Genomic DNA, 51,040 nt, shown 5'->3' on the forward strand with positions numbered 1-51,040 from the left:
CTTCTCCAGCCAGAAGGGCAGCGTCGGTGCCGCCGACCCGAAAGTGGTCGCCCGTGGTGAAGCCCTCTTCCGTGGCGGCAAGCTGGACCAAGGCATGCCTGCCTGCACCGGCTGCCACGCTCCGGACGGCTCCGGCAACCCGACTGCCGGCTTCCCGCACCTGGGCGGCCAGCATGCCCAGTACGTGGCCAAGCAGCTGACCGACTTCCGCGAAGGCAACCGCACCAACGATGGTGACACCATGGTCATGCGCGGCATCGCGGCCAAGCTGAGCAACAAGGATATCGAAGCGGTTTCCAGCTACATCCAGGGTCTGCACTAAGACCCGTTGTCTGGAATCTGAACAAGGGTGGCCTAGGCCACCCTTTTTCGTTCTGCGGCCCGCTACAATGGCCGGAACCCGCTGTGTAGCCGCAGGTCGAATCATCGCCCTCGCGGCCCCATTACCCCTCAAGGAGTGAAGCATGCGTAACCTGATCCTTTCCGCCGTTCTTGCCGGTGCCAGCCTGCTGGGCATGAGCGCCGTCCAGGCTGACGACATCGAGGCCGGCAAGCAGTACGTCGAGCTGAGCAGCCCGGTTCCGGTATCCGTACCCGGCAAGATCGAAGTGGTGGAGCTGTTCTGGTACGGCTGCCCGCACTGCTATCAGTTCGAGCCGACCCTCAATCCCTGGGCCGAGAAGCTGCCGGAAGACGTGAACTTCGTGCGCATTCCTGCCATGTTCGGCGGCCTGTGGAACGTCCACGGCCAGCTGTTCATCACCCTCGAAAGCATGAAGGTCGAGCATCAGGTACACAAAGCCGTGTTCGATGCCATCCACAAGGAAGGCAAGAAGCTGGCTACCCCGGAAGAGATGGCTGAATTCCTCGCTGGCCAGGGCGTGGACAAGGACGCCTTCCTCAAGGCCTACAACTCCTTTGCCGTGAAGGGCCAGATGGAGAAAGCCAAGAAGCTGGCCATGGCCTACCAGATCACCGGCGTTCCGACCCTGGTGGTCAATGGCAAGTACCGTTTCGACATCAGCTCCTCGGGTGGCCCGGAGCAGACCCTCAAGGTCGCCGAACACCTGATCGAGAAGGAGCGCGCCGCGAAGTAAGCGGCGCATTCGCCCGATGCTGCGACGCTGGGTGGGTGAGCGGGCGGCGAGCTCGTGCGATGCACGGGTGAACCCCCATTGCGACAGGGGCGGGCTGCCCGCCGATGGCCGCCTGCGCTTGCTCAGCTTCAACATCCAGGTCGGCATCAGCACCGAGCGATACCGTCACTACCTGACCCGTGGCTGGCAGCACCTGCTGCCGCACACGGGCCGCGCCGGAAATCTCCAGCGCATTGGCAGCCTGCTCGGCGACTACGACCTGGTCGCCCTGCAGGAAGCCGACGGCGGCAGCATCCGCTCCGGCTACATCAACCAGGTCGAGCATCTCGCCCAGCTTGGCGACTTCCCCTACTGGTACCAGCAGCTCAATCGCAATCTCGGGCGCATCGCCCAGCACAGCAATGGCCTGCTCAGCCGCCTGCAACCCAGCCTGTTGGAAGACCATCCCCTGCCGGGCCCGCCCGGTCGCGGCGCGATCCTGATGCGCTTCGGCAAGGGCTCCGACGCCCTCGCCGTGGTGATGATGCACCTGTCCCTCGGCGCCCGTACCCGCACTCGCCAACTGGCGTACATCCGCGAGTTGGTGGCCGGCTATCGCCACCTGGTGCTGATGGGCGACATGAACACCCACGCCAATGACCTGCTGGAGCGCTCGCCCCTGCGCGACCTCGGCCTCCTGGCCCCGCAGGTCGAAGCGACCTTTCCCAGCTGGCGGCCACAGCGCTGTCTCGACCACATCCTGCTCAGCCCCAGCCTGACCCTGGAGCGGGTGGCGGTGCTCAGCCAGCCCATATCCGACCACCTGCCCGTGGCCGTGGACATCCGCCTGCCGGTCGAACTGCAGGCCGACTTGCCCCTTGCCCTCAGCCAACCCACGCGCGGAATCCCTGCATGAGCGACGACGCCCAGCGCTGGAAAACCAAATACCTGGAAAACCTCGAACAGCAGGAGAAGCTGGAAAGGCGCTGGGATGCCCGCCTCGACCTGCTGCGTCGTGGCCTGGTGCGCAGCTCCCTGGCGGCCGAGGGCTCCGACAAGGCGGTCGACCAGTGCATGCAGGAGCTGCGCGAAATCATCCGCGGCGAGCAGATGGACGCTGGCCTCGCGGCCCTGATTCCGCGCCTGGAAAAGGCGGTGCTGGACTCCGAGCAACGCCGCCAGCAGCGCGTGGAACAGAACGTCAGCGCCCTGACCGGTATCACCAGCCGCCTGCTCGCCCTCGACCTGCCCCGGGAAGTGCGCAAGGGCCTCAAGCAGTTCGCCAAGCGCATCGACGAACGTGCGCGCCAATCCCGCGAGCTGCCGGCAGTGCTGGCCGAGCTGGGCGTGCTTCAGGGCCAGGCACTGCAGGCGCTTACCAATGAAGACGCGACGGTCGCCAGGCCCGGCCTGCTGCAGCGCCTGTTCGGCAACGGACGCGACGAGCCTTCGGCCGAGGCCGCAGCTGCGCCAGCCGCTCCTGCTGCTCCGCAAGCCGAAGAGCGCTCCCGGACGGACGCACCTGCTCGCCAGGCAGACGCCCTGCCCGACCCCGTTGACCAGCGCCCGCCGAGCGAAACAGAGCCTGCCCCTGCCCGACCGCTGCCAGCGCCCGTCGAGCCCGTGCTAGCCGCGCCCGCCTCCGCTGCCCCGGCGCGCAGCAGCACCCTCGACAGCCTGCCGCTGGCCGCCTCCATCCTGACCGGCGAGGGCGACCCCGAGTACGCCCTGCCGGCCCAGCCAGAGCCTGGCTACAGCGCCATCGCTCCCCATGTGGCCGACAGCCTGCGTTCACTGCTGGATGAGCTGGACCTGCCTGAACATCACCAGCCCCAGGCAGAAATGCTGCGCCAGCGCCTGCAAGGTGGGCTCAACTGGTACGAGCTGGTGCCGGTGCTGGATGACTTCGGCGTGCTGGTGCTGGCGGTAACCGACAATGGCCACCGCGAGTTCGCCGGCTACCTGAAACAGCTCAACCAGCGATTGGCGCTGTTCCTCGAACACCTCCGCGCCGCCCAGGAAGGTTATGCCGAGTCACTGGACAGCGCCCGCGCCCTGGACGACCAGCTGCGCGAACACGTCAGTGGCCTGCAGGCCAGCGTGCAGGACGCCACCGACCTGAACCATCTGAAGCAGAGCCTGGAGCATCGCCTCGACGGCCTGCTCGACACCATGAACCGCTACCAGCAGCAGCGCTCGGCGCGCGAGCAGGAAGTGGGCGAGCGCTTGCAGGCACTGATGGCACGGGTGGCGACCATGGAGGATGAAGCCAAGGTCTTCCACGACAACCTTGAGGTCCAGCGCCAGAAGGCGCTACAGGACCCCCTGACCGGCCTGCCCAACCGCGCCGCCTGGAACGAGCGGCTGGAGATCGAACAGGCTCGGCAGCAGCGCTACGGCGGCGACCTGCTGCTGGCGGTGATCGACATCGACCACTTCAAGCGCATCAACGACGGCTTCGGCCACCTGGCCGGCGACAAGGTGTTGAAGATCATCGCCGGTGAACTCGCCCGGCGCCTGCGTAAGACCGACTTCATCGCCCGCTTCGGTGGTGAGGAGTTCGTCCTGCTGTTGCCCTCCACTCCCGTGGAAGGCGGCAAGCAATTGCTGGAAAACCTGCGTGCGGCCATCGAAGCCTGCCCCTTCCACTTCAAGGGTGAGCGGGTGTCGATCACCCTCTCCGCCGGACTGACGACCTTGATGGCCGGTGAGCCCAGTGATGTCGCCTTCCAGCGTGCTGACCAGGCGCTCTATCGGGCCAAGCACCAAGGGCGTAATCGCGTCGAGCTGGCGCTGGTGCAGTCGCCGGACGGACGTGGCGAATCCGGTGCCCAGGGCTTGCCTCAACCGGTCTGAATCCTCAGGCCGCGCTGGAGAGATAGGGCTTCCAGTGTTCCGGAATGTGCTCCAGGCGCGGATAGTCGAGCCCGGCGAACTGCGGTTCGCTGAGCATGAACGGCGTGTGCCGCTGTTCGATCGGCAGGCCGCGCAGCTCCGGTAGCCAGAGGCTGACATAGGTCGCCTCCGGATCGTACTGGCGAGCCTGGCGCAGGGCATTGAAAGCCAGTGCGCGTTGCGGGTCGCTGGCGACGCCGGCGAGGTAGGCCCAGTTGCCCCAGTTGCTCGCCGGATCGTAGTCCAGCAGGTGTTCTTCGAACCAGGCCGCGCCGTAGCGCCAGTCCTGCTGCAGGTCGTTGACCAGGTAGGCTGCGACGATCTGTCGACCGCGGCTGGACATCCAGCCGGTCGTCATCAGCTCGCGCATGTTGGCGTCCACCAGCGGCATACCGGTGCGCCCATTGCACCAATGCAAGTAGCGCTCATCGAGGGTTTTCGGCGCCCGTGCGGTGGCTTTCAGACCCTCTGCGCGGAACAGCGCGCTGCCGTAACGCAGCAGTGTCCAGCGGAAAAACTCGCGCCAAAGCAATTCCATCCGCAATTGCTGGGTGGACTCGTTACGGCCGTGCTGCGCTTCCAGGCGGTGCAGCTCGGCGGCTACGCGGCGTGGCGACAGGCTGCCGTTGGCCAGCCAGGGCGACAGCTTGGACGAGTACTCGCTGCCGATCATGCCGTTGCGCGACTCCTGGTACTGATGCACGCCCTGGGTTTCCCACAGGTAATCGCGTAGCCGCGCCAGGGCCGCAGGTTCGCCGCCCGCGAACGGAAAGGCGGTGGCCGGCATCCCCTGGGGTTCACCAAGACCCAGGCGAGACAGGGTCGGCAGTGGCTCCATCAGGCTGGCTGCGCCACTAGGTAGTGGCGGTAGGTTCTGGGGGATGGGGCGTGGCTGGAAGACATGCAGGCGCGCTTCCAGCAGCTCGCGGAATTGATTGAAGACCGAGGGCAGCTCGTTCAGAGGACGGGGCAGCTCTTCCTCGCGCAGCAGGTTATTGCCCTGCAGCTCGGTCAGTTGCACACCCAGGGCATGGCGCACCCGGCGCAGCTCGTCGCGCTCAAAGGGAGCCATCTCTTCCAGGGTCAGCACCTCATCCAGGCCAAGGTGCTCCACCAGGGTCGGGATCACCAGTTCGGCGTGGCCCTGCACTACCATCAACCGCGAGCCGTGCTGGCGCAGGCCAGCATCCAGCGCCGCCAGGCTTTCCAGCAGGAAGCGCGCGCGATGTACGCCGAGTCGACGCGGGCCGAACGGCGAGGGGCGAAGCAAGGCGGGATCGAAGACGTAGAGAGGCAACAGGCGATCAGCCTGGAGCGCCGCCTGGAGCGCCGGGTGGTCATCGAGCCTGAGATCCTGCTTCAACCAGAGCAGCGCGCGGCGCATGTCGGTCTTCCTCGGCGAGGTTTCCCTTACCTACAACATTACCTGCGGCGGCCATTTCCAACTCGCCGTTCATCCTGGCCTGTAGGCCCCATGTCCGATAACCACAGTAGCATTCGGCTATAATTCGCGCCCTTTTTCTCCCGGGGCCTGCGTGCGGGGAAGATTTCGCAACAGCTTCACCATCCGCCCCAGGGACTGCGCGCAGACGCCAGCGCAACCGCCCATTACACTTCTGCCCATTGGTACAGGGGAGCACCCCATGGAAATCCTCGGCATTGCCGTACTGATCTTTCTGGTCACCGACCCCTTCGGCAACATCGCCATCTTCATCGCCGCCCTCAAGGGCGTGGCCCCCGAGCGCCGTCTCAAGGTGGCGCTGCGTGAGTTGCTGTTCGCCCTGGCCCTGCTCCTGCTGTTCCTCACTTTCGGCGACAAGATCCTCAGCGGGCTGGGCCTGTCACGAGAATCCATCGCCATCGCCGGCGGCATCATCCTTTTCATCATCGCCCTGCGCCTGATCTTCCCGCGCCCGGAAGGCGTGCTCGGCGACCTGCCCGGTGGCGAGCCGATGCTGGTGCCCCTGGCCACCCCGGCCGTGGCCGGCCCCTCGGCCCTCGCCGTGCTGATGACCCTGCGCAACACCCACCAGGGCGAGCTTTGGGAACTCTATGTCGCGGTGATCCTGGCCTGGGCCTGCACTGCCCTGATCCTGCTGCAGGCCGCGTTCCTGCAGCGCTTTCTCGGCGATCGCGGCCTGATGGCCGTGGAACGCCTGACCGGTATGCTGCTGATCATGCTCAGCGTCGACATGCTGCTCGACAACCTGCAAAGCGTCCTGCACCTGACCCCATGAAGACTTTCGTTCTAAGTCTCGCCTTGCTGCTACTCGGTGGTTGCGCAGGCGGGCTGCAAATCGACGACAGCCAGCGCTCGGTGAGCCAGAGCAGCCGCGTGCAGTACGTGGTGCTGCACTACACCTCCACCGATATGGAGCACTCCCTGCGCCTGCTGACCCGCGACGGCGTCAGCAGCCATTACCTGATCGGCGACCACCCGGCGAAGATCTACCGTCTGGTGGACGAAACCCGCCGCGCCTGGCATGCCGGGGAAAGCGAATGGCAGGGTCGCACCTGGTTGAACGCCAGCACCATCGGCATCGAACTGGTCAACGACGGCTATCGCGATGCGCCGGGCGGCCGGGTCTACCAGCCCTTCAGCGACGAGCAGATCGACGCCCTGATCCTGCTCCTCAAGGACATCGTCCAGCGCAACAACCTGCCGCCGGGCAGCATCATCGGCCACAGCGACATCGCCCCCCAGCGCAAGGTCGATCCGGGCCCGTTGTTCCCCTGGAAGCGCCTGGCCGACGCTGGCCTCGTGCCCTGGCCGAATGCCAACGCGGTGGCCCGCGAGCAGGCACGCTTCGCCGTGGCCTTGCCCACCGTCGGCTGGTTCCAGCAGCAGCTGGTGCGCCAGGGGTACTCCACGCCGCAGACCGGCGTGCTGGACAAGGAAACCCGCAACGTCATCGCCGCCTTCCAGATGAAGTACCGCCAGAAGCTGTTCGACGGCCAGCCCGACGCCGAAACTGCCGCGCTGCTGTTGGTACTCAACGGGATACGGCACTAGGGCTCGATCGACGAATCCACCCGCTGTACGGACTTCTCTTCGTAGGGGCGAATGAATTCGCCCCGACAGTTTGTAGGGTGGGCTTTAGCCCACGTTGATCTGCGATGGTGGGCTGAAGCCCACCCTACGGGCTCCAAGGAGCCCCTACACCGGCAAGGTCATATAGAACTGCGCCCCCTGCCCCGGCCGTGAATAGAGGCCGACGCGCCCGCCGTGCAGCTGCACGATCTCCTTGCACAGTGCCAGGCCCAGGCCGGCGCCGCCCTTGCGGTGGCCGACCTGCACGAAGGGTTCGAAGATCCGTGCCTGCTGGCTATAGGGAACGCCGTCGCCGTCGTCCGCCACGCTCACCAGCACCCGTTCGCCGTGACGCCGGGCCTGCAGGCGGATGTTTCCGCCGTCCGGGCTGTGGCGGATGGCGTTGCCCACCAGGTTGTCCAGTGCCCGCTCGATCTGCAGACGGTCCAGGCTCACCCGCGGCAGTGGCGGGTGCAGTTCCAGCTCGATCTCGATGCCGCGTTCGCTGGCCTGGGCGCTGTACCGTTGGCGCAAGGCGCAGAGCAGTTCCTCCAGGTCGCAGGGTTCGCGCTCCAGGGCCTGCACGCCGCTCTGGTAGCGGGAGAAGTCCAGCAGGTCGTTGATCAGTCGCACCAGCCGCTGCATCTCTTCGTCCACGGTGGTCAGCAGGTCGGCCTCGCGGCTATCCGGGTCGAAACGCAGGCGCTCGTTGAGCAGCCCAAAGGCCATCTGCATGCCGGTCACGGGCGTCCGTAGTTCGTGGGAGGCGCGCAGCACGAATTCCTTGCGTACCCGTTCGAAGGCGCGCTCTTCCGTCACGTCGCGCAGCACCATCACGCCTCCCAGCAGACGTCCGTCCTCCAGTGCCACCGGGACCATGCGCCAGCTCAGCAGGCGCTGCTCGGCGTCGGCCATGACCTCCAGGTCCTCGGGCTCCTCCTCCCGAGTGTCGCCGCGCAGTACGCGCTGGGCCTGCTCGTCCAGTTCCGGCCGGCCGAGTGCCTTTGACAGGAGGAGGCCGTGTGGTACCTCTTCCCAGGACAGCTGTCGCTGGGCCACCGGATTCGCGTGCTGGATGCGTCCCTGGCGATCGAGGATCAGCAAGCCGTCATCGATGCTGTCGAGTACCGCCTTCAGGCGCTGTTGCTCGGCCAGCAGTTTTTCCACATTGGTTTCCTTGAGCAGGCGCAGGGCCTCGGCCATCAGGCCGAAGCGGCGGATCAGCGCAGCCATCTCGTTTACCGGCGACAACGGCAGAGTGACCTGGAAATCTCCCCGTCCCACCTGGTCCGCCGCCTTGGCCAGGGCGTCGATGGGGGCGCCGAAGCGGCGGGCGATGCCCTGGGCAGTGATGAAGCCGATCAACAGCACGGCGCCCACGACCAGTCCGAGCAGCCCGGAGATCATCCGGGCACGGTCACGGGTCGCCGTTTCCGCAGCCCTGACGATGGACAAGGCATGGCTCTGCAATTCCGCCATGTTGTCGCGCAGGGCCTCCAGGGCGCGGCCGGGCCCTCTCTGGTCCAGCAGTTTGCTGCGCAGGCTGGCAGGTTGACGCATGACGTCGAGGAAGACCTGGTAGGAGGCCGCGATCTTCTCGAAATGCTGGCGGGATATCGGGTCGGTCGACAGATCCAGGCCTTCCTTCAGTGCCTCCAGGAATTTCTGCTGGCCGTTCAGGAGGGTTGCAGCGTCCACATCCTCGCCCATCAGATTGACCATTTGGTCGCCCAGGTGCTGGCGCATGCGCTGGACAAGCTCGAGGGTCGTGAAGGACTGGTTGATCAGCTGCTCCCGGGAACCGGCGATCTGGGTCACGCTGACCAGCCCCAGCAACAGGCCCACGAGGGCGACGGTGATCAGCGCCGAGATACTAAGAAACAGCCGCGTGCGCAGTCGCATGGCCGTTGCCTCGTTCAGAGGCCGTAGAGCTTGCGCTTTCGGTACAGGGTCGAAGCGTCGATGCCGAGCGTGCGGGCGGCCTGGTCCAGGGTTTCGCTGCTGGCCAGCACTCCGGCGATATGCGCCCGCTCCAGTTCCTCCAGGCTCAGAGGCCCGCCCACTCGCGGTGTATTGGCGGCGGGCGTGTCGCCCAACCCCAGGTGGCTGACGTCCACCACTTCCTGGTTGCAGATGATGCTGGCGCGCTCGATCACATTGCGCAGTTCGCGCACATTGCCCGGCCAGCGGTAACCCTGCAGTGCCGCCGTCGCCTCTTCACTGAAGGCGCGTGCGGGGCGCCCGTAGTCGCCAACGAAGCGGGCCAGGAAGCGCTCGGCGAGGTCGAGGATGTCTTCGTGGCGCTCGCGCAGCGGCGGCAGGCTCAGGGCGATCACATTGATGCGGTAGAGCAGGTCCTCGCGGAAGCGACCGTCGCGGGACATCTCCTCCAGGTCGAGGTTGGTCGCGGCGAGGATGCGCACGTCGGCACGGCGGGTTACCGGGTCGCCCACTCGCTCGTATTCCTTGTCCTGGATGAAGCGCAGCAGCTTGGGTTGCAGGCTCAGGGGGAAATCGCCGATCTCATCGAGGAACAGGGTGCCGCCGTCGGCCTGGCTGACCCGGCCCAGGGTGCTTTCGCTGGCCCCTGTGAAAGCGCCGCGGTTGTGACCGAACAGCTCGCTTTCCATGAGGTCGGCCGACAGCGAGGGGCAGTTGACGGTGACGAAGGATTTCTTCGCCCGCTTGCTCCAGCCGTGGATGGCGCGGGCCAGTTCTCCCTTGCCCGTGCCGGATTCGCCGAGGATGAGAATGTTGGCGTCGGTGCCGGCCACCTGTCGTGCGGTTTCCAGCACCGTCATCATCGACGGGCTCTCGGACGACAGGCCTTCGCCCGCGCGGCGCATCTGGCCCTCCAGGGCTTCCAGGCGCGCGGTGAGCTGGCACATTTCCAGTTGCTTGGCCGCAGCCATGCGCAACTGGTCAGGGCTGCAGGGTTTGACCAGGTAGTCGGCGGCGCCGGCCTGCATGGCGTCCACCGCCGTATCCACGGCCGAATGCGCGGTGACAATCACCACACGCATCCAGGGTGCCTGCACGCGCATCTGTGCCAGTACATCCAGACCGTTGTCCTCGCCCAGGCGCAGGTCGAGGAAGCACAGGTCGAACACCTGTCGTTGCAGGATCGCCTCGGCCTGAGCCGCGCCGCCCGCCGTGGCCACGCTATAGCCCTCATCCTCGAGGCAGTAGCGGAAGGTCCGCAGAATGGCGGCTTCGTCATCCACCAAGAGAATTCGTCCCTGGTTCTCGGTTGCCTGTTCCATGATCTCGCTCCATTTCCGAGTCATAGAAAGTTAGTCCAAGAATTATCGTGCAAGTTGCACGCGCTTTTTCTGCAGGTCTTGCAGCATGCAAGCGTAGGGAGTCTCGGGCTGGACGCTAATGCGCTGATTGATAAGAAAATCCTTCAACTAGAGCGACTGGCACAGGCCTTGCGATATCCCTGGTACCTGAAGGCGCGTCGGTCTTTCTACCTCTTGTGACCGTTGCGCACCCCAGGACCACTCCGCCTGGAACAGGGAGGTTCCGGGCCTTTTGTCAGCGGCGATCCGTTCGGGGAGCAGGACGGGAATCGCCGTTGGGGCTGGCAGGGATGCCGGCGCAAGCGAGTGACTTCAGATGTATTCAGGGCCACGAGTGGTATGGCCGTGCGTCTGTAGTCTCGAGGTCGATCGAACATCCGCCCAAGGGGAGGATTCGAGGATGAAAGGTTTTCAGTGGTGGTCGCCCAGGTGGCTCATGGTGCTGCTGATCGCGCTCGTGGTAGGGCTCGGAATGCTCGCCGACTACCTCCCGCGCGAACGCGTCCAGCCTACGCCGCTGCAGATCCCCGCAGTGGAACAAAGCAGCAGGACGGCGCCGGTTCGTGCTGACGGGCCGTTGCACGAAGTGAGTCAGCCCGTGCAGACCGAGGTCGTTACCCAACTGCGCTGGGTCTTCTGAGTCCGCACAAGGAGCATCGCCATGTGGAGCCTTGCCGTCTTGCTGATCTCTTCGCTGCGCTGCCTCGCCTTGCTGCGCAGCGGCTTCCACAGGTTTGCAACACCCATCGGCGCGGCGCTTTGCGCCGTGACGATCGTCCAGGCGCAGCCGTGCCGAAGGCCGTTGCGCTGAAAACGTCAAAGCAAAAGGAGAAAGGCCATGTTGAGTTGGGCACTTACTTTTCTCGTCATTGCCATCGTTGCTGCCGTGCTGGGGTTTGGCGGCATCGCCGGGACCGCCGCGGGAATCGCGAAGATCCTCTTCATCATCTTCCTGGTGTTGTTCGTGGTGTCTTTCATCATTGGCCGACGAGCACCCTGAGCAGGTTGCGTGGAGAGCCGGAACAAGGACGACGCCTGGGGACTCTATGTGCAGGTACCGGATGGATTGCCGTCCGGTAAGTCGCCCAGTCGACATGCCAGTTTCCGCTGGCTCGGCGAGCCCGATGACGAAGTCCGGCGCACTCTCGACGAGCAATTGAAGGCGGACCCGAACTGGTATTGGAGGTCAGACGGAACAAGGCCCGCTGATGGGCCGAGGGACCAGGGGGCCGGGTTGTTCCGCGTCGTCACGAGCGGCGTGACCCAGGGGCAGAAGGGGTGCCTCCGCAGCCATGCGGGCCAGGTCAGGAGAGCTGCTGCCGGGAGCTGGATGACCTCCAGCTCCCGGTGGGCAGCGGAGAGAGTTTTTCGTCGGGAATGAATGCTTCTTCGACTTTTTGTGGGGGCGATTTCAATCGCTATGCAGTCCGAAGGACTGCTCGACAAGATCCCAGGGGGCAACCCTGTTGCCCTTGGCGAATGAATTCGCCCCCACAGGTTGTTCACCTCCCCCTCATTTCATCTTGCTTACCAAGGTCGCCACATGTGCGCCCTGGAACTTCGCCAGGGCCAGCTCCTTGGCGCTCGGCGTGCGCGAGCCGTCGGCGCCGGCCACGGTGGCCGCGCCATAGGGCGAGCCGCCTCGCAGTTCGCTGATGTCGGAGAGTTCCGGTGCCGAGTACGGCAGCCCGGCTAGCAGCATTCCGTGGTGGGCCAGGGTGTGCCAGAAGGAGGTGATGGTGGTTTCCGAGCCACCGCCGGTCCCGGTGGAGGTGAAGACGCTGCCGATCTTGCCGATCAGCGCCCCTTTCACCCAGAGCCCGCCGGTCTGGTCGAGGAAGCTGCGCATCTGCGCACTCATGTTGCCGAAGCGGGTCGGCGTACCGAACAGGATCGCGTCATAATCCGCCAGCTCCTGCGGGCTGGCCACGGGCGCAGCCTGGTCCAGTTTCGCGCCGGCGTTGCGGGCCACATCCTCGGGCATGGTTTCCGGCACGCGCTTGAGGGTCACTTCCACGCCCGGAACGCTGCGCGCACCTTCGGCGACCGATTCCGCCATGCGTTCGATATGACCGTACATCGAGTAATAGAGCACCAGGACCTTCTTCATCTCAGCTCTCCATCCGATCGAAATTCTGGGACCCGAGCGGGTCGGACCCAGACAGCCTAGATGGTGCTCACGCACTTTGCCGCCGCAGCTTCAAGAGAATTGCCCATGCCGGAATTGCTATTTCGCGGCCTCTGGAACCATCGTTCCATCTGATCTTCGTCATGCCGATTCGGCATAGGGTAGGCGGTTACGGCATTAGACGATCGTTAGCCTCCTATGAATCATGTCGCCCCTTTTGCGGTCCGCCCGGCCATCCCGGACGGTGCCGTGCTCCCGACTTCCACAAGAAATCAGAGGGTGACGACTATGACCAAGGCCAGACTGAGCCTCGCGTGGCAAATTCTCATCGGGCTGGTGCTGGGTATCGCCATTGGCGCCCTGCTCAACCACTTCAGTGCAGAAAAGGCCTGGTGGATCGCCAACGTCCTGCAACCGGCGGGCGACATCTTCATCCGCATGATCAAGATGATCGTCATCCCGATCGTCATCGCTTCGCTGGTCGTCGGCATTGCCGGCGTGGGCGATGCCAAGAAGCTCGGCCGCATCGGCCTGAAGACCATCATCTACTTCGAGATCATCACCACGGTGGCGATCGTGGTCGGCCTGCTGCTGGCCAACTTCTTCCAGCCCGGCTCCGGTATCGACATGAGCACCCTGGGCACGGTGGATATCTCCAAGTACCAGCAGACCGCCCAGGAAGTGCAGCATGACCATGCACTGGTCTCCACCCTGCTGAACCTGATTCCCTCCAACATCTTCGCCGCCGTGGCCCGTGGGGAGATGCTGCCGATCATCTTCTTCTCGGTGATGTTCGGCCTTGGCCTGTCCAGCCTGCCGGGCGAGACTCGCGAGCCCCTGGTGAAGGTGTTCCAGGGCGTGTCCGAGACCATGTTCAAGGTCACCCACATGATCATGGCTTACGCGCCCATCGGTGTTTTCGCGCTGATCGCCGTGACCGTGGCCAACTTCGGCTTCGCCTCCCTGCTGCCGCTGGCCAAGCTGGTGGTGCTGGTCTACTTCGCCATCGCCTTCTTCGCCTTCATGGTGCTGGGCCTGGTAGCCCGCCTGTTCGGCTTCTCCATCATCAAGCTGATGCGCATCTTCAAGGACGAGCTGATCCTCGCCTACTCCACCGCCAGCTCCGAGACCGTGCTGCCGCGCATCATCGAGAAGATGGAAGCCTACGGTGCGCCGCGTGCCATCAGCAGCTTCGTGGTCCCAACCGGCTACTCCTTCAACCTCGATGGTTCGACCCTGTACCAGAGCATCGCCGCGATCTTCATCGCCCAGCTCTATGGCATCGACCTGTCCATTGGCCAACAGCTGCTGCTGGTGCTGACCCTGATGGTCACCTCCAAGGGCATCGCCGGTGTTCCGGGCGTGTCCTTCGTGGTCCTGCTGGCCACCCTGGGCAGCGTCGGCATCCCGCTGGAAGGCCTGGCCTTCATCGCCGGTGTCGACCGCATCATGGACATGGCGCGCACCGCCCTGAACGTGATCGGCAACGCCCTGGCGGTGCTGGTGATCGCCAAGTGGGAAGGCATGTACGACGCCGAGAAGGGCCAGCGCTACCTGGCCTCCCTGCACAGCCTGGGCGGCGGTGAAACGCAGCCCAAGGGCCGTGCGGTCATCGACTGAGATCGCGCCGCGCTGAATGAGAAAGCCCCGACCTGGTCGGGGCTTTTTATTTGGTGACCTGGCTGAAGTCCCAGCCTGGCCAACACACCCTCACCCCCGGCCCCTCTCCCAAGGGGAGAGGGGTGACTCACGCCGGTCAGTTCTAGCACGGACCGCCCCCTCTCCCTCTGGGGTGAAGAGGCACGCTTTCGGAAGCACCGCTTCCGGTGCCGATGAACGCCTGAGCGCGAAGCGATCAGGCTGGGGCGCAGAGCGGGGTTGGGGTGAGGGAAGCGGGATTCGCTCGGACTCAAAGGCAGATTGAATTCGCCGCTGTACGAGCTGCCCCGCTAGAATCCGCCTCACTGATTTCTGGGGGACTGCAAATGCTCAACGGCCTGTGGCTGAGCTTCTTCCTGGTGGCGGCGGTGGCCGCGCTGGTGCGCTGGATCGGGGGGGACCCGGGGGTGTGGGCGGCGATGGTGGAAAGCCTGTTCGCCATGGCCAAGCTCTCGGTGGATGTGATGGTCCTGCTGTTCGGGACCCTGACCCTGTGGCTGGGCTTCCTGCGCATTGCCGAGAAGGCCGGCCTGGTGGATATCCTCGCGCGCCTGCTCGGCCCATTGTTCGCCCGCCTGATGCCGGAGGTTCCGCGGGGGCACCACGCCCTCGGCCTGGTCACCCTGAGCTTCACCGCCAACGGCCTGGGCCTGGACAACGCGGCCACACCCATCGGCCTCAAGGCGATGAAGGCGCTGCAGGAGCTGAACCCCAGCAGTACCTCGGCGAGCAATGCCCAGGTGCTGTTCATGGTGATGAACGCCTCCTCCTTCGTGCTGCTGCCGGTGACCATTTTCATGTACCGCGCCCAGGCCGGTGCGACCGATCCGGCCCTGGTGTTCCTGCCGATCCTCCTGGCCAACGCGATTTCCACCATGACGGCGCTACTGTCGGTGGCCTTCATGCAGCGGATCAAGCTGACCGACCCGGTCCTGCTCGCGTGGTTCGGCGGCGCTGCGCTGCTGCTCGGCGGGTTCATGGCGGTGCTGGCCGGCCTGTCGGCGACCGCGTTGACGGCGCTGTCCTCGTTGCTCGGCAACCTGACCCTGTTCGCCCTGATCCTCTGCTTCCTGCTGATGGGGGCGCTGAAGAAGGTGCCGATCTACGAGACCTTCGTGGAAGGCGCGAAGGAAGGCTTCGATGTGGCGAAGAACCTCCTGCCCTATCTGGTCGCGATGCTGTGTGCCGTGGGTGCCCTGCGCGCCTCGGGAGCCCTGGACCAGTTGCTCGACGTTATCCGCTGGGCGGTGGAAGGCCTGGGGCTGGACAGCCGCTTCGTCGAGGCGCTGCCCACCGGCCTGGTCAAGCCCTTCTCCGGTAGCGCCGCGCGGGCCATGTTGATCGAGACGATCCAGTCCCAGGGCGTCGACAGCTTCCCTGCGCTGGTGGCCGCCACCATGCAGGGCAGCACCGAGACCACCTTCTACGTGCTGGCGGTGTATTTCGGCTCTGTGGGCATCCAGCGTGCCCGCCACGCCGTGGGCTGCGCCCTGCTGGCGGACCTGTCCGGTGTGCTGGCTTCCATCGGCGTCTGCTACTGGTTCTTTGGCTGACCGGTGGGTTACCGCTGGCGGTGACGCTTTGTGTAGGAGCGAGCTTGCTCGCGAAAGACCGCGCTCGGACCGTTCGCGAGCAAGCTCGCTCCTACAAGTTTGGTGCTCAATGCGGTTTGGGTGGCAACTCGGACGGCGTGACCTTGAAGCGCAGGGTGCCGATCATCTGCCCCGCCTCGGTCAGCACCTGAACCTGCCAGCGCCCCACCGGGTTGCTGGGGAAATTCTGCTTGTGGGTCCAGGCGCGGTAGCCGGCCTCACGGCCGCCGTGGATGCCCAGGGCGATGCGGTCCACTTCGCGGCCATTGAAGCGCCACACGTGGTAGATGCGCTCGTTCAACCCGCGCGGCGCATTGATCGCGGTGTAGGCATAGAGCCCCTTACTGCGTAGTTCGGCGGCGCTGACTTCTTCCACGCCATCGCCCGGCGTGCGCTGGTGGTTATCCAGGTCCGGTGTCACCGCCACTTCGGTGAGCCAGAGGGTCGCTGGCGGCACCCAGACTCGCGTCACCCAGCCCAGCCCGCCCAGGGCCAGGATCAGTACCGCCAGGCCCAGCACCCGCCACCAGCGCTGCCCACGGAACACCCCGAGCAGGCTGACGAAGGACAGCGCGACGGCGGTGCCCAGCGCCCAGCGGTAGCTCTGCGCGGTGGTCTGCTGGAGGATCAGCGGCAGCGCGGCCAACAGCACGGCGAACAGCGTCAGCGTGTGATAGGCCAGGAACAGCCAGCGGCGCGGCGCCAGGTGGCGGTTGTAGATCGGGTCGGTGATCGAGCACAGCGCCGCCACACCCAATAGCCCGGTGAACAGGGCCTGGCCGCTGTTCCAGCTGGTGGTGATGGCGAAGAACGGCAGCACGAAGAACAGGCTTTCCTGGTGGATCAGCTGGGTCAGGAAACGCATCAAGGGTGGCGGCAGTTCGATGCCGAAGAGGCGCTCGACGCTGCGTCGGAACAGGTTCTCCAGCATCAGCCAGACCCAGCTCACCAGCAGCAGGATGGCGATCACCTTGGCCACCCGTGCGCCCCGCTCCACCAGGAAGAAGCTCGCCATGCCGGAGCAGAAGCCGTAGAGGGCGATCAGCCGTGGATGGCGTTGCAGCAGCTCGATGAGCTTGAGCACTTGCGGTTTAAAGGTGGACAGCAGCATCGGTCGCGACTGGGCTGTGGGCGAAGGCGCGCAGGATACTGCCCACCGGGGGCCCTGAGAAGGCGCGCCGGACGGCCTGCGGCTCAGCCCAGCAGCAGGCGCATCTTCTGCGGCTGGTCGGCGCGGCCGTTGGGCAGGGTCACCGGCGGCAGGTCCGCCAGCCAGCGAAAGGCGAAGCGCTCGTAGAGGCGGATGGCGGTCGCGTTGGACTTCAGCACCGTAAGCTCCACCCGACGCATGTCCAGCTGGCGGCAATGTTCGAGCGCCGCCTCCATCAGATTGCCGCCCAGGCCCCGGTTGCGATGGGCCTTCCTCACCTGCATGCCGAGCACGCCGAAGTCTTCCCCGGAGCCATCTTCCATGCGGCAGAAGCTGGCGGGGAAAACCTCGATGGACCCCACCAGGTCGCTTTCGACTTCGGCGACGAACTGCGGCAGATCCAGCGGCAGCGAGCGCAGCAGCATCGCCCGCATCTGCGCGATGGGCGGCGCCTCGGCCCGCAGCAGGAACTCACCCTCGGCGCAGACTTCGGCGAAGAGGCGATGCAAGGCTTCGATATCGCTGATGCGCAGCTTCCTGATCGACATGGGCGTCCTGCTCCGAGGAAATGCTGGCACTCTCGCCCAGGGCTCGTTGTCTGGCAATGCTTCAACCGTGCCGGTGGCGCCTCTCCCAGAATTGCTGGGCCAGCGCCTGCAGGTCCGCCGCCAGCTCCGCCACCCGGTGGGCGCTGTGCTGGCTGTGGCCACTGCTTTCGGCATTGCTGTCGGCGGCGATGCGGATGCTCGCCAGGCTGTGCTGGATTTCCTCACTGGCGGCGCTCTGCTGCTCCACCGCGCTGGCGATCTGCAGGCTCATGCTGCTGATTTCGCTGACCTGGCCATTGATCCGGGCCAGGGAATCGCTGGCGCGCAATGCCTGTTGCAGGCTTTCGGAAGCCTGCCGGCAACTTTGCTGCATCGCTTCCACGGCATCGCCGGCGCCCTGCTGGAGTCTGGCGATCAGTGTGTGGATTTCTTCCGTGGAGTGCCGGGTCCGCGAAGCCAGGGCACGTACCTCGTCGGCGACCACCGCGAATCCCCGGCCGGACTCGCCCGCGCGGGCCGCTTCGATCGCGGCGTTCAACGCCAACAGGTTGGTCTGTTCGGCAATGCTGCGGATCACCTCCAGGATCTGGCTGATATCGCCACTGTGGCTACGCAGTGCCTGCACGGTGCTACTGGCCTGGCGAACCTCTTCTTCGAGGCTGGCGATGTGCAGGCGGGTGGCATCCACTTCCTCCCGGCCAGCGCTCGCGGCTGCGTCGGTCTGGTCGGCGGCGGTGGCGCCTTGCTGGGCGCTGCGCGCCACTTCCTGGACGCTGCAGGCCATCTGCTCAATGGCACTGGCGACATGCTCGGTATCCAGCTGCTGGCGGAGGGTCGCCTCGCTGGTGCTGGCCACCGACGACGCCAGGTGGCTGGCATGGCCCGCGAGCTGCCGGGCGGATTCAGCGATACGCCCGACCACGGCGCCCGCCTCGGCCTCCAGCATGCGCATGGCGAAGTCGAGTTCGCCGAATTCGTCGGTCCGGCCGCAATAGAGCCACTGGCCGATAGGGTTGTCGGCGATGCGCCTGGCCTTGCCCAACAGTGCGTTCAGGGGACGCAGCTGCCAGTGGATCCAGGCACCACAGGCCCCCAGGCTGGCGAGGGCGGCAGGAACCTCGGCGAAGGGCAGCATGCTGTCGAGTACAAGGGCGAGGCCAAGGCCGGAGAGGCCGGCGGCGCCGCAACCTGCCAGCAGGCGTGCACGCAGGCCCAGGAGCGGACGCCGCAGGGCACCTGGCAGGCGCCCTTCCCGCAGGTTCGCGTAGAGCCGTTCCGCCGCCGCGGCCCGGGCGGGTTCGGGACGGGTCCGCACCGACTGGTATTCCACCACCTTGCCGTCCCGCACCACTGGCGTGACATAGGCACTGACCCAGTAGTGGTCGCCGTTCTTGCAGCGGTTCTTCACCAGCCCCATCCAGCTGCGGCCACCCTTGAGGGTCTGCCAGAGATGGGCGAAGGCTTGCGGCGGCATGTCCGGGTGACGCACCAGGTTGTGGCTGCGCCCCAGCAGTTCGTCGCGGTCGAAGCCGCTGATGGCCAGGAAGTCGTCGTTGACGTGGGTGATGACCCCTTTAAGGTCCGTGGTGGAGAGGATGTTGGCATTGGCGTCGAACTCGACCGCCCGGCCGCTGACCGGCAAGTTGATCTTCATCGGCTGCTCCCCTGGCTATCTTCGCGGGTCCTGGTGGCCGGACCCGGCAGGCATCCTTCGCCCTCGAACCCTTCCTCGCCCAGCAACAGCGGTTCGAGCATGTCCGGCGGCCGTGGGCGGCTGAACCAGTACCCCTGCGCGTAGCGACAGTCCTGGCCAAGCAGGAAATCCAGGTGCGCCGGGTCTTCGACGCCCTCGGCCACCACTTCCAGGCCGAGGCTGCGGCCCAGGCCGATGATGGCTCGGGAGATGGCGTTCAGTTCGGGGTCGTCTGGCGCGCCGCCGATGAAGCTGCGATCCACCTTGAGGATCTGCAGCGGAAAGCGCTTGAGGTAGCCGAGGGAGGAATAGCCGGTGCCGAAGTCGTCCAGGGCCAGGCGGACCCCGAGCACGGCCAGTTCGCGCAGGCACGCCAGGGTCTCGGCGCTGTCCTGCATCAGCAGGCTCTCGGTGATCTCCAGCACCAGGCTGGTAGGACGCAGCCCGCTCTCGCGCAGGATGGCCGTGACCCGCTGGGCGAACCCCGGCTGCAGCAGCTGTCGGCTGGAGAGATTCACCGAGCAACTGAGGTCCTCCTGGCCGACCAGTTGCCAACGGCGGGTCTGCCGGCAGGCTTCCCGCAGCACCCAGTCGCCGACCGCGATGATCTCGCCGGATTCCTCCAGCGCGGGAATGAACTGCAATGGTGATTCCAGCCGGCCATTCCGGCGCCAGCGCAGCAGGGCCTCGACTGCGGTGACCTGCGGCCGGCTGCCATCGATGCGGCAGATCGGCTGGTAATGCAGTTCGAACTCGTCGCGAGCCAGCGCGTGGGCCAGGGCGTTGTGCAGGTCGAGACGCTTCTGGGCTGCGGCCTGCAGTTCGGTGCTGTAGCGGGCGAACTGGGCCTTGCCGGCTTCCTTGGCGCGGTACAGGGCCAGGTCGGCGGCCTGGAGGGTGTCCACCGCCTGCCCCTCGGCCAGCAGCCCGGTAATGCCGATGCTGGCGCTGACCGCCAGGCTGTGGTCGTCCAGGTGCAGGGGTTGGTGCAGGCTGTCGAGCATGCGTTGGGCGACCTGTTCGGCGTCGGCCAGGCAGGCCAGGTCGTCCAGCAGCACCACGAACTCGTCGCCGCCGAAACGCACCAGGTGGTCCCCCGGACGCAGGCAGCGGGTAAGGCGCTGGCTCACCTCCACCAGCACGCGGTCACCCATGGCGTGGCCCAGGCTGTCGTTGATCAGCTTGAAGCGGTCGAGGTCGATGAACAGCAGCCCGGCGTCCCTTGCTCCGGGACGCTGGCGGCGTTGCAGTGCCTGTTGCAGCAACTCGTCCAGGCGCAGGCGGTTGGCCAGGCCGGTCAGGGGATCGTGGCGGGCGGCGTGGCGCAGTTGCTGTTCGGAAAGCTTGCGCTGGCTGATGTCGGTCTGCGAGCCGGCCATGCGCCCTTCTTCCGCCACGCCGCGCACCAGTACCCAGAGGTAGGCGCCGTCGCGACGGCGGATACGGTACTCGTGATTCAGCCAGGGTGTGTCGCCGCGCAGGTGGGCATCCACCGCCTGGCGCAGGCCCGGCAGATCGTCCGGATGAACCCGGCCAAACCAGCTGGAGCTGCCCTCGCCCAGGCTGTCGCGGCCCAGGCCAAGCATCGCTGCCCAGCGTTCGGAAAGGTAGATCCGGTCCGTTTCCAGGTCCCAGTCCCAGAGGCCGTCGTTGGCCCCGCGCAGCGCCCGGGCAAAACGCGCTTCGCTGTCCTCCAGGGCCTGGCGTTGTGCGCTGCTGTAAGTGTCGATGGCCAGTGCCATGTCGAAGAACACCGCCTTCAGCAGGCTGGCATAGACGGACTGGTCCGTGCCTTCGCCCAGCAGTGCGCCGAGCATGTGGTCCAGGTACAGGCGGTAGGCGCCCAGGTACCACTTGAGGTCGACCCCCACGTGCTGGTGCACCAGGCCAACGCGCAACCGGTCGAGCACATAGCCACGGTCGTAGGGGCCACGCCAGAGCCGCTGGTAGTAGTCGAGCTGGCTGTGCTTGAGGCGTTTAAGGGTGACCGGATCGTGGAGGATGCCGGCGATGGGCTCGAACTGCGCCAGGTGGTCGTACAGGCGTTCGACGAAGGCCTGGTGGCAGTCGTCCAGACTCGCTCCCCGGCTGGCCAGGTGCGCCGCGTCCTTGTCCTGCCAGTCCAGGTAGCGGCAGCGCATCGTGACTTCCGCACGTGACAGGCCGATGCGGCCGAGCATTCCCTCGAGTTGTCGTTCCAGGCCCATGCATCCTCCCTTGGATGTTTTCTGCGGGCATAAAAAAAGCGCCGTGATCGACATCCCCCGGAGGAGATGCCGATCACGGCGCTTTGTCTTGCAGGCCCCTTGCGTCCTGCCCGGCAAAGCCGGCTTCCGCATTGGCGGAACCTTGCGGCCCCGTTTTTACCTCAGTCGTCGGGAGGCGGCAACTCCCCCAGTGCCTGTTCGAGTCGTTTGCGCAGGCGGCCCAGCTCACTGGAACGGAAGGCGTGGCGGGTGCGGTCCAGTACCTCCACCGCCTCGCCCAGCAGGGCATGCACACGACCGGCATGGTTCAGCGGCGCGTCCTTCAGCCAGCGGCACAGCGGGGCCTTCGAGCAGTCGCTGCTGGTGGTCAGCACGGTGCACTCCAGGGCGTTGTACGTCAGCAGCTGGCGCGCCTGGTCGGCGAGCACACGGTCATCGCTGATCAGCAACAGGGGTGGGAGGATGCGGGGCATGGCGGATTAGTCTGATATCAATTGGCCATCGACTTTATCCGCGTGCCTGTGGACAAATATTGATCCGCATCAGTTGTCGCGATTGGCCACTCGCGCTGGCGATGTCGGCCACTGTCGCTCCCGGGGCGGACGACTAAGCTGCTCTGGCCTTGCGCCCGCGAGCGGCGACAGAAGAACAACAAGAGAACCCATCGATGAACTACGACAGTAGTCAGCAACTGATACTCGGGCTGGTGCTCGCCGCGCTGATCTTCGGCGTGGCGCTGGAGCTGCGCCTGGCCCACTTCCTCCTGGTCCTGCGACGGCCCCTGCCGGCACTGCTCGGGCTGCTCTGCCAGTGCCTGCTGCTGCCCTGGCTGACCTTCGTGGCCACCCTCTTCCTCGACCTGCGCCCCGGCCTTGAGCTGGGCATGCTGCTGGTGGCCGCCTGCCCCGGCGGCAACCTGTCCAACGTCATCACCCACCTGGCACGGGGCAATACGGCGTTGTCGGTGAGCGTCACCAGCCTGTCGAGCCTGCTGGCGATCCTCAGCCTCCCGCTGAACTTTGCCGCCACCGCCAGCCTCAACCCGGACACCGCCGCCTTCCTGCATGGGCAGATGAGCAGCCTGGACGTGGACGCCAGCGGCATCATCGGCGGCCTGGCGGTGCTGCTAGTACTGCCACTGCTGGCCGGCATGGCGGCGGGCAACCTGGCGCCGGCCTTCAGCGCCCGCGTGCTGCCCTGGTTCAAGCGCTTCTCGCTGCTTGCCTTCGGCCTCTTCCTGGTGGTGGCGGCAGCGGGCAACTGGCAACTGCTGGTGGCCAACGCCGGGCTGGTGCTGCTGGTGGTGGTTGGACACAACGCCGGCGCTCTGCTGCTGGGCTGGAGCGCGTCGCGCCTGGCCGGGCTCGCCGATGCGGACCGCCGCGCCCTGACCATCGAGGTCGGCATGCAGAACTCCGGGCTGGCCCTGGGGCTGATCCTCACCCAGTTCGGCGGCCAGGTGGACATGGCCCTGGTGGCCGGCTTCTGGGGGCTCTGGCACATCGTTTCCGGCCTGGTGCTGGTGGCTGTCTGGCGGCGCAATCCGCCGCGCGGCAAGGAGGAACTCTCGTGCGCGTCCTGATCACCGGCGCTGCCGGCTTCATCGGCCAGCAACTGCTGCGCGACCTGGCCCTGCGCCACCCGGACTGGACCCTGGTGGCCGCGGACATCCGCCCGCTGAGCCATCAGGGGCTCAAAGCCAATATCGAACCGGTGTCGCTGGACATCAGCTTGCCCCGCGAAGTGGCCACTTGTGTTCAGCGCTGGAAGCCCGACGCCATCGTGCACCTGGCCTCCGTGGTGACCCCGCCACGGGGCATGAGTGAGGCACGCCTGCACGCCATCGACGTCGGCGGCACCCGCGCTGTGCTGGATGCGGCAGTTGCCGAGGGCGTCAGTCAACTGATCGTTACCAGCTCGGGCGCTGCCTACGGCTATTACCCGGAGAACGCCGAGTGGATTGACGAGCAGCACCCGCTGCGCGGCCATGAACGCTTCGCCTACGCCCGGCACAAGCGCGAGGTGGAACTGCTGCTGGCCGACGCGCGCAAGCGTCATCCGCAACTGCGTCAGCTGGTGCTGCGCCCCGGCACCATCCTGGGCGAGCAGGTGAATAACCAGATCACCGAACTGTTCCAGAAGCGCTCGGTGCTGGGCATCAAGGGGCATGACAGCCGCTTCGTGTTCATCTGGGACCAGGACGTGGTGGCGATCATCCGCGAAGGCCTGGAGCGCGGCGCCGAAGGCATCTACAACCTGGCCGGCGACGGCGCGCTGAGCATGGCCGAGATCGCCGGCATCCTCGGCAAGCCCTATCGACCACTGCCTGCGGGCTTGCTGCGTGCCGCCCTGGCCCTGCTCAAGCCCTTGGGCCTGACCCAGTACGGCCCGGAACAATTGGACTTCCTGCGTTACCGCCCGGTGCTGGACAACCGCCGCCTGAAGGACGAGTTCGGCTATCGGCCGCAGTATTCGAGCCGTGAGGCGTTCCTGGCGTTTCTCAAAGCGCGTGGAATAGCGTCGAAGCTGAGCTGAATCCTTGTAGGGGCGAATTCATTCGCCAAGGGATGCGCAGCGTCCCCCTGTTTATCCTCAGGGCCGCCCTTCGGGCTGCTTGGCGAATGAATTCGCCCCTACGAAGAGCAAGAGAAGCTCAATCCCGATGCTGCTGCCGGTACTCCCCCGGCGTCAGCCCGGTCCACTGGCGGAAGGCGCGGAAGAACACGCTGGGCTCGGAATAACCCAGCAGCACGGCGATATCGGCAATCGGCAGGCGGCCCTCCTCCAGATGGCGCTCGGCCAGGTGGCGGCGGGTGTCGTTGAGCAATTGCTGATAGCTACTGTCTTCTTCCGCCAGACGCCGTTGCAAGGTCCGTTCGCTGATGCCGAGGGCCGTAGCCAGGGCGCCGCGATCGGGTTCGCCACGGGCCAGCTGGGCGCCGAGCAGCGCGACGACCCGCGCCCGCAATCCTTCGCTGGGCAGGCGCGCCAGCAGCGCTTCGGCGTGCTGGCGCAGCACCGCCTGCAGCGGCGGGTTGGACTGCTTCAGCGGCGCCGTGCGCAAGGCCATGGGCAGCACCAGGGCGTAATCCTCAGCCTCGAACTGCAATGGGCAGGCGAAACACTGCTGGTAGAGGCTGGTATCCGCGGGCGCGGCGTGCACGAAGCAGGCCTTGAGCAGACGCAGGTCCGCCAGCAGCGGACGCATCAGCTCCAGCCAGAACGCCATCAGCGCCAGCACCCGCGCACGGGTCGCCGGCAGCGTCGGGTGCAGCGGGCGGTACAGGGTCCAGAGTTCATCGCCGCGCACTTCCAGGGCCAGGCTGCCGCCCTCGCCCACCAGCCGCTGGTAGCGCAGCTCGGCCTCCAGGGCTTCGCCCAGGGTCGGGCTGCTTTGCAGCAGGTAGCCGAGCACACTGAACTGTCCGGGCGCCAGGGCGCGGCCGATGGCGAGGCCCGGTTCGGGATGCGCCAGGCGGCTGTGGATGGTTCCCCAGAGCGCTTCCTGGGTGCTGAAGGGGATGCGCGCGTCCGGGTCGGCGAGGCGGCTTTCATCAAGGCTGCTGGCGCGCAGCAGTTCATCTCGGGCGAGGCCGAGCTGGGTGGCTGCGTGCAGGACGGCCTGGGTCAGACTGGCGCTGACCGAGGCGCTGGAAGGGTCATGAGGCGTCATGCCCGGATTCTGCCCAAGCGGCCCGCACGCTGTGAAGAGTGCGGTTCAGCGATGTGAGCCGATCTCCGGCTCGAAGAAGCGTGAGGGCGCGACAGACACGTGCTCGTCCTCCACCACATCGGGGGCGTCCGGGTTATCCAGCACCGCGTAGGCGATGGCACAGAACAGCGAGTTGAGACGCTTCATGTCACCGATCAGGCCCAGGTGCAGGGCGCTGGTCTCGATGCTCTGCACCACCTGCTGGTGCAGCCGCGAGACGTGGGCGTGGGCAAAGCGCCGTTCGAGGATGCGAAAGCGCTGCTTGGCGCGGCGCAGGCGCTTGGCGTTTTCCAGGTCGCCATTGAGGAACACCGAGAGGGCCAGGTGCAGGTTCTCCACCAACTGGTCGTGGAGACTGACGATCTCTCCCAGGCCCTCATCGGAGAAGGCCCTGCCCTGGGCGTTGTTCTTGCTCTGCACGTCGTCGAGCATGCGCTCGATGATGTCCCCGGCCTGCTCCAGGTTGATGGTCAGCTCGATGATTTCCGCCCAGCGCCGGCTGTCGCGCTCACCCAGGTCCTCGCGGGGCATGCGCGCCAGGTAGAGCTTGATGGCGGTGTAGAGGGCGTCGATGTCGTCGTCGAGGCGGTGGATGTCCTTGCCCAGCAGCGGGTCGCCGCCGCGCAGCAGGTGCAGCAGGTTGTTCAGCATCTGCTCGACGATATCGCCCATGCGCAGGGTCTCGCGCACGGCGTTGGCCAGCGCCAGGCTGGGGGTTTCCAGGTCGGCGGGGTCGAGGTGGCGCGGCTTGGCCACATCGTCGGGCTGCGGGCGGTCTGGCAGCAGCCAGTCGCAGAAGCGCGCCATCGGCACCGTCAGCGGCAGGCAGAGGGTGCAGCGCACGCTGTTGTAGAGCAGGTGGAAGGCGATCACCAGTTCGGCGGTGGAGATCGGCCAGTTGTCGATCCAGTTCGCCAGCGGCCCTACCAGAGGCAGCACCAGGATGCAGCCGGCCAGCTTGAACAGCAGGCTGCCAAGGGCCACGCGGCGCCCGGCCGGGTTCTGCAGGGTGCTGCTGAGCAGGGCGAGGACGCCGCTGCCGAGGTTGGCGCCGATCACCAGGCAGAGCGCCACCTTGAGGGAAATCACCTTGGAGGCCGCCAGCGTGGCGGTGAGCAGCACGGCCGCCAGGCTGGAGTACGAGACCATGGCGAACAGCGCGCCGGTCAGGGCGTCCAGCAGCACGTCGCCGGTCAGCGAGGAGAACAGCACCTTCACCCCCTTGGCGGTGGTGATGGGTTCGGCGGCGGCGATGATCAGCTGCAGGGCGAGGATGATCAGCCCCAGGCCGATGCCGACGCGCCCCAACTGCCCCAGGCGGGTCTGCTTGCGGGAGAGAAAGAAGATCACCCCGAAGAAGATCAACAGCGGCGACAGCCAGGACAGGTCGAGGGTGAGCACCCGGGCCATCAGCGCCGTGCCGACGTCGGCGCCGAGCATGATCGCCAGCGCCGGCGCCAGCAGCATCAGGCCCTGGGCGACGAAGGAGCTGACCAGCAGTGCGGTGGCGTTGCTGCTTTGCACCAGGGCGGTGACGCCGATACCCGAGGCGAAGGCCAGGGGCCGGCGGCGTACGCTGCGGCTGAGCAGGCGGCGCAGGTTGGAGCCGTACACGCGAAGAATGCCCGTTCGCACGATGTGCGTGCCCCAGATGAGCAGGGCGACGGCCGAGAGGAGATTGAGCAAGGTCAGCATGGTGGCCCTCCTGGCGATCTCGAAGGCCGCTGTATCCGTGGGCGGGAGAACAGCGGCCCAGGCAGGCGAGTTGCAACAAGATTGTCATCGTTGGACCGTCCCGGCCCTGACTGATTACCGCTGCGTGCCTGACTTTTTCTTCACCTGCTGACAAGTAAAGCCCGTCTCTTGGGTTTGTGCTCGTTGCCGATCAATAAGTTGGCGCAAAAAGCTGAGGTGGTTTCCGCATGGGTTTTCCCGATCCCGTGGCGCGTGCTGGGGCGACGGTCGTCCGGCGCACCCTACCCACAAACAAAAAGCCCGGCATCCGCCGGGCTTTGAGGTTTTGCAGGCTGCGATCAGCTGATGCGCTGGGCTTGCAGCAGACGGTCGGCACCGCCTTCGGCGATGCGGTTGGCACCGGTACGGTCGGCACCGCTTTCGGCGACGCGGTTGGCGCCGGTGCGGTCGGAACCACCTTCAGCCACGCGGTCCAGGACCATGAAGCTGCCTTCGGCGGCAACCGGGTCGATGACCTGGAGGGTGGTGCCTTCCTTCGCTTCACCCAGCACCGGCTGGTAGGCGGCCGGCAGGGCAAAGGCGGAAGTGCTCAGGGCGGCGATGAACAGGGCAGCGAAGGCTTGGGTTTTCATGATCTTTGGCTCCGTGCAGGGGGGAGGAAACTTCTTCTGGAGCCCATGTTACGGATAGGGTTCTGATTAAAAAGTGATCACTCGGCATAGAGAACATCAACGCTGTTGATGTGAGTGCCGGGCCTTTCGAATCAATGAGTTGGCGTGCTCCGGTGCTTGCGCCCAAATAAAAAACGGGGCCATTCGGCCCCGTTCTTCATTGCTTCGGCTTACTGCCCAGGAATGTCCTTGCGCAGTTTCACCGGGTCTTCCTTGCGACCGCGAGCGATGCGCATGCGGATGTTGAGCGCCTCCACGGCCAGGGAGAAGGCCATGGCGAAGTAGACATAACCCTTCGGTACGTGGACTTCGAAGGACTCGGCGATCAGCACGGTACCGACCACTACCAGGAAGGCCAGGGCCAGCATCTTCAGGCTCGGGTGCTTGTCGATGAAGTCGCTGATGGTGCCGGCGGCCAGCATCATCACCAGTACGGCGACGATGATCGCAGCGACCATCACCGGCACATGGGAAACCATGCCGACGGCGGTGATCACCGAGTCCAGCGAGAACACGATGTCGATGATGGCGATCTGGATGATGGTGCCGATGAAGTTGCGCGCCGCGCCGTCGGACGCTGCTTCGGACTCATCTTCGCCTTCCAGGCTGTGGTACATCTCGGTGGTGCTCTTCCACAGCAGGAACAGGCCGCCGAAGAAGAGGATCAGGTCACGGCCGGAGATGCCCTGGCCGAACAGTTCGAACAGGTCGTTGGTGAGCCGCATGATCCAGGTGATGGAGAGCAGCAGCAGGATGCGGGTGATCATCGCCAGCGCCAGGCCGAAGAAGCGGGTGCGCGCCTGCATGTGCGGCGGCATGCGGCCCACGAGGATGGCGATCATGATGATGTTGTCGATGCCGAGGACGATTTCCAGGGCGGTCAGGGTGAAGAAGGCGACCCAGATTTCCGGGCTGGTCAGCCATTCCATGATGCGTTGATCCTCACAAGTTTCTTGGTCTAGGGATGGAACACGAACAAGCCGGAAAGAGCTTACGCAGTTTCCGGCTTGAGCGAATGTCAGTTAGCGACTGTCAGTGTGATCCGAAGAGCGGGAACACACCCAGCAGCAAGGCGGCGACGAGGATACACAGACAAATCATCACCGCCCACTTCAACGTGAAGCGCTGGTGGTCGCCGAACTCCACTTTGGCCAGGCCCACCAGCAGGTAGGTGGAGGGTACCAGCGGGCTCAGCAGATGCACCGGCTGGCCTACGATAGACGCCCGCGCCATCTCCACCGGACTGATGCCGTAATGGCTCGCAGCCTCGGCCAGAACCGGTAACACGCCGTAATAAAAAGCGTCGTTGGACATGAAGAAGGTGAACGGCATGCTCACGACCGCGGTGATCACTGCCATGTAAGGACCCATGGACGGCGGGATGACCGCCAGCAGGCTCTTGGACATGGCTTCCACCATGCCGGTGCCGGACAGGATTCCGGTGAAAATGCCCGCGGCGAAGATCAGGCCGACCACCGCCAGCACGTTGCCGGCATGGGCCGCGACCCGTTCCTTCTGCTGCTGCAGGCAGGGGTAGTTGATGATCATGGCCAGGCTGAAGGCGATCATGAACAGCACCGGCAGCGGCAGCAGCCCGGCGATCAGGGTCACCATCAGGGCGGCGGTCAGCGCGCCGTTCACCCACAGCAGCTTGGGACGGCGGGCCTCCGGGTACTGCGACACGCTGATTTCGTCGTGATTGATCTGGTCATCCGGCAGGTGCAGCACGCCGAGGCGGGCGCGCTCGCGTTTGCCGTAGGCCCAGGCGAGGCCGAACAGGGCGATGGCGCCGACGATCATGGCCGGAATCATCGGTACGAAGATGTCCGACGGGTCCACGTGCAGGGCGCTCGCGGCGCGGGCGGTAGGGCCGCCCCAGGGGGTCATGTTCATGATGCCGCCGGCGAGGATGATCAGCCCGGCCATGATCAGCGGGCTCATGCCCAGGCGGCTGTAAAGCGGCAGCAGGGCGGCAACGCAGATCATGTAGGTGGTGGCGCCGTCACCGTCGAGGGAGACGATCAGCGCCAGGGCGGCCGTGCCCATCGAGACTTTCAGCGGGTCACCTTTCACCAGCTTGAGGATCTTGCGCACGGCCGGGTCGAACAGGCCGGAGTCGATCATCAGGGCGAAGTAGAGGATGGCGAACATCAGCATCACGCCGGTGGGGGCGAGCTTGCCGATGCCTTCCAGCATCATCGGGCCGATACCCGCGGCGAAGCCGCCGATCAGGGCGAAGACGATGGGGACGATGATCAGGGCGATCAGGGCAGACAGGCGCTTGGTCATGATCAGGTACATGAAGCAGATGACCATGGCGAAGCCGAGCAGAGTCAGCATGGCGGTTCTCCGGACGTGATTCGGGTGGGGCGGGAGGAAATCAGCGCGGGGCCGAAGGCGTGCGGAGGACGGGCGGAGGAGTGCCGGGCAGGCAGCGGGAGCAGAGCATGTCGATCACCAATCTTGTTGTTTTCGGGTTACCGGTCTGGTGCCGGTAGTGGGGCGGATGCTAAGCCCGCAACCTTTCAGCCAGCTTTCGGCGGTGATCGGTGCCGATTACGTGGCTATTTGTCGACGAACGGCGCCAGGCCGCCATGGCTTCAGATGGCCAGCGTGCGCATCACCAGCAGCAGGCTTCCGGCGGCGAGCAGGGTCTGCAGGGTGATGATGCCGGCCATCAGGTGGCTGTCGCCGCCGAGCTGGCGGGTCAGCACATAGGCCGTGGGCGCGGTGGGCAGGGCGAAGAACAGCACCAGGATGCTGCTTTCCATGGCCGGCAGGCCGAGCACGCGGGCGACCAGAAAGGCGAGGGCGGGCATGGCCAGCAGGCGCAGGGCGCAGTTCCAGGCGAGGGCTGGAACCTCGCCAGCCAGTTCCTGGGGACGTAGCGCGGCGCCGACGCAGAGCAGGCCCAGCGGCAGGCTGGCCACTGCCAGCAGGTTGAGCAGGCGGTCGGTGCCGCCGGGCAGGCCGATGCCGGCCAGGTTGACCAGGGCGCCGGCCAGGCAGGCGAGGATCAGCGGGTTCTTCGCCACCGGCAGCAGCAGGCCGCGCAGGTTTACGCCGCGCTCGGCGGTCAGGGCCCAGACCGACATCAGGTTCACCGTCGGCACCATCAGGGCCAGCATCAGCGCCGCAATGGCCAGGCCATCCGTGCCAAAGAGGCTGCCGATGGCGGCCAGGCCCAGGTAGGTGTTGAAGCGCAGGATGCCCTGGGTGATGGCGCCGAAGCGCGCGGCCGGCCAGTTCAGCAGGCGTCGTGCGAGCAGCAGGGCGGCCCAGCCGATGCCGAGGCCCAGGAACACCGCCAGGGCCAGGCGGGGTAGCGCCGGGTTGTGCAGCGGTGCGGTGGCCAGGCTGCTGAAGAGCAGGGCGGGGAACAGGATGAAGTAGTTCAGGCGCTCGGCGGCGGGCCAGAAGGCTTCGCCGGGGAAGTCCCAGCGGCGCAGCAGGTAGCCGCCGATGATCAGGGCGAAGAGGGGCCAGAGGGCCTGGAAGAGGGTGAGCACAGCGACATCCAGTCAGCGGGAAGCCTTCATCTTCGGTATGCCGACGGCCCTGCGCAACCGCCTGCTAGCGTTATTCAGGACCCAGCGAACGGAGACTGCCATGACCGAACTGCACACCGGCGGCTGCCACTGTGGGCAGCTGCGCTACACCGTCGAGGCGCCCTTGACCGATGTTGCCCACTGCCATTGCTCGATCTGTCGGCGGACCACCGGCGGCATCGTCACCACCTGGGCCACGGTACCCCTGGCGAGCTTCCGCTGGACCGCCGGCACGCCGGCCGAATACGCCTCGTCCGCCAATTGCATCCGCTACTTCTGCGCGAACTGCGGCAGCCAGTTGGCGTTCTTCACCCAGCTTGCCCCGGACACCCTGGACCTGACGGTGGCCACCCTGGACCGGCCCGAAACCGCTCCGCCGGACCGGCATATCTGGGTGAAGAGCCGCCTGCCATGGCTGCACCTGGACCCGCAGTTGCCGGAGGAGGATGAGGAGCAGCTGTGAGTCGGGACCGCGTAGGGTGCGCTGCGCGCACCGAAATCTCCGCACGGGGTGCCGGTGCGCATGGCGCACCCTACGCACTGGCGGGCCTTTCGTAGATTGGGTAGAGCTCCGCGAAACCCAACGGCCCCGAGTGCGGAATCGTTGGGCTTCGCTTCGCTCTGCACCAACCTACGGAGAGCACATGGCGTGCTTTACGGAAGGACCAACCCGCCGGACTGCTTGTGCAACTGGCGCAGGTGCGTGCCAATGGCCTTGAGGTTGGCTTCGGTGGCATTCAGCTCGGCCATGCGCTGGGGTTCCAGCAAGCTGCGGACTTCGCGGTCGAGGTCGTCGTTGAGCTTGCGCATGGTCTGCTGGCGGCTGCTGCTTTCGGCTTCCAGGCGTTGCCACTCGGCGCTTTGCGGCAGGCCGTAGCCGCCTTGCAGCATTTCCGCCGGGCGGCTGAGGAAACCGCTGTTGGCGAGCATCTGTTCCAGGGTGCCGCCGGCCTTGGCGAAACGGGTCTGCCCGGCCTGTTCGCGGGAGTTGAGGTAGTTTCGCTTGAGCTCGTCCTGGGCCAGCAACAGCTGGCGACGCTGGGCGGCTTGTTCCAGCAGGAGCAGGGCGGCGCTGGCGCGCAGGTCAGCCTTGTCGAACCAGGGGCGGCGTTGTTCGGCGGGCAGTTCCAGCCAGTCTTCCACTTGTTCCTGCGGCACGTTCAGGCGCTCGCGGAGGATCTTGAACATGGCCTGGTAACGGTCGCGGAAGGAGTCGAAGCGATAGCCCAGACGCAGGGCTTCCTTGGGATCTTCCAGGGGCGCGGGGTCGGCCACGCCGCGGCCTTCCAGCAGCTTCAGGAGGCCGTTGGGCATGATGCTATCGAGGTCGCGCAGGGCCGGGTGGTCGGTGCCGCTGCGCAATAGCTTGAGCGTTTCCACGGCGCAGTTGTTGGAGAGGAACCAGTAGTCGCCGTCGTAGCTCCAGTGCATCTCGGCGGCGTGTTCCACCAGGGTTTCCACTTCCTCTCGGCTGAGCTTGAGCGGCACCGAAGCCAGGCTGCGCAGCTCGACCTTGGTGTATTCCTCGATCACCTGGTGCAGCGGCAGCACGAACAGGCGCGACGGATAGGCACCCGTGAGGCCGTCCCAGCTTGAGAGCTGTACGTCGCCGACGAAGGCGCGGTAGGACAGCACCAGGTGCTGGTCGAGGTCGAGGCGGCAGTCCGGCCCGCGCGGGCGGCCCGGAGCGCAGATCACCAGGCGCAGCATGCTGTGGCCCCAGCGGCTCACCCAGTTCTGGTTGGCTTCGGCGAACAGGTAATCCACCTCGTAGACGCGCTCGGGGTCGAGCTTGCCCAGGGGCTGCTTGCCGAAGTCGCGACCGGCGTTGAGATAGGCGTAACCGTCATTGCAGGTGCCCTGCCGTTCCGGCGCCCAGCCGAAGTGTTCGCGGTAGTAGCGGTAGAGCGCCGGACGACGGCAGCCATAGGTCGGGTCGAGGAGGAAGTACTCCATGTTCACCGCGACGAATTCGCGGGGGTTCGACAGCTCGTAGATATCCGGGCTGCGCGCCACCTGGTGGTTGTCCTGCTCGCGCTGGCCGCGCTTGCCGACGTACTGCGGCCAGCCGGCGAGGTCGAGCAGGCGCGGGTCGTCGCTCAGGGTGAAACGGCGTTCGGTCTGCCCGCGGCAGTCGCCGGGCAGACCCACCAGGCCGTTGCTGCCAGCCTGGTTGCGGCAGCGGAACTGTTGCGTCTTCTCGGCGGCGGACCAGAGGCGCGCGCGGTCGTAGAGGTGGGTCAGTTCGTGGAGCACGGTGGCGAGCAGTTCGCGACGCACCGTGCCGTGCACGCGATTGGTCTTCTGGGTCGCCGCGCTGCCGTCGGTGAGGCTCGCCAGCAGGTTTCGATTGAGCACCAGGGCATCGAAGCGGGTGGCACGACCGTAGCCGTTCTCCGGCAGGTCATCGCTCCAGCTCACTTCCACTTCCCGATCCAGGCGCTGGATGAAGGTCGGCGGCAGGGCCGCAAGGGCCTCGTCCAGCAATTGCTGGCTGGCCTGACGCTGGGCTGCGGTCAGCCCTTCGTCATCCAGTGCCAGGCGCAACTCGGCCTGGGCGCTGCCTGCCAGTAACAGACCGCCCAGGCAGATTCGGCGAAACCAGATGTTCAGGGGCTGATGCTCGTGAGGGTCAGAGGGCGACGATGGTTTCCGCCAGGGCCAGGTCGCTGGCCTCGCGGGCTTGCGGGAACTGTTCGCGCAGGGCGGCGAACGCGGCTTCCAGCTGGGCGCCACGGATCTCGCCGGCGCTGGCGACGAAGCTGGCGGCGTCGTCACGGGCAGCCACGACGACCTTCATGTCGCGGATCGAGGTGGTGGTGTCGGAGGTGAAGTCGAGGGTGCGATCCAGCGCGCGGACGATGATGTTGCTGGTCGCCACCAGGGTCTGGGCCTGGGCGGCACCGGCAACGAGGGAAAGGGCGATGGCTGCGACAGACAGCGAGCGGCGCATGGAAGCTCTCCGTTGGAAATTTCTAAGGCATTGGACGGAATTGCCCGTCGGCAGTTCTCAGTCTCGGGCGCAGGGCGCGAAGGTTAGCGGAATGGGCGGACGAGAGCCAGGCGGCACGCGGTGTGCAGCCTGTTGGGCCGCGACTGGCGCGGCCCGGAGGGTGCCGTCAGAGGGCGAGGATGGCCTGGGCCAGTTGCAGGTCGCTGGCCGCCAGTTGCGGTTGGGCGCTGCGGATGTGCTTGAACGCGGCTTCCAGTTGGGCGCCACGGATGTCGCCGGCACTGGCGACGAAGCTGGCGGCGTCGTCACGGGCGGCGAGCACAATCTTGTCGTCATCGAAGGAAGAGGTCACATCGGAGGTGGCATCCGAGGTGGCCGCAACGGCGTTGACCACAGCGTCAGTGGTAACCACGAAGCTGGTGGCCGAGGCGCTGGTGGCGAGCGCCAGCAGGGCGGCCGCGCTGAGCAGGCGAATAGAGGTCATGAGGGGCTCCTTTTACTGACCGGGACGGCGGCGTGATAAATGCCACCGGCTGGGAGGAAAGCCTAGTCAAAATGGAGGTTCCAGGCCAGTACTGGCTAAGCGCCTATGAATGGCGACTGCGCGTCGGCGAGGTGATGGGTTCGCCTCAATGCGTCCGACGCGCGGGCCGCACATCGGCACTCAACGCCAGAAGGGACGCTCCAGCTCCTGGTAGCGCTCGCTCGGACTGATACCCACATCGGCCAGGGCGCGGGCGTCCAGCTGTGCGAGCTGGTGCCGCGTGCGGGCATTACGCTGCCATTGGGCCAGGGTGGCGAACAGGCGCAGGTACCAGTGGGTGCGCAGGCGGCTGGATTCGAACTGGGCAGTGGCAGAGGCAGTAAGGGTGCGGTCCATGGCGCTTTTCCTTCCCGCAGCAACGCGGGGATTGGTTATGGGAGGCCATGATCTCGTTCTGCTGAAAAGCTGTGCAGTCACAGCGAGGGTGAATTGTGCTGTAGCAGATTCGTTTTCTTGGAAACTGTATCGGTCTGATCCAGTGCAGCTGTGTTGGGGCTGCGTCGTAGGGTGCGCCGCGCGCACCGGTAAGTCCGGGAATTTCGGTGCGCGCAGCGCACCCTACAGTTCGCTCTTGCGTCGTCGGAAATTTCCGGGCCCCAGAAACGACGAAACCCGTCGCGGGCGGCGACGGGTTCTGTCTGGGGTGTTGCATTCGGGCCTCTAGGCCCGGCGAACTGCTTAGCGCCAGAAGGGCTTGTTCAGTTCGGCTTCGCGCTGTGCTTCGCTGATGCCAGCGTCGGCCAGCAGGCGATGGTCCAGCATGGCCAGTTGATGACGGCTGGCGATGCGGCGCTGCCACAGCAGCAGGGTGGAAACAGTGCGCAGGGCCCAAGAAGATTTCGGGGATTGTTCGGCACTTTCGAAAATCAGGTCGGAACTGAGGGTACGTTCCATGGCGGCAGGTCCTTCCCGCTTGTGGCGGGGCTTGGTTATCAACTGGTGCCTATGATGGACCCGGAACAGCCGCCTCTGTAGTCACAGTTGCTCTAAATTGTGCCGGCCTTTATTAGCATGCTTATCAACTGTTTTGCTGAAAAATTGCACAACTGTATGGGTGCCCCGTTGAATCACTCGTAATTCAACGGGAAACCACAGTTTTCTCTGTGCAAATAACGAACAGCAGGGTTTTTGAACAGTACAGTTCTGAATTTTCAGAAACTGTTTTTAGGTCGCGCCGTCAGAATCAATGGTTACAAGCCCATAACTGTTTTGCTCCGACCGGATCAGTTGGCCAGCATCCGACCGGTTTCTTCCAGATTGATATGCCAGGACATGGCTTCGCGCAGCAGGTGCGGGGTATGGCCGCCCTTGGCGCAGGCACGCTCGAAGTAGTCCAGCAGTTCGTGGCGGTAATCCGGGTGCACACAGTTGTCGATGATCGCCCGGGCGCGCTCGCGCGGTGCCAGGCCGCGAAGGTCGGCCAGGCCTTGTTCGGTGACCAGGATGTCCACGTCGTGCTCGGTGTGGTCCACATGGCTGACCATGGGCACCACGCTGGAAATGGCGCCGGCCTTGGCGATGGACTTGGTGACGAAGATGGCCAGGTGGGCGTTGCGGGCGAAGTCGCCGGAGCCGCCGATGCCGTTCATCATTTTCGTCCCGCCCACGTGGGTGGAATTGACGTTGCCGTAGATATCGAACTCCAGGGCGGTGTTGATGCCGATGATCCCCAGGCGACGCACCACTTCGGGGTGGTTGGAGATTTCCTGCGGGCGCAGGACCAGCTTGTCCTTGTAGCGCTCGAGGTTGCCGAAGACGTCGCTGTTGCGACGGGCGGACAGGGTGATGGAGCTGCCCGAGGCGAAGCTCAGCTTGCCCGCGTCGATCAGGTCGAAGGTGGAGTCCTGCAGCACCTCGGAGTACATGCTGAGGTCCTGGAAGGGCGACTCGATCAGGCCGCACATCACCGCGTTGGCGATGCTGCCGATACCGGCCTGCAGCGGCGCGAGGCTGTTGCTCATGCGCCCGGCTTCCACTTCACGCTTGAAGAAGTCGATCAGGTGGTCGGCGATGGCCTGGGTCTCGTCGTCCGGCGGCAGCACGGTGGACAGGGAGTCCGGCTGGTCGGTGATGACGATGGCAGCGATCTTGGCCGGGTCGATCGGGATGGCGGTGCCACCGATGCGGTCGTCCACGCGGGTCAGCGGGATCGGTGTGCGGGTCGGCCGATAGGTCGGGATATAGATGTCGTGCAGGCCTTCCAGATTGGGGTTGTGCGCCAGGTTGATCTCGACGATCACGCGCTTGGCGAAAATCGCGAAGCTGGCGGAGTTGCCCACGGACGTGGTCGGCACGATGTGGCCTTCCTCAGTGATGGCCACGGCTTCGATCACCGCGATGTCTGGAAGCTTGAGCTGGTGGTTGCGCAGCTGCTCGACGGTTTCCGACAGGTGCTGATCGATGAACATCACCTCGCCCGCGTTGATTGCCTTGCGCAGGGTGCTGTCCACCTGGAAGGGCATGCGGCGCGCCAGTACGCCGGCCTCGGTAAGTTGCTTGTCGAGGTCGTTGCCGAGGCTCGCGCCGGTCATGAGGCTGATCTGCAGCGGCTGCTCCTTGGCGCGCGCGGCCAGTGCCTGGGGCACGGCCTTGGCCTCACCGGCGCGGGTGAAGCCGCTCATGCCAACGGTCATGCCGTCTTCGATCAGGGCAGCGGCCTCGGCCGCACTCATCACCTTGTCCAGCAGGGAGGACAGGCGCACGCGATCAGAGTACATGGGGAAAAACCTCGGACAACGGGGTAGGAGCCGCGCAGTCTAGGGGCTGGCGGGGCGCCCGACTTCTATACCAAGGTCGAAGAAATGGCTCTATTTGGGGCCTTTTGTCGGTTATTGGCTCGGCGGGGAGGATTACCTGTAGGGGCGATTTCAATCGCCAAGCAGGCCGAAGGTCTGCCATCTGCACTCTATTTGGGGCCGCTGCGCAGCCCTTGGCGAATGAATTCGCCCCTACAGGGAAAGCAAAGAAAAAACCGTCCCCAAAAAGAAAAACCCCGGCACCAGGCCGGGGTTTTTGGTATCGCGGGACAGGGCTTAGTCGACAGCCTTGACCATGTCCTCGATCACCTTCTTGGCGTCGCCGAACACCATCATGGTCTTGTCCATGTAGAACAGTTCGTTGTCCAGGCCGGCGTAGCCGCTGGCCATCGAGCGCTTGTTCACGATGATGGTCTTGGCCTTGAAGGCTTCCAGGATCGGCATGCCGGCGATGGGCGACTTCGGATCGTTCTTCGCGGCCGGGTTGACCACGTCGTTCGCGCCGAGCACCAGCACCACGTCGGCCTGACCGAACTCGGAGTTGATGTCTTCCATCTCGAACACCTGCTCGTAGGGCACTTCGGCCTCGGCCAGCAGGACGTTCATGTGGCCCGGCATACGACCGGCAACCGGGTGGATCGCGTACTTCACGTTCACGCCACGGTGGATCAGCTTCTCGGACAGCTCCATCAGCGCGTGCTGGGCACGGGCCACCGCCAGGCCGTAGCCGGGGACGATGATCACGCTGTCGGCGTTGGTCAGCAGGAAGGCCGCGTCGTCGGACGAACCGGACTTCACCGGACGCTGCTCCTTGCTACCACTCGCTGCACCGGCATCCGCTTCGGCACCGAAGCCGCCGAGGATGACGTTGAAGAAGGAGCGGTTCATCGCCTTGCACATGATGTAGGAGAGGATCGCACCCGAGGAGCCCACCAGGGAGCCCGCGATGATCAGCATCGAGTTGTTCAGCGAGAAGCCGATACCGGCCGCCGCCCAGCCCGAGTAGCTGTTCAGCATGGACACCACCACCGGCATGTCGGCGCCACCGATCGGGATGATGATCAGCACGCCGATGACGAAGGCCAGCGCCACCAGCAGGGCGAAGGCTGCGATGTTGCCGGTGAGGGTGAAGTACAGGCCCAGGCCGATGATCGCCAGGCCGACCAGCAGGTTCAGCTTGTGCTGGCCGGCGAACTGCACCGGGGCACCCTGGAACAGACGGAACTTGTACTTGCCGGACAGCTTGCCGAAGGCGATGACCGAGCCGGAGAAGGTAACGGCACCGATGGCCGCGCCGAGGAACAACTCCAGGCGGTTACCGGCCGGGATGGCGTCACCGAGGGTGGCAACGATACCCAGGGATTGCGGCTCGACGACGGCGGCGATGGCGATGAACACCGCGGCAAGGCCGATCATGCTGTGCATGAAGGCGACCAGCTCCGGCATCTTGGTCATCTCGACGCGCTTGGCCATGATCGAACCAGCGGTACCGCCGACCAGCAGGCCGACGATCACGTAGCCGATACCCTGGGTGGCGAGGTCCGCGCCCAGTTTATAGATGAGGCCGATGGTGGTGAGCACGGCGATGGCCATGCCGACCATGCCGAACAGGTTGCCGCGACGCGACGAAGTCGGGTGCGACAGGCCCTTGAGCGCCTGGATGAAGCACACCGAGGCGACGAGGTAGAGAACAGTGATCAGGTTCATGCTCATGGTCAGTGTTTCTCCGCAGCCGCTTTCGGCGCTTTCTTCTTGAACATTTCCAGCATGCGACGGGTGACCAGGAAGCCACCGAAGACGTTCACCGCGGCCAGTGCCACCGCCAGGGTGCCCATGGCTTTGCCCAGCGGGGTGACGGTGAGGGCGGCGGCCAGCATGGCGCCGACGATCACGATCGCCGAGATGGCGTTGGTCACCGCCATCAGCGGGGTGTGCAGGGCCGGGGTGACGTTCCACACCACGTGGTAGCCGACGTAGATGGCCAGCACGAAGATGATCAGGTTGTAGATGCCGTCGGAAATAAGGTCCATGGTCTCTATCCTTATGCGTTTACTTTTTGCGGAGCAGCGGTCCCGGCGGGAGCGCCGTTGCTACGCACGACATTGCCGTCGCGGCACATCAGGCATGCGGCGACGATGTCGTCTTCGAGGTTGACGTTGAGCTGGCCGTCCTTGTCGATGATCAGCTTGAGGAAATCCAGCAGGTTGCGCGCATAGAGGGCGGAGGCGTCCGCCGGCACCATGGCGGCCAGGTTGCTGTGGCCGACGATGGTCACGCCGTGCTTGACCACTACCTGGTCGGCTTCGGTCAGCGGGCAGTTACCGCCCTGGGCAGCGGCCAGGTCGATGACCACGGAGCCCGGCTTCATTTCGGCAACGGTGGCCTCGTGCAGCAGGGTCGGTGCCTTGCGGCCCGGGATCAGCGCGGTGGTGATGACGATGTCGGACTGCTTGGCGCGCTCGTGCACGGCCTTGGCCTGACGCTCCATCCACGAGGCCGGCATCGGACGGGCGTAACCGCCAACGCCTTGGGCGCATTCGCGCTCTTCATCGGTCTCGAACGGCACGTCGACGAACTTGGCGCCGAGGGATTCGATCTGCTCCTTCACCGCCGGGCGCACGTCGGAAGCCTCGATCACCGCACCCAGGCGCTTGGCCGTGGCGATGGCCTGCAGGCCCGCTACGCCGGCACCGAGGATGAGGATGCGCGCGGCCTTAACGGTGCCGGCGGCGGTCATCAGCATCGGCATGAAGCGCGGGTAGTGGTGAGCCGCCAGCAGCACGGCCTTGTAGCCGGCGATGTTGGCCTGGGACGACAGCACGTCGAGGCTCTGGGCGCGAGAGGTGCGCGGCGCCGCTTCGAGGGCGAAGGCGGTGACGCCGCGAGCGTTCATGCGCGCGATGGTCTCGTTGCTGAAGGGGTTGAGCATGCCCACCAGCACGGCGCCGGCACGCATGTGGGCCAGTTCGCCTTCGGTCGGGGCAATCACTTTCAGCACCAGGTCGGCACCGAAGGCGGCGGCGTCGTTGCCGATGACGGCACCAACGGCTTCATAAGCGCTGTCCGGAATGCTGGCGCTGACGCCGGCACCGCTTTGGACCGTCACCCGGTGGCCTTGGCTCACGAGCTTCTTGATGGTTTCGGGCGTCGCGGCTACCCGCGTCTCGCCAGCATGGCTTTCGAGAGGAACACCGATGTGCACTTCAAATCTCCTGCGTGATCGATCTGGTGAACCAGTGCACTGCGGATGGTGCTCTGGCGAGGCGGATCCGCCTTTCAACAGCCTGGTATCGCAACAGCCGAAACCTGGTGGCGCGGCATTCTGCAATCGGAACCTCAACTGCTTCAAGCAGTTCTGGAGTAAAACGACACAATAACTACAAGTCACGATTAGACTTGCTGTCCCTGGCTTCCGTTCCAGACCCCGTCACCACTGGTGGAGGCCAGCCTTCACCAAGGAATCCGGTGCCGGTCTCCATCCCCAGGCTGAATGACTATCCATCAAAGCAGCGCCAGTACAGGCTTTGGGTACGTGACATCCTGCCGTTAATGGCTGGCGCACTGTTAGTAAGACTTTTTAATAGTTGCCATAAGGCTGCGGAAAATGGGCGTTCTGTAGCTTTTGAAAATGTTTGACTACAGAGTCAGGATTGCGATTTCAGTCGATTGGCAAGAAGAAGGGTAGTTCGCGTGCAAGCCAGTCGCCTCGCGGGCTGCGCCAATTTGTCGCGGGTGCCGTAATGGGAACGGACGATGTCGCTCGGGTGAAATTCGGGCAGGCGATACGAGGGGGTGTCCGGCTTTTGCCGGCGGTTGCGTACGCAGGGTGGAAAACCACGGGAAGGATTTCCACCCTGCCGGGGGGATGCAAGGCGCGTTGCCGATTGAGGCCCCTAGACCAGCAATCCCAGGGTCTTGGCGCGCATCACCGCCTGGGTGCGGCGTTTCACGCCGAGCTTGCTGTTGATCTTCTTCGTGTGGGTTTTAACCGTGTTCACCGAAATGAACAGGTAGCCGCCGATTTCCTGGTTGGAGAAGCCTTCGGCCAGCAATTGCAGGACGGCACGTTCGCGCTGGCTGAGCAGGCTGCCCTGGTCGTTGTCGACCGAGCCGGCGCTGTCGCAACGCGGGTAATCCCGCAGCAGGCATTGCATGCCCAGGCGCTCGGCCTGTTCCAGGGCCTGGCGTTGCAGCTGGCTGGCCTCGGCACGACCGAGGGCGTGCCAGGTGGTGGCCAGGGCAAGTTGCACTTCGCAGGCCAGGGGCGCGAACTGTAGCGCCTGGCAGTGCTCCAGCAGTGTCTGGAGCATGACCTCGGCCTCTTCGGCGCGCCCGGATTCCAGTTGCGCGCGAGCCAGCAGCAGCTGGTTGCGCAGGGGGAGCGTGGGGTAGTCCAGCGGTGCCATCCAGCGGCAATCGCCCTCGAAGTAGCGCTGGATGCGCAGGGCGACCGGCTCGATGCGCTCCCAGCGTCCCTGGCGGGCCAGCACGCGCATGCCCTGCAGGTTCAGCACACCGCTGTAGGCGTAGCGCCAGACCTGGCGGCAGTGCATCTGCCGCTCGGCCTCGCGCAGTTCCTGGTAGGCCTCGTCGAATTGGCCACGACGGGCGCGGAGTTCCGCCAGGCCGAGGAAACCATGCAGGGCGAAAGGGTCCAGGCATTCGTGGGCCTGTTCCAGGCCGGTGCGCAGGGCACGTTCGGCCTCGTCGGGGCGATCGGCGATCAGGTGCAATTCCGCCTGGATCAGGTGCAGACGGCCAAGCATCAGGCTGTCCACCTGCTTGCGTCTGCCGATCAGCGCGAAACTCTGCTCCAGCAGGGTCTGGGCCCGGCCGAACTCACCACGCAGCAGGAGCAGGCGAATGCGGTCCAGGTTGAGCAGCACTTCGAACAGCAGGCTGCCCTGGCGACGGGCGATCTCCAGCGCCTTGTGCAGGTGGGGCTGCGCCGCTTCGGGGGCGCCGCTGGCCATGGCCACCCGTGCCAGGCTGGAGTAGCAGAACAGGATGGGCATCCAGTCGTGTTCGGGCAGGTGCTCCAGTGCCTCGCGGCAGTGCAGCTGCGTGTTGGCGACGGACTGCCCTCGCAGCGCGGTGAGCACGCCGTGCAGGGCCTGCCAGTTGGCCAGCAGCTTGCGGTTGCGCAGGGCCGTCGGTTGCGGCAGGAAATGGCCGAGCTTGGCGATGCAGGCTTCGGCTTCGTCCAGACGCCAGGAAATCAGCAGGCCCCAGGCATTCAGGCTGAGCAGGCGCGGAGTGCTTTCCAGCAGGGCCGCGGGCAGGCGCGCGCGCCAGGCCAGGAGGTGGGCCAGGTGCTGTTCGCCGGTCAGCCATTCCTGGCCGAGACGCTCCAGGTAGTTGGCCGCCGCTTCCGGTTGGCCGGCACAGAGGGCCTGCTCAATGGCGTCCTCCACTTGGCCGGCGGCGATGAACATGCGGCAAGCGCTGAGGTGCAGGCGGGTGGCGGCGGCTTCGCTGATGCGGTGGCGCAAGGCGCGGGCCACGGCCGGCAGCACGCGGTACCAGATGCCGTGTTCGTCCAGCGGCATGCAGAAGGCCTGCCGCGCCAGCAGGCGCTCGAAAAGCCCGGCGCCATCGCTCTCTTCCCAGAGGTGCTGGCAGAGCTCGGCCGACACCTTCGGCAGGTGCGCCAGGGCGAACAGGCAGTTGGCTTCTTCAGGACTCAGGCGGTTGAGCAATTCGTGGTCCAGGTATTCCCTGAGCCAACAGTGGTTGCCACTGGCGCTGGTGGGCGCCTTGGCGGAGAGGTGCAGGCGCACGCCGGCGCACCAGCCTTCGGTTTCCTGCCAGAGCTCTTCGCGCAGGGCGGCACTGGTGCGCGGCGCCAGTTGCTCCACCAGTTGTTCGTGCTGCTGGCGATCGAAAGCCAGCTGGGTGGCGTCCAGTTCCAGCAGTTCTCCGGCCAATAGCAGGCGCGGCAGGTTCCAGGCCGGACGCTGGCGTACGCTGACCAGCAGGCGCAGGTCGGGCAGGGCGCGTGCCAGGAGTTGGTCGATACAGTCGTCGAGACCGGCGGGGGGATGGCCAGGGTAATCATCCAGGACCAGCCATACCGGTTCGCCGCGATGCGCCAGCAACTGCTGCAGGGCTTGGGTGGTGGGCAGGGCAGGGACGTTCTCGGCCAGTTCGGCGGCGAGTTGCGCGAGCAGTTGCTCCGGCGTCAGCGCCTGGCCGGAGAGGTTGAGCCAGATGACCAGTGCCGGTTCGGCCTGGGCGCGGAGGAATTCGTTGATCAGCACGCTCTTGCCGAAGCCGGCCGGGGCGCAGAGCAGGCGAAGCTGGGCATCCTGGGCGGCGAGGCGTTCGACCAGTCGCGGACGTGGGACATGGGCCGGGGGCAGGCGTGGCAGGCGAGACGGAAGGACGTGCAGTGTCTGGCCGTGACGGGGCATGAGGCGGTTCTCGCGGAGTTGTTGTTATGGGTGAACCGGACCCTCGCAGACTAGATCGGCCCCAGGTGGGCTTGAAGCAGCATGCATGGCGCTGATGGGGCGCCATAACACGGCAGTGCGGAAGAAAGGGGCGCCCCTGGATCGGGGCGCCCGGAGGGGTCAGCGGATGCCGGCGTTGCGCAGGGCAGCCGGGGTGTAGTCGGCACCGGTGGCGGCAAAGCCGAACTCGATGCCGTGCTTTTCTTCGTTCTTCAGGCCGAGGGCGATGTAGCGACCGGCGATGATGTCGTAGAGGGCTTCCACCGCGTAGGTGGCCACCTGGCGCTGGTAGTGGTAGCTGGCGTGGCCTTCACCGACGCGCCAGAGCTGGCCGCGACCGTCGTAGTGGTCGGCATAGGCGATCTGCCAGCTGTCCTCATCGATGAAGTAGTGGCGCTTGGCATAGATGTGGCGCTCGTTGGGCTTCAGCGTGGCCACCACCTCCCAGACGCGGTGCAGCTCGTAGCGGGTCAGGTCCTGGTTCAGGTGGCCCGGCTGGATGATCTCCTTGTAGGTGAGCTTGGGCGATTCCAGCTTGTAGCTGTTGTAGGGGATGTACATCTCCTTCTTGCCGATGAGCTTCCAGTCGTAGCGGTCCGGAGCGCCGGAGAACATGTCGAAGTTGTCGGCGGTGCGCATGCCGTCGGCGGCGGTGCCCGGACCGTCGTAGGCGACCTGCGGGGCGCGGCGCACGCGGCGCTGGCCGGCGTTGTAGAGCCAGGCCAGGCGCGGTTCCTTCACCTGGTCAATGGTCTCGTGGACCAGCAGCACGTTACCCGCCAGGCGCGAGGGTGCCAGGACACGCTGCTTGAAGTAGAGCAGCACGTTGGCGGACTTCTCCTTGTCCAGCTCGTTCATGTCCGCCGGGAAGGCCACCTCGTCCTGGAACTGCACCGGCGTGAAGGATCCGTTGGTCTGCGGGGTGGCCTGGACCACCAGGCGCCGGGCGTTGCCGCCGCGGTAACGGGTGATGTGGTTCCACATCACCTGCACACCATCCTTGGGAATCGGGAAGGCGTAGTAGTGGCTGTCGGCGAAGTTGGACAGGCCGTTGCCGCCGTCCACCGGCTGGGTGCTCAGCGCGCTCTGCTTCGCCGCGTCGTAGATGGGCTGGGGTGCGGCGGCGCTTCGGTGGCTGGGGTAGACCGGGATCTTGTAGGTGCTGGCGTAGCGTTTGAACATCGCCATCTGCCCGGGGGACAGCTTGTCCTTGTACTGCTCCGCGTTGGCGGCGGTGATGGTGAACAACGGCTGTTCGTTGGCGTAGGGGTTGCCGACGAAGCCGTTGGAGTCGACCACCGCGGCGTTGGTCGGCAGCCCGCCGGTCCAGGCCGGGATGCTGCCGTCGGCATTACCGACCTTCTCCGCGCCCAGCGGGGTGAGGCTGGTACCGAGCTGCGCGGCTTCCTCCTGGGTGACGGCGGCCATGACGTTGGCGGCGATAAGGCTGAGGGCCAGCACGCTGCTTTGCAGGAATCTTCTCTGGGTCATTCTGGGAGTCCTTGCGGTCAGAAGTTGAGGCCGAAGCTGAGGGCGACGAAGTCGCGGTCAGTGGTCGGGTTGAAGTGGCCGCCGAAGAAGTCGGTGTACGACAGGCTGGCGGTGTAGGTGTTCTGGTATTCGGCGTTGAGGCCGAGACTGATGGCCTTGGAACCTTCGTTGAAGTTCGGGCCGTAGCCGTCCACGTCATGGGACCAGGCGATGCTCGGGGTCAGGTTGATGCCGGCGAAGACGTTGCTGTAGTCCAGGCTGGCGCGGGCGCGGTAACCCCAGGAGCTGCTGGTGTAGAAACCGTCGTCGTTGCACTCGCGCTGCAGCGGGCTGGCGGCGGTGAGTGCCAGGCACACGGCTTGGGCGGACAACTGGCCGGGGCCATAGATGGGGTCGCGGCCAAAGCGCAGTTCGCCGATGTCGTCGTCCAGGCCTCCGATGTGGTTGTAGCCGACCTCGGCTACCAGGGTCAGACGGCTGGCGCCCATGACCTGGTCGATGAACTGGGTGGCGGTGACCTGGGCCTGGGTGACCGGCTTGCGCTCGTAACCGTGCAGGTCCTCGCCTGCGACGTTGCGTGCATGACCGCTCTCGAAGATCGGCACGTTCGGGATGCCGAGGGCGGCGAAGGAGAGGTCGGTACTGTTGAGCTGCAGCGGCATGTTCGGGCGGAAGCTGACTTCACCGGCCAGCGAGGTGCCTTCGATGTTGGTCTGGAAGCTCAGGCCATAGAGGCGGATGTCTTCAGGGTACTCAATGAAGTAGCGCGCACCAGGGGCGCCCGGAATGATCGCGGGGCTCGGGGTGGTGGTGCGGATGGTGGAGAAGATCGGGCCGCGGCTGTGGTAGTTCATCGCATAGGCACCGAACTCTGTGTCGTTGAATTCGGGTACGAACCAGCGCAGGGCCACGCCGAACTGGCCGCTGTCGCGGGCGTCGCGGTCGCCGGCGCGGGGAATGTACAGGTTGTTGCCTGTGGCCGGACCTGTGTTGTTCGACTCGCCGGGGGGCAGGTCCGGGCCGGCGACCACCAGGCGGTCGACGCAGCCGTCGGCCACCACGTCCGAGGTGGAGAAGAAGGTGCCGCAGTTATCGGCCACCGTCTGGTCCCATTCCAGCTGGTAGAAGGCCTCGGCCGAGAGATTGTCGGTCAGGCTCTGGGACAGGTAGATCATGTTCACCGGGATCAGGCCTTCCTTGATCTCGGCGCCGGGGCGACGGAAGGCCGCCGCGTCGATGGGGTTGATCGAGTTGATGCTGTTGCCGATGAAGGTGCTCTCGCCCCAGCTCACCACCTGTTTGCCGACACGGAAGCTGCCCGGCAGGTCCCCCAGGTTGTAGTTGTGATAGAGGAAGGCATCGAGCAGCTGGGCGCCGGAGGCCTTGGCGCCTTCCTTGCGGTTGTGATCGTCGATGTCATAGAAGAGGCGGTGCTCGTCCTTCAGTTCGAAGTCGTACCAGTACTTGCCGCGCAGGAAGACCCCGCTGTCGCCGTACTTCAGCTCCAGGTCGTGAATGCCCTTGAAGATCTTCGAGAAGGTCTCCCCCTTCTTGAAGTTCAGGCGTCCGTCGTCGGAGGTACGCGACAGTGCTTCGCCGCCACTGGCGGTAGAAATGAACTCCGGGTCCGGCGAGCGTACCGCCCAGCTGGCGCCGACCGAGAGGGAGGAGTCGAACTGGGCTTCGATTTCACCAATGTTGAACGTGATGGCAAAGGCCTGGGCGCTGCAACCCAGGGCGATGGCGGCGGCCAGCGTGTGCGGCCGGAAGATTCCGCGCATTGTTCTTGTTGTCATGCGGCTCTCCAGAGCGGGTCTTGGGAGGCCTCATGCTAATCAGCCCGCTACCTGCGCCATAACTGCCTGAACGGGCGATTTCACCTATCACCCGAGTGGGTGATAGGTGCGTTGTGCTGGTGCCCGGAACGGGCCTTCCTCCGTCCGCTGAGCGCGGGCGAGCGGGGCGGTGCTACCTGGGGTTACAGCGCCGGGTCAGTCCAGTCCGGCCTCGCTCCGGTAGGCGCGCGCGGCGTCTACCAACCAGTCGCGGAAGGCGATCAGGGCGGCAGATTCGAGCTTGCGTTCGGGAATGATCAGGTAATAGGCCTTGTCGCTGCGGAAACTGTGGGAGTGGGCGATCACCAGGCGGCCGTCGGCCAGTTCGCGCTGGATCAGGAATGGCGGGACCAGTGCCACGCCCATCTCGTGCATCGCCGCTTGGGCAAGCATGGAAAAGAGTTCGTAGCGCGGGCCGCTGAGGTCGCGAGCGACGTTCATCCCGAGGGAGCTGAACCACTGGCGCCAGGCGTAGGGGCGGGTGGTCTGTTGCAGCAGTGGCAGGCGGGCGATGGCGTCGGCGTCCAGGCCCTGCCGGCCCTCCAGCAGCGCGGGGCTGCATACCGGCACCGAGTTTTCGTGCATCAGGAAGTCGGCGCGAGTACCCGACCATTCGGCATCACCGAAGTAGAGGGCGGCATCGAAGTCGGTGTCGGCGAAGAGGAAGGGGCGGGTGCGGTTGGTCAGGTTGACCGTCACTTCCGGATGCAGGCGCTGGAAGTCTTTCAGCCGGGGCACCAGCCACTGGGTGCCGAACGTGGGCACGATGGCCAGCTCTACCGTCATCGCGCCTTGCTGACCCATCACCGCGAGTGTGTCGCGCTCCACTGCATCGAGCTGAGCAGCAATGCGACGGGAATACGCCAGGCCGGCTTCGGTCAGCTTCACCCCGCGCCGCGAACGGCGGAACAGTTCCAGTCCGAGAAACTCCTCCAGGCCGGCAATCTGTCGGCAGATGGCGCTCTGGGTCAGTGCCAGCTCATCGGCGGCCTTGGTGAAACTCTGGTGGCGGGCAGCGGATTCGAAGGCGACCAGGGCGCCGGTGCTGGGTATCTTGCGGCGCATGCTGTACCTCCGGTTCACAAATAAAGGCTTGAAAATGGGGTGTTTGGCTTTTCGGAGTGAGAAATTAGCACAACAGCATGCGAAATCCTCGTTTGTCCGATAGGGCCTAGGCTGTCTAGGATGCGTCAACACTAATAAGGCAGTGGCCCGCGATGGCCCGCCCCCTGAACCCCGCTTACCGAGGACACTCCCCATGGCCGCCAAAGCAAGCTTCAACTGGATCGACCCGCTGCTGCTGGATCAGCAACTCACCGAAGAAGAGCGCATGGTGCGTGACAGCGCCCAGCAGTTCGCAGCCGACAAGTTGGCTCCGCGCGTCCTCGAAGCCTTCCGCCATGAGCAGACCGATCCGGCCATCTTCCGCGAGATGGGCGAAACCGGCCTGCTCGGCGCGACCATTCCGGAAGCCTACGGCGGCAGCGGCCTGAACTATGTGTGCTACGGCCTGATCGCCCGCGAAGTCGAGCGTATCGACTCCGGCTACCGCTCGATGATGAGCGTGCAGTCCTCCCTGGTGATGGTGCCGATCAACGAGTTCGGCAACGAAGCCACCAAGCAGAAGTACCTGCCGAAACTCGCCAGCGGCGAATACATCGGCTGCTTCGGCCTGACCGAGCCGAACCACGGCTCCGATCCGGGCTCGATGATCACCCGCGCCAAGAAGGTCGACGGCGGCTACCGCCTGACCGGCAACAAGATGTGGATCACCAACAGCCCGATCGCGGACGTCTTCGTGGTCTGGGCCAAGGACGATGCCGGCGAGATCCGCGGCTTCGTGCTCGAGAAGGGCTGGCAGGGCCTGTCCGCTCCGGCAATCCACGGCAAGGTCGGTCTGCGCGCCTCCATCACTGGCGAGATCGTGATGGACAACGTGTTCGTGCCGGAAGAGAACGCCTTCCCGGACGTGCGTGGCCTGCGTGGTCCGTTCACCTGCCTGAACTCCGCACGCTACGGCATCTCCTGGGGTGCCCTGGGTGCCGCCGAAGCCTGCTGGCACACCGCTCGCCAGTACGTGCTGGACCGCAACCAGTTCGGTCGTCCGCTGGCCGCCAACCAGCTGATCCAGAAGAAGCTGGCCGACATGCAGACCGAGATCACCCTGGCGCTGCAAGGCTGCCTGCGTCTGGGTCGCATGAAGGATGAAGGCACCGCCGCGGTGGAAATCACCTCGATCATGAAGCGCAACTCGTGCGGCAAGGCGCTGGATATCGCGCGCATGGCCCGCGACATGCTGGGCGGCAACGGCATCTCCGACGAGTTCGGCGTGGCCCGTCACCTGGTGAACCTGGAAGTGGTGAACACCTACGAGGGTACCCACGACGTCCACGCGCTGATCCTCGGTCGCGCGCAGACCGGCATCCAGGCGTTCTTCTGATCCTCCGCCGGGCCTCTCTTCTATATATAGGTGCGAGGCCCGGGTCCTTTTGCGAACCCAGGTGATCCCATGGCTGGCGCTCTCTCCCATATCCGTGTGCTCGACCTCTCCCGCGTGCTGGCTGGCCCCTGGTCCGGCCAGATCCTCGCGGACCTGGGGGCCGAGGTAATCAAGGTCGAACGTCCGGGCTCCGGCGACGACACCCGTGCTTGGGGGCCGCCCTTCCTCAAGGGCGCCGATGGCCGGGATACCAGCGAGGCCGCGTATTTCCTCTCGGCCAACCGCAACAAGCAGTCGGTGACCGTCGACTTCACACGTCCCGAGGGCCAGAAGCTGGTTCGCGAGCTGGCGGCGAAGTCCGACATCCTCATCGAGAATTTCAAGGTGGGTGGCCTGGCGGCCTATGGGCTGGACTATGAGTCGCTGAAGGCCATCAACCCGCGCCTCATCTATTGCTCGATCACCGGTTTCGGCCAGTTCGGTCCCTATGCCAAGCGTGCCGGTTACGACTTCATGATCCAGGGGCTGGGTGGTCTGATGAGCATCACCGGTCGCGCTGATCAGGAAGAGGGGGCCGGTCCGGTCAAGGTCGGCGTGGCGCTGACCGACATTCTCACTGGGCTCTATTCCTCCGTGGCCATGCTGGCTGCTCTCACTTCTCGGGACATCAGCGGCAAGGGACAGCATATCGACATGGCGCTGCTCGACGTGCAGGTGGCTTGTCTCGCCAACCAGGCGATGAACTACCTGACGACGGGCAATCCGCCCCGGCGTCTGGGTAACGCCCACCCGAACATAGTGCCGTATCAGGATTTTCCGACTGCGGACGGGGATTTCATCCTCACCGTGGGTAACGACAGCCAGTTCCGCAAGTTTTGCGAGGTCGCCGGTCATCGGGAGTGGGCGGACGACCCGCGTTTTTCAAGCAACAAGGCGCGAGTGGCGCACCGTGCCGAACTGATTCCGATGATTCGCCAGGCCACCGTCTTCAAGACTACGGCCGAATGGGTGAGTGCATTGGAGGAGGTCGGCGTGCCCTGTGGGCCGATCAACGACCTGGCGGCGGTATTCTCCGATCCCCAGGTGCAGGCGCGCGGCCTTCGCGTCGAGCTGGAGCATCCCCTGGCCGGCGTGGTGCCGCAGGTGGCCAGTCCGCTGCGCCTTTCCGAAACGCCAGTGGAGTACCGCATGCCGCCGCCGCTTCTCGGCGAACACACCCAGGAAGTGTTGCAGCGCGTACTGGGCCTGGCTGCGGAGCAGGTGGAAGCCTTGCGCAAGGCGGAAGTCATCTAGCCCTTCTTATATAGGTACGAAAGGCGTGCTGAAGATACTTTCAAAAAAGTGTTGACGGCAGATTCTGCATCCCTATAATGCGCCCCACTTCCGGCGCAATCGCCAAACAAAACTCCTTGTAGATCAACGAGTTAAGTGTTTGGAGAAAGTGCTGGAAGGGTTCGCTTCGCAAGGTTCGCCACTGGCGAATGAGGCTGAATCGGAGGTGTTGACAGCGGGTTTGAACGCTGTAGAATGCGCCTCCCGCTGACGAGAAGAGTGAATCGGATCGGAAGCGCAAGCGGTTGAGTAGAAACGAAAATTTCGAAAAACAGCTTGACAGCAAGAACGGCTAGCGTAGAATGCGCGGCCTCGGTTGAGACGAAAGAC

44 protein-coding genes and 1 pseudogene (1 of these 45 cut by a window edge) are annotated in these 51,040 nt (G+C 65.3%); 17 read left to right on the forward strand and 28 right to left on the reverse strand.

Features of this window, described 5'->3' with window-relative positions; all coding sequences use genetic code 11:
- From E8F06_RS01410 to E8F06_RS01425, 4 genes are all read left to right on the forward strand, one after another.
- Nucleotides 1–322, forward strand: the 3' portion of a protein-coding gene (locus E8F06_RS01410) for a c-type cytochrome (RefSeq protein WP_280363486.1). The gene continues 284 nt to the left of window position 1, outside the view; 322 of the gene's 606 nt are visible here — the last part of the coding sequence; its start codon lies off the left edge, out of view; it ends in the stop codon at nt 320–322.
- Nucleotides 323–464: 142 nt separating this feature from the next.
- Nucleotides 465–1,097, forward strand: a complete 633-nt coding sequence (gene dsbA, locus E8F06_RS01415) for a thiol:disulfide interchange protein DsbA (protein ID WP_190828911.1) — start codon at nt 465–467, stop codon at nt 1,095–1,097.
- Between the two features lie 16 nt (nt 1,098–1,113).
- Complete coding sequence (locus E8F06_RS01420) at nt 1,114–1,992, forward strand: endonuclease/exonuclease/phosphatase family protein (RefSeq protein ID WP_280363489.1); 879 nt, start codon at nt 1,114–1,116, stop codon at nt 1,990–1,992.
- Complete coding sequence (locus E8F06_RS01425) at nt 1,989–3,932, forward strand: GGDEF domain-containing protein (protein WP_280363491.1); 1,944 nt, start codon at nt 1,989–1,991, stop codon at nt 3,930–3,932. The genes E8F06_RS01420 and E8F06_RS01425 overlap by 4 nt, the downstream gene beginning before the upstream one ends.
- Before the next feature lie 4 nt (nt 3,933–3,936).
- Here E8F06_RS01425 and E8F06_RS01430 read toward each other — a convergent pair whose 3' ends face one another.
- Nucleotides 3,937–5,355, reverse strand: a complete 1,419-nt coding sequence (locus E8F06_RS01430) for a DASH family cryptochrome (protein ID WP_280363493.1) — start codon at nt 5,353–5,355, stop codon at nt 3,937–3,939.
- Nucleotides 5,356–5,614: 259 nt separating this feature from the next.
- Between E8F06_RS01430 and E8F06_RS01435 the strand changes: the two genes are divergently transcribed.
- Entirely contained in the window at nt 5,615–6,208 is a 594-nt protein-coding gene (locus E8F06_RS01435; protein WP_190828904.1) for a MarC family protein, read from the forward strand.
- Entirely contained in the window at nt 6,205–6,984 is a 780-nt protein-coding gene (locus tag E8F06_RS01440; protein WP_280363496.1) for an N-acetylmuramoyl-L-alanine amidase, read from the forward strand. Before E8F06_RS01435 ends, E8F06_RS01440 begins: the two co-directional genes overlap by 4 nt.
- Nucleotides 6,985–7,128: 144 nt before the next feature.
- On the opposite strand, the gene E8F06_RS01445 is transcribed toward E8F06_RS01440, so the two are convergent.
- Both E8F06_RS01445 and algB read right to left on the reverse strand, forming a co-directional pair.
- Complete coding sequence (locus E8F06_RS01445) at nt 7,129–8,904, reverse strand: KinB sensor domain-containing domain (RefSeq protein WP_280363497.1); 1,776 nt, start codon at nt 8,902–8,904, stop codon at nt 7,129–7,131.
- A 14-nt stretch (nt 8,905–8,918) separates the two neighbouring features.
- Nucleotides 8,919–10,265 carry a sigma-54-dependent response regulator transcription factor AlgB gene (gene algB / locus E8F06_RS01450; RefSeq protein WP_280363500.1) on the reverse strand — a complete coding sequence of 449 codons (1,347 nt, stop codon included), beginning with the start codon at nt 10,263–10,265 and terminating at the stop codon, nt 8,919–8,921.
- A 475-nt stretch (nt 10,266–10,740) separates the two neighbouring features.
- Between algB and E8F06_RS01455 the strand changes: the two genes are divergently transcribed.
- The 4 genes and pseudogenes from E8F06_RS01455 to E8F06_RS01470 all read left to right on the forward strand — a co-directional run.
- On the forward strand, nt 10,741–10,944 hold the full coding sequence (locus E8F06_RS01455) for a hypothetical protein (RefSeq protein ID WP_280363502.1): 204 nt from the start codon (nt 10,741–10,743) through the stop codon (nt 10,942–10,944).
- Between the two features lie 21 nt (nt 10,945–10,965).
- The gene (locus E8F06_RS01460; protein WP_280363505.1) at nt 10,966–11,115 is read left to right on the forward strand and encodes a hypothetical protein; all 150 of its coding nucleotides are present in this window, start codon (nt 10,966–10,968) and stop codon (nt 11,113–11,115) included.
- Between the two features lie 27 nt (nt 11,116–11,142).
- Nucleotides 11,143–11,304, forward strand: coding sequence for a DUF1328 domain-containing protein (locus E8F06_RS01465; protein ID WP_190828893.1), 162 nt, complete (start codon nt 11,143–11,145; stop codon nt 11,302–11,304).
- Between the two features lie 21 nt (nt 11,305–11,325).
- A pseudogene (locus E8F06_RS01470) lies at nt 11,326–11,484 on the forward strand (Ivy family c-type lysozyme inhibitor); the annotation flags it as partial.
- A gap of 333 nt (nt 11,485–11,817) precedes the next feature.
- Here the strand turns inward: E8F06_RS01470 and wrbA are convergent.
- On the reverse strand, nt 11,818–12,414 hold the full coding sequence (gene wrbA, locus E8F06_RS01475) for an NAD(P)H:quinone oxidoreductase (protein ID WP_280363507.1): 597 nt from the start codon (nt 12,412–12,414) through the stop codon (nt 11,818–11,820).
- Nucleotides 12,415–12,720: 306 nt separating this feature from the next.
- Here wrbA and gltP point away from each other — a divergent pair, with 306 nt between their 5' ends.
- Together gltP and E8F06_RS01485 are read left to right on the forward strand one after the other, a co-directional pair.
- Nucleotides 12,721–14,052 carry a glutamate/aspartate:proton symporter GltP gene (gltP, locus tag E8F06_RS01480; protein WP_280363508.1) on the forward strand — a complete coding sequence of 444 codons (1,332 nt, stop codon included), beginning with the start codon at nt 12,721–12,723 and terminating at the stop codon, nt 14,050–14,052.
- Nucleotides 14,053–14,417: 365 nt separating this feature from the next.
- Nucleotides 14,418–15,644, forward strand: coding sequence for a spore maturation protein (locus tag E8F06_RS01485; protein ID WP_280363510.1), 1,227 nt, complete (start codon nt 14,418–14,420; stop codon nt 15,642–15,644).
- 106 nt (nt 15,645–15,750) lie between these two features.
- On the opposite strand, the gene E8F06_RS01490 is transcribed toward E8F06_RS01485, so the two are convergent.
- The 5 genes from E8F06_RS01490 to E8F06_RS01510 form a co-directional block, all read right to left on the reverse strand.
- Nucleotides 15,751–16,794 carry a DUF5924 family protein gene (locus E8F06_RS01490; protein WP_280363513.1) on the reverse strand — a complete coding sequence of 348 codons (1,044 nt, stop codon included), beginning with the start codon at nt 16,792–16,794 and terminating at the stop codon, nt 15,751–15,753.
- An 83-nt stretch (nt 16,795–16,877) separates the two neighbouring features.
- Complete coding sequence (locus E8F06_RS01495) at nt 16,878–17,381, reverse strand: GNAT family N-acetyltransferase (protein ID WP_280363515.1); 504 nt, start codon at nt 17,379–17,381, stop codon at nt 16,878–16,880.
- A 61-nt stretch (nt 17,382–17,442) separates the two neighbouring features.
- A complete protein-coding gene (locus tag E8F06_RS01500; RefSeq protein WP_280363518.1) occupies nt 17,443–19,035 on the reverse strand; it encodes a PAS domain-containing methyl-accepting chemotaxis protein in 1,593 nt (530 codons plus the stop codon).
- Entirely contained in the window at nt 19,032–21,281 is a 2,250-nt protein-coding gene (locus E8F06_RS01505; RefSeq protein ID WP_280363521.1) for an EAL domain-containing protein, read from the reverse strand. Before E8F06_RS01505 ends, E8F06_RS01500 begins: the two co-directional genes overlap by 4 nt.
- Before the next feature lie 161 nt (nt 21,282–21,442).
- Entirely contained in the window at nt 21,443–21,754 is a 312-nt protein-coding gene (locus E8F06_RS01510) for a hypothetical protein (RefSeq protein WP_280363524.1), read from the reverse strand.
- A 194-nt stretch (nt 21,755–21,948) separates the two neighbouring features.
- Between E8F06_RS01510 and E8F06_RS01515 the strand changes: the two genes are divergently transcribed.
- Both E8F06_RS01515 and E8F06_RS01520 read left to right on the forward strand, forming a co-directional pair.
- Complete coding sequence (locus E8F06_RS01515; RefSeq protein WP_280363526.1) at nt 21,949–22,863, forward strand: bile acid:sodium symporter; 915 nt, start codon at nt 21,949–21,951, stop codon at nt 22,861–22,863.
- Entirely contained in the window at nt 22,851–23,816 is a 966-nt protein-coding gene (locus E8F06_RS01520) for an NAD-dependent epimerase/dehydratase family protein (RefSeq protein ID WP_280363529.1), read from the forward strand. Before E8F06_RS01515 ends, E8F06_RS01520 begins: the two co-directional genes overlap by 13 nt.
- A gap of 118 nt (nt 23,817–23,934) precedes the next feature.
- Here the strand turns inward: E8F06_RS01520 and E8F06_RS01525 are convergent, their stop codons facing one another.
- From E8F06_RS01525 to E8F06_RS01550, 6 genes are all read right to left on the reverse strand, one after another.
- Nucleotides 23,935–24,954, reverse strand: a complete 1,020-nt coding sequence (locus tag E8F06_RS01525) for an AraC family transcriptional regulator (protein ID WP_280363531.1) — start codon at nt 24,952–24,954, stop codon at nt 23,935–23,937.
- Nucleotides 24,955–24,999: 45 nt separating this feature from the next.
- Nucleotides 25,000–26,688, reverse strand: a complete 1,689-nt coding sequence (locus E8F06_RS01530; RefSeq protein ID WP_280363534.1) for a Na/Pi cotransporter family protein — start codon at nt 26,686–26,688, stop codon at nt 25,000–25,002.
- Nucleotides 26,689–27,026: 338 nt separating this feature from the next.
- Nucleotides 27,027–27,320: a phage infection protein gene (locus tag E8F06_RS01535; protein WP_280363538.1), complete on the reverse strand. Its 294-nt coding sequence runs from the start codon at nt 27,318–27,320 to the stop codon at nt 27,027–27,029.
- 209 nt (nt 27,321–27,529) lie between these two features.
- Nucleotides 27,530–28,288 (reverse strand): TerC family protein, encoded by a 759-nt coding sequence (locus tag E8F06_RS01540; RefSeq protein WP_280363540.1) that lies wholly within the window; start codon nt 28,286–28,288, stop codon nt 27,530–27,532.
- A 103-nt stretch (nt 28,289–28,391) separates the two neighbouring features.
- Nucleotides 28,392–29,699, reverse strand: coding sequence for a CitMHS family transporter (locus E8F06_RS01545; RefSeq protein ID WP_280363543.1), 1,308 nt, complete (start codon nt 29,697–29,699; stop codon nt 28,392–28,394).
- 260 nt (nt 29,700–29,959) lie between these two features.
- A complete protein-coding gene (locus E8F06_RS01550; RefSeq protein WP_280363568.1) occupies nt 29,960–30,880 on the reverse strand; it encodes an AEC family transporter in 921 nt (306 codons plus the stop codon).
- 88 nt (nt 30,881–30,968) lie between these two features.
- Here E8F06_RS01550 and E8F06_RS01555 point away from each other — a divergent pair, with 88 nt between their 5' ends.
- Nucleotides 30,969–31,370: a GFA family protein gene (locus E8F06_RS01555; RefSeq protein WP_280363545.1), complete on the forward strand. Its 402-nt coding sequence runs from the start codon at nt 30,969–30,971 to the stop codon at nt 31,368–31,370.
- Nucleotides 31,371–31,561: 191 nt separating this feature from the next.
- On the opposite strand, the gene E8F06_RS01560 is transcribed toward E8F06_RS01555, so the two are convergent.
- From E8F06_RS01560 to E8F06_RS01620, 13 genes are all read right to left on the reverse strand, one after another.
- A complete protein-coding gene (locus E8F06_RS01560; RefSeq protein ID WP_280363571.1) occupies nt 31,562–33,493 on the reverse strand; it encodes a DUF4105 domain-containing protein in 1,932 nt (643 codons plus the stop codon).
- A 46-nt stretch (nt 33,494–33,539) separates the two neighbouring features.
- Nucleotides 33,540–33,860, reverse strand: coding sequence for a DUF2388 domain-containing protein (locus E8F06_RS01565; protein WP_190828864.1), 321 nt, complete (start codon nt 33,858–33,860; stop codon nt 33,540–33,542).
- Between the two features lie 166 nt (nt 33,861–34,026).
- A complete protein-coding gene (locus E8F06_RS01570) occupies nt 34,027–34,344 on the reverse strand; it encodes a DUF2388 domain-containing protein (RefSeq protein ID WP_280363549.1) in 318 nt (105 codons plus the stop codon).
- A 180-nt stretch (nt 34,345–34,524) separates the two neighbouring features.
- Complete coding sequence (locus E8F06_RS01575) at nt 34,525–34,740, reverse strand: DUF1127 domain-containing protein (protein ID WP_280363551.1); 216 nt, start codon at nt 34,738–34,740, stop codon at nt 34,525–34,527.
- A gap of 342 nt (nt 34,741–35,082) precedes the next feature.
- A complete protein-coding gene (locus E8F06_RS01580; protein WP_069081447.1) occupies nt 35,083–35,298 on the reverse strand; it encodes a DUF1127 domain-containing protein in 216 nt (71 codons plus the stop codon).
- Nucleotides 35,299–35,627: 329 nt separating this feature from the next.
- Entirely contained in the window at nt 35,628–37,121 is a 1,494-nt protein-coding gene (locus tag E8F06_RS01585) for an acetyl-CoA hydrolase/transferase family protein (RefSeq protein WP_280363553.1), read from the reverse strand.
- Nucleotides 37,122–37,436: 315 nt separating this feature from the next.
- Nucleotides 37,437–38,873: an NAD(P)(+) transhydrogenase (Re/Si-specific) subunit beta gene (locus E8F06_RS01590; RefSeq protein ID WP_280363555.1), complete on the reverse strand. Its 1,437-nt coding sequence runs from the start codon at nt 38,871–38,873 to the stop codon at nt 37,437–37,439.
- Nucleotides 38,874–38,875: 2 nt separating this feature from the next.
- On the reverse strand, nt 38,876–39,190 hold the full coding sequence (locus tag E8F06_RS01595) for an NAD(P) transhydrogenase subunit alpha (protein ID WP_044405771.1): 315 nt from the start codon (nt 39,188–39,190) through the stop codon (nt 38,876–38,878).
- A gap of 11 nt (nt 39,191–39,201) precedes the next feature.
- The gene (locus tag E8F06_RS01600; RefSeq protein WP_280363557.1) at nt 39,202–40,362 is read right to left on the reverse strand and encodes a Re/Si-specific NAD(P)(+) transhydrogenase subunit alpha; all 1,161 of its coding nucleotides are present in this window, start codon (nt 40,360–40,362) and stop codon (nt 39,202–39,204) included.
- Between the two features lie 691 nt (nt 40,363–41,053).
- Nucleotides 41,054–43,573: a LuxR C-terminal-related transcriptional regulator gene (locus E8F06_RS01605; protein ID WP_280363558.1), complete on the reverse strand. Its 2,520-nt coding sequence runs from the start codon at nt 43,571–43,573 to the stop codon at nt 41,054–41,056.
- A gap of 159 nt (nt 43,574–43,732) precedes the next feature.
- Nucleotides 43,733–45,103 carry a DUF1329 domain-containing protein gene (locus E8F06_RS01610; RefSeq protein ID WP_190828849.1) on the reverse strand — a complete coding sequence of 457 codons (1,371 nt, stop codon included), beginning with the start codon at nt 45,101–45,103 and terminating at the stop codon, nt 43,733–43,735.
- Between the two features lie 17 nt (nt 45,104–45,120).
- The gene (locus tag E8F06_RS01615) at nt 45,121–46,899 is read right to left on the reverse strand and encodes a DUF1302 domain-containing protein (protein ID WP_280363561.1); all 1,779 of its coding nucleotides are present in this window, start codon (nt 46,897–46,899) and stop codon (nt 45,121–45,123) included.
- 195 nt (nt 46,900–47,094) lie between these two features.
- Nucleotides 47,095–48,003 carry a LysR family transcriptional regulator gene (locus tag E8F06_RS01620; RefSeq protein ID WP_280363564.1) on the reverse strand — a complete coding sequence of 303 codons (909 nt, stop codon included), beginning with the start codon at nt 48,001–48,003 and terminating at the stop codon, nt 47,095–47,097.
- 193 nt (nt 48,004–48,196) lie between these two features.
- Here E8F06_RS01620 and E8F06_RS01625 point away from each other — a divergent pair, with 193 nt between their 5' ends.
- Together E8F06_RS01625 and E8F06_RS01630 are read left to right on the forward strand one after the other, a co-directional pair.
- Nucleotides 48,197–49,378, forward strand: a complete 1,182-nt coding sequence (locus E8F06_RS01625; RefSeq protein ID WP_120653726.1) for an acyl-CoA dehydrogenase — start codon at nt 48,197–48,199, stop codon at nt 49,376–49,378.
- A gap of 69 nt (nt 49,379–49,447) precedes the next feature.
- The gene (locus tag E8F06_RS01630) at nt 49,448–50,671 is read left to right on the forward strand and encodes a CaiB/BaiF CoA-transferase family protein (RefSeq protein ID WP_280363566.1); all 1,224 of its coding nucleotides are present in this window, start codon (nt 49,448–49,450) and stop codon (nt 50,669–50,671) included.
- The last annotated feature ends 369 nt before the right edge of the window (nt 50,672–51,040 follow it).

The organism is Pseudomonas sp. BN411, from assembly GCF_029871235.1.
Classification (GTDB): Bacteria; Pseudomonadota; Gammaproteobacteria; order Pseudomonadales; family Pseudomonadaceae; genus Metapseudomonas.

Bases quoted from the DNA above. Each gene is read 5' to 3' on its own strand.
- E8F06_RS01570 (WP_280363549.1), bottom strand. From the start codon at position 34,344: ATGACCTCTATTCGCCTGCTCAGCGCGGCCGCCCTGCTGGCGCTCGCC.
- E8F06_RS01490 (WP_280363513.1), bottom strand. From the start codon at position 16,794: ATGCTGCTGTCCACCTTTAAACCGCAAGTGCTCAAGCTCATCGAGCTG.
- E8F06_RS01590 (WP_280363555.1), bottom strand. From the start codon at position 38,873: ATGAGCATGAACCTGATCACTGTTCTCTACCTCGTCGCCTCGGTGTGC.
- E8F06_RS01485 (WP_280363510.1), top strand. From the start codon at position 14,418: ATGCTCAACGGCCTGTGGCTGAGCTTCTTCCTGGTGGCGGCGGTGGCC.
- E8F06_RS01500 (WP_280363518.1), bottom strand. From the start codon at position 19,035: ATGAAGATCAACTTGCCGGTCAGCGGCCGGGCGGTCGAGTTCGACGCC.
- E8F06_RS01620 (WP_280363564.1), bottom strand. From the start codon at position 48,003: ATGCGCCGCAAGATACCCAGCACCGGCGCCCTGGTCGCCTTCGAATCC.
- E8F06_RS01425 (WP_280363491.1), top strand. From the start codon at position 1,989: ATGAGCGACGACGCCCAGCGCTGGAAAACCAAATACCTGGAAAACCTC.
- E8F06_RS01455 (WP_280363502.1), top strand. From the start codon at position 10,741: ATGGTGCTGCTGATCGCGCTCGTGGTAGGGCTCGGAATGCTCGCCGAC.
- E8F06_RS01505 (WP_280363521.1), bottom strand. From the start codon at position 21,281: ATGGGCCTGGAACGACAACTCGAGGGAATGCTCGGCCGCATCGGCCTG.
- E8F06_RS01610 (WP_190828849.1), bottom strand. From the start codon at position 45,103: ATGACCCAGAGAAGATTCCTGCAAAGCAGCGTGCTGGCCCTCAGCCTT.
- E8F06_RS01595 (WP_044405771.1), bottom strand. From the start codon at position 39,190: ATGGACCTTATTTCCGACGGCATCTACAACCTGATCATCTTCGTGCTG.
- E8F06_RS01430 (WP_280363493.1), bottom strand. From the start codon at position 5,355: ATGCGCCGCGCGCTGCTCTGGTTGAAGCAGGATCTCAGGCTCGATGAC.
- E8F06_RS01615 (WP_280363561.1), bottom strand. From the start codon at position 46,899: ATGACAACAAGAACAATGCGCGGAATCTTCCGGCCGCACACGCTGGCC.
- E8F06_RS01510 (WP_280363524.1), bottom strand. From the start codon at position 21,754: ATGCCCCGCATCCTCCCACCCCTGTTGCTGATCAGCGATGACCGTGTG.
- E8F06_RS01535 (WP_280363538.1), bottom strand. From the start codon at position 27,320: ATGAAAACCCAAGCCTTCGCTGCCCTGTTCATCGCCGCCCTGAGCACT.
- E8F06_RS01545 (WP_280363543.1), bottom strand. From the start codon at position 29,699: ATGCTGACTCTGCTCGGCTTCGCCATGGTCATCTGCTTCATGTACCTG.
- E8F06_RS01445 (WP_280363497.1), bottom strand. From the start codon at position 8,904: ATGCGACTGCGCACGCGGCTGTTTCTTAGTATCTCGGCGCTGATCACC.
- E8F06_RS01580 (WP_069081447.1), bottom strand. From the start codon at position 35,298: ATGGAACGTACCCTCAGTTCCGACCTGATTTTCGAAAGTGCCGAACAA.
- E8F06_RS01555 (WP_280363545.1), top strand. From the start codon at position 30,969: ATGACCGAACTGCACACCGGCGGCTGCCACTGTGGGCAGCTGCGCTAC.
- dsbA (WP_190828911.1), top strand. From the start codon at position 465: ATGCGTAACCTGATCCTTTCCGCCGTTCTTGCCGGTGCCAGCCTGCTG.
- wrbA (WP_280363507.1), bottom strand. From the start codon at position 12,414: ATGAAGAAGGTCCTGGTGCTCTATTACTCGATGTACGGTCATATCGAA.
- E8F06_RS01585 (WP_280363553.1), bottom strand. From the start codon at position 37,121: ATGTACTCTGATCGCGTGCGCCTGTCCTCCCTGCTGGACAAGGTGATG.
- E8F06_RS01565 (WP_190828864.1), bottom strand. From the start codon at position 33,860: ATGCGCCGCTCGCTGTCTGTCGCAGCCATCGCCCTTTCCCTCGTTGCC.
- gltP (WP_280363508.1), top strand. From the start codon at position 12,721: ATGACCAAGGCCAGACTGAGCCTCGCGTGGCAAATTCTCATCGGGCTG.
- E8F06_RS01515 (WP_280363526.1), top strand. From the start codon at position 21,949: ATGAACTACGACAGTAGTCAGCAACTGATACTCGGGCTGGTGCTCGCC.
- E8F06_RS01465 (WP_190828893.1), top strand. From the start codon at position 11,143: ATGTTGAGTTGGGCACTTACTTTTCTCGTCATTGCCATCGTTGCTGCC.
- E8F06_RS01525 (WP_280363531.1), bottom strand. From the start codon at position 24,954: ATGACGCCTCATGACCCTTCCAGCGCCTCGGTCAGCGCCAGTCTGACC.
- E8F06_RS01605 (WP_280363558.1), bottom strand. From the start codon at position 43,573: ATGCCCCGTCACGGCCAGACACTGCACGTCCTTCCGTCTCGCCTGCCA.
- E8F06_RS01530 (WP_280363534.1), bottom strand. From the start codon at position 26,688: ATGCTGACCTTGCTCAATCTCCTCTCGGCCGTCGCCCTGCTCATCTGG.
- E8F06_RS01575 (WP_280363551.1), bottom strand. From the start codon at position 34,740: ATGGACCGCACCCTTACTGCCTCTGCCACTGCCCAGTTCGAATCCAGC.
- E8F06_RS01420 (WP_280363489.1), top strand. From the start codon at position 1,114: ATGCTGCGACGCTGGGTGGGTGAGCGGGCGGCGAGCTCGTGCGATGCA.
- E8F06_RS01630 (WP_280363566.1), top strand. From the start codon at position 49,448: ATGGCTGGCGCTCTCTCCCATATCCGTGTGCTCGACCTCTCCCGCGTG.
- E8F06_RS01460 (WP_280363505.1), top strand. From the start codon at position 10,966: ATGTGGAGCCTTGCCGTCTTGCTGATCTCTTCGCTGCGCTGCCTCGCC.
- E8F06_RS01495 (WP_280363515.1), bottom strand. From the start codon at position 17,381: ATGTCGATCAGGAAGCTGCGCATCAGCGATATCGAAGCCTTGCATCGC.
- algB (WP_280363500.1), bottom strand. From the start codon at position 10,265: ATGGAACAGGCAACCGAGAACCAGGGACGAATTCTCTTGGTGGATGAC.
- E8F06_RS01440 (WP_280363496.1), top strand. From the start codon at position 6,205: ATGAAGACTTTCGTTCTAAGTCTCGCCTTGCTGCTACTCGGTGGTTGC.
- E8F06_RS01435 (WP_190828904.1), top strand. From the start codon at position 5,615: ATGGAAATCCTCGGCATTGCCGTACTGATCTTTCTGGTCACCGACCCC.
- E8F06_RS01540 (WP_280363540.1), bottom strand. From the start codon at position 28,288: ATGGAATGGCTGACCAGCCCGGAAATCTGGGTCGCCTTCTTCACCCTG.
- E8F06_RS01625 (WP_120653726.1), top strand. From the start codon at position 48,197: ATGGCCGCCAAAGCAAGCTTCAACTGGATCGACCCGCTGCTGCTGGAT.